A 52345-nucleotide genomic window follows, 5' to 3' on the forward strand; every position below is an offset into this window, starting at 1 on the left:
CAAATTACCTGACTATTTGCGAAATCCACTACTTCATGCTGGGACAGCATGATAATAGAATTGTACCTATCCCTTTCATACCAAGCGTTAAGGCTTATTTAGCATGTCCGAAACTTGAGTTACTAATGCATAAATGGATCCGGTCCTGGAACTGGCGAATATCAATTTGCTTCGTGTTCGTTAGGAAATGATTTGACGGGCTGCCGTACTAGTTAGTCACGACATTAGTTATCGACGGTAAATCGTATCGGCTGAATTTCCTTTTTAAACCCCAGATTCGCAAATGTGAAAGAATCTTCAAAGAATGAACAGCTTAGGAGAAAAAATAAAGTATGTGCTAAAGCGTTAACACGCCGGGGGACTAGCCCTTATCCCCGCTAATCCAAAATATTTAAACGCTCTGTTGTAAGGAGGAAACTAAAAGAATAAAATTTCCAGGCAGAACCCCTAAGCGTCCTGCCTCTTTTCATTTTTCATCTCATAATAGTCCTCCAATAAATAAGCAATCCCTTTGCAATGTGGATGGTTGCGAATATTTTCGATTAATCCTTTCACAATCGCGGGGCTTAAGGAAGGTGTGATAAGCTCTTGCTTGAGCAGGAGTAAGGACTCCTTCTCAAGCGAATCTTCCATTTCGTCCATTTTTTGCTCCATGCTTTCGAGTAACTGGTCCTTGGTCACCTCCTGATTCTTCCCGTACTTAATCAAAGGGATATAATCCTGTGAAATGAAGGGGATCGTCATATACTTTGCCAACAAATTTGTTTTTTCCACAAGTGATCGTGAAAGTAAATCGAAATCTATCTCAACATTTTCGTATAAAAATAGCTCCGCATACATTCCCATAAAGCTTTTAATACAGAAAATGAGGTCGTATTTCGTATCTTTGATCCTATCCCCGTACACTCTCTCAACCAACGACAAGATCGCTTTTTCATGTAATTTGTTGTATTGATGCATTTTCACAATGAGCTCTTCGTTGACTGTTTGCATCTGTTCTTGCATGAAGAGTTTGGCAAAATCCTTGTGTTTATGAAAGAAAGTATAAGTCGTATAGTAAAATTCATATAGAAGTTTATCATCATCTGAGTCCTTGACCAAGTAGTCAATATCTGAAGTGATTTGCATCATAAAATGGTCAATTAATGTTAAAATCAATTCATCTTTGGATTTAAAAGAAAGGTAAAAAGCGCCTTTAGAGATTCCGCAACGATCTGTGATTTGTTGAACGGATGTAGCTCTAAATCCTTGCTCTGCAAAAAGTTCTAATGCTTTTTCCATAATCAATTGTTTTTTGAGCATTCGATTATTTCTCCTCTATCTTTATTGTTGACAAGTGACTAATTAGTCATTATTATAGGTAAATAGGTTAGAAAAGTCAATTGGAGGTAGGTATAGTAGTGAAGGGGTTAGTTAATTTTGTCATAAAGAATAAATTAGCTGTTTGGTTATTAACGATCATCATCGTTGTCTTTGGACTATATTCAGGATCCAGGATGAAGACAGAAACGATTCCGGATATTTCGATTCCTTACTTAATGGTTATGGACGTTTATCCAGGGGCCACTCCTGAAAAAGTAATGGAAGAAGTATCCATGCCGTTAGAGAAGAAGATAGAAAACCTGAAAAATGTAAAAGCAGTTTATTCCAATTCCTATTCTAACATGTCTAGTATTCAGGTGGAATACGATTATGGAATTGATATGGATGAAGCGAATCGGGAATTGAGATCGGCCTTGGACGATGTCACATTGCCAGATGGGGCACAGGCTCCGGAAATAACGGCGATTAACATGAATATGATGCCAGTTGTCGCATTAAGTGTTAGTAGTACAGAGGAAGATATTGTGGAATTAACCTCCACGGTTGAAGAAATCATTCTTCCAAAAATTGAGAAACTGGATGGTGTTGCTTCAGCCTCGATCGCAGGTCAGCATGTCGAAGAAGTCGATTTGACGTATGATGATAAAAAAATGGCTGAACTGGATTTAACAGAAGATAAAGTTAAAGAAATGATTCAGGCAAGTGATATGGCTGTTTCATTAGGATTATATGAGTTTGAAGAAGGGGAGCAAGCTGTTGCGGTAGACGGAAAATTCATGACTGTAGATGAACTAAAAAACATGTTGATTCCCGTCACTCCTTCAGAAAAGAATCCATCACCATTTGTGAAGCTTAGTGATATCGCAAAGGTAGAGTTAGTTGGGAAAGTGGAGTCTGTTTCACGGACAAATGGCGAGGATGCCATTGCCATTCAAGTGATAAAAGGGCAAGATGCTAATACGGTCGATGTTGTGAACAGTGTGAAGAAATTAATTAAAGATGAAGAGAAAAATATCGAGGGACTTACGATTAATGTTTCCCTTGACCAAGGAAAGCCGATAGAAGATTCCGTTGCAACGATGATCGAGAAGGCCTTATTTGGTGGTTTGATTGCGATCCTAATCATTCTTCTCTTTCTACGTGACTTTAAATCTACGATTATTTCAATCGTATCGATTCCAGTCTCTATCTTCATGGCTCTATTACTCTTGCACTGGATGGATATTACGTTAAACCTTATGACATTAGGGGCAATTACAGTTGCAATCGGTCGGGTGATCGATGACTCGATTGTCGTTGTTGAAAATATATACAGGCGGCTCCATTTAAAAGAAGAGAAATTAACAGGGCGAGCCCTTATTAGAGAAGCAACAATTGAGATGTTCAAACCAATTTTGTCGTCCACTCTCGTAACCGTGGCTGTTTTCGCTCCGCTGATTTTTGTGGGTGGAATGGTTGGCGAATTATTCGTGCCATTTGCGTTAACAATGACATTTGCACTCGGGGCTTCATTACTAGTGGCGATCACAATCGTACCGGCTTTATCTCACTTCTTATTTAGAAAAAAATTATATGGTAAGAAGAAGTCAAAGAGTCATCATAAAGAAGTTGGGAAACTAGCAAGTTGGTACAAGGGCATCCTTGATTGGACCCTTAATCATAAAGCCATTACTTCCATCATTTCCATTGCACTATTAATTGGTAGTTTGACATTAACGCCTCTCATTGGATTTAGTTTCTTGGGCAGTGAGGAAGAAAAAGTGATGTATCTAACTTATACACCTGCAACAGGTGAGTTGAAAGAAGATACATTAAAGAATGTGGAAAAAGTGGAACAAGAGTTATTAAAACGGGATGATATTGATACCTTGCAGCTATCTGTCACGGACAGTGACAGTGGTGACTCCATGTCCGCTCTGATGGGCGGTGGGTCTAGTGGTGCGTTAATGTACCTTATCTTTGATCCAGATATGAAGGATTTCCCAGAAGTTCGCAAGGAAATCGAAAACTATGTGTTTGACATTGGCCAGTCAGGTGAATGGAAGAGCCAAGATTTCTCCTCCATGGGAATGTCAACAAATGAGATTAGTTACTCACTTTACAGTGAAAATCTAGATAAACTAAATGATTCTGTAAAAATGCTCGAAGATGTGATGAAAAAAAATGATGGCCTAGAAGATGTTTCTTCCAGTGCAGAAGATGCCTATGTCGAATACACCTTCAAAGTCGAGCAAGACGAATTATTACAATATGGCTTAACAGCTGGCCAACTTGTGATGATGTTAAATCCCACGAAACAAGAAGAGGTTTTAACAACCATTGAAAAAGATGGACATGACATGAAAGTCATTGTTCAGCAAGAACAATCTGAACAGCCAAAATCGATTGATGATATGCTTGATACCCCTGTACAGACAGCTCTTGGGACAACGATGCCGCTTTCTGATCTTGTCAAGGTAGAAGAAGGCACAACCCAAAATACCCTTGCACGGAGTAAGGGAGAATACTATGCAACGGTTTCAGGTACAATCCTTGGTGATGATATTTCCAAGGCTACATCTGAAGTCGATAAAGCGATAGATGACTTAGATCTACCAAAAGGTGTGACAATTGATGTTGGTGGTGTAGCGGCAGATATGACTGAAACCTTTACACAACTAGGTGTAGCGATGCTTGCGGCGATTGCGATTGTCTACTTCATCCTTGTTGTTACCTTCGGTGAAGGGGTCGCACCATTCTCGATTCTATTCTCATTACCATTTGCGGTGATTGGTTCCTTTGTTGGATTATTTATTGCGGGTGAAACGATTTCCGTATCCGTGATGATGGGACTGCTAATGCTCATTGGAATTGTCGTCACTAATGCGATTGTGCTGGTCGATCGGATTGTACGGATGGAACATGGTGGTATGGGCATGCGCGAAGCGATCTTAGAAGCGGGCGCCACACGTCTACGGCCAATCCTGATGACGGCTATCGCGACAATTGGAGCGTTAATTCCATTAGCCATTGGTGCAGAAGGCGGCGGTGGTCTCATTTCAAAAGGCTTAGCCATTTCCGTTATTGGTGGTCTAGCAAGCTCCACCTTATTAACCTTGATCATTGTACCAATCGTGTATGAGATCTTATCGAAGATGTTTAAGAAAAACCGGAAAGAAGTAGTAGAAAACTAATAGAAACAGCCCTGCTGGTCAATCCTGCGGGGCTGTTTCTTTTTGTTTGCGGGTGGCCAATAGAATGATAGGAAAGGCGGATTCCAAAGACTGATAAAGCGATCAAACCAAGGCCCTTAAATGGAAAAAATCCTCCATGTAAAACGTACGTTTCTATTATCAACCTTCTATGCTAAAATGAAATGAAGAAAAACGAATGGGTGATCACATGACACAAATCATTAAAATAGCTGTCAGGACGCTTGTAGAATATGCTTTTCGAAGTGGGAGCATTGAAACGGGATTCCGTACCGCTTCCTCTTTGCATGAAGGCACAAAAATTCACCAAAAGATCCAAAAAACCTATCGGGAAACAGATCAAAAGGAAGTGTATTTAAAAACGGAAGTTCCGCTAAATGATCTCACTTTTCAGATTGATGGGCGTTGTGATGGTTTGTTGATGGATGAGGATGGGGTGATCACCATCGATGAAATTAAATCCACCTCGATGCCATTGGAGCAAATCACAGAGGGAACCTATCCTGTTCACTGGGCACAGGCAATTCTGTACGCCTATATTTACGCAAAAGATCATGATAGATCTGAAATAAATATTCAACTTACCTATGTTCAGGTACGGACAGAAGAAGAAAAGAGATTTCAACGGGTTATGACAAGGGAAGACCTGGAAGCTTTTGTCCTAGATGTCGTATCTCGCTATGCTTCCTTTGCTCGTTTAAGGATGGAGCTTCAGAAAAAAAGGAATGAAAGCACAAAGGCTTTGACCTTTCCCTTTGACCATTATCGTCAAGGTCAGCGCAAGCTTGCAGGTTCTGTTTATAAAACCATTCAAGAAAAAAAGACCCTCTTTGCGAAAGCCTCCACGGGGATTGGCAAGACGATCTCAACAATTTTTCCAGCGGTGAAGGCGATTGGGGAGGGGCATGTGGAGCGAATTTTTTACCTAACAGCCAAGACGATTACCCGTACGGCTGCTGAGGAAGCTTTTCGGCTTTTACAGGAAAAAGGGTTAGAATTAGTGGTTGTAACGATTACGGCGAAGGAAAAGATTTGTTTTCAGGAAAAAGTGAAGTGTGACAAAGCGGAATGTCCATTTGCAGATGGCTTCTATGATCGCATTAATGGGGCCGTATCGGATATATTGGGGCATGAAAAGATGCTCACAAGGCCCGTGATTGAGCAATATGCACGTAAACATAGGATCTGTCCCTTTGAGTTTTCCCTTGATTTGGCGTATGCGGCAGATGCCGTGATCTGTGATTATAATTATATGTTTGATCCAAGGGTTTCTTTGCAGCGGCTTTTTGAGGAAGAGAAGAAAAAGACGGTTTTATTAATTGATGAAGCTCATAATCTAGTAGATCGAGCAAGGGAAATGTATTCAGCTACTGTCGTCAAATCCCATTTTCTTGAGTTGTATCGAATGTATAAAGGGGAAAACAACGGGATTGCGAAGACGGCCAAAAAAGTAAATGATCATTTGCTGGAAAAAAAGAAGCAAAATCAAATGCTAGAGAAGAAATTGGATGAAAAGCTTGTACAGGCAGTGGAAGCTTTTGCTTTTAAGGCTGAGGAAGAATTAGTCCGTGGCGAAGAGGCAGAGGAGCTTTTATTGGAGGCGTATTTTGAGGCCCAGGCCTTTGTCAAGATCGCGCGCCTGTATGATCAACGATTTACAAGTTATTTGATCGTAAATGGAAATGAGGTTGAACTGAAGCTATTTTGCTTAGATCCATCTGCACAGTTGGAACAAATGGGGAAAGGTTTCCGTTCCAAAATTTTCTTTTCCGCCACTTTGACTCCTGCCGGTTACTATATGAATTTGCTTGGTGGGAAAGAAGATGATTATGTGCTTTCTATTCCTTCACCATTTGATCGGGAGCATGTGGAAGTCATGATTCAGCCATTATCCACGAGGTATCGTGATCGGGATCGTACACTGGAACCGATAGTGCAGTTTATTATCGATATTTTACAAAAAAAGGCAGGAAACTTTCTCGTGTTTTTCCCATCGTACCAATATATGCGTACGGTATATGAGCGTTTTATTACGATGGCACCAGATGTTAGGACGATTGTACAAGATGTGGGCATGACAGAGGAACAGCGTGAGGGCTTTTTAGAAGCCTTCGGAGAAAATGGGAACCCAGTAGACCGGCTGGTAGGCTTTGCGGTCCTTGGAGGGATTTTTTCTGAAGGGATTGATTTAAAAGGAGAACGTCTGCAAGGTGTGATCATTGTTGGAGTTGGTTTGCCACAGATTGGCTTGGAACGCAATATTATTAAGGATTATTTCCAATCGATTGGTCATAATGGGTATGATTACTCGTATGTTTATCCTGGAATGAATAAGGTATTACAAGCAGGTGGTCGGTTAATTCGGACGGAATCGGATCAAGGCATCATCGCTCTTATTGATGATCGTTTCTTGCAGCCAAAATACCAAGCGCTGCTCCCCTTTGAATGGCAACATTTTAAGGTAGTGAGGTTGCAACCATATGATGTAAAGTTGTCATAATTCGACAAAATTTGGGGCGTGCCAGGCACCTTGATCTGGTAGGGAGGGGAAAATTTGAATATTGAATTAAACCGGAAAAAGATCATAGAAATGTGCGGGACTGTCTCCTTCAAAAGAGGGAAGGCTTATTATGATACGAATAAAGTAACCATTGAAAGAGACGATTCTATACGCTGTGAAGCGATCGTTACAGGAGCAGAAGACTTTTATGTGACGATAGAGAAGGGTGAGAGTGGTGAGATCCGTACGAAATGTAGCTGCCCACCCCTGCCTTCTTTCAAACATGATTGTCAGCATATTGCGGCAGTGTTAGTGGCGATTTATGAGCAGCAACGTAATGGGACAGCCCCCCTTACCCAAAATCAAGCTCTTACAGAAGGCTTGTTTCACTTATTCCATCATAAGGAAAAACAATCGAGTAGGTCTCAGCTTCATTTTGAGAACAGGCAAATATTGGATGTTGAGTTTCTCTGTAGGCCTATCATCATTGGTGGCAGACAAAGCATGTTTGGCATAGAAGCTAGAGTGGGTACGACGAAAGTGCACAATATCCGGGTTTTTTTGGAGCAAGTAAAGATGGGAAATCCGAGCTCACTTTCTCCTTCTTTCACCTATCATCCAGAGCGACACTGCTTTCGAGAGGAAACAGATGCCGTCATTCAACAGCTTATCCGAGTGACCCAAGACGAAAAGGTGTATGTTGATACACTACCAAACAAAACGGATTGGACATTCAGCAACGATATTTTACTCATCCCGCCATCTTCCTGGGAACGCCTTATACCCTTACTATCCAGTGCCCCATTGGTGAAATTGGAGTATGATGGCAATACATTTGACAGTTTTTCTCTATCGAGCGAGCCACTCCCTTTACAATTCGATCTTTCGGGAACGACGGCCGGGGACTACGAACTCAAGATTAAAGGTTTAGATCAAATGATGTTGTTAAATGCTTATCGAACGGCTTTATCTGAAGGAAGGGTTGTCCTGCTGGAAAGGAGGGAGAGTGAACGTCTTTCAGAGCTAAACCAGATGCTTGGATTTTCTCGTTCCAATCGGATTCTGATTCCACATAGGCAAATCAGTGATTTTTTTGAAAAAATTGTGCCTGGTTTGAAAAGGTTGGGAGAGGTCCATATTTCCGGAGAACGACCGCAGACACCACTAGTCGCCAAGCTATACCTAGATCGTGTCAAAAATCGTCTTTTGGCTGGATTAGAATTTCATTATGAAGGTGTTGTTATTCATCCATTGGAAAAGGAATTAGAGAGAGGTCCAGTGCTAATCAGAGATGTGGAAAAGGAGGAGGCGATCCTTCAACTCATGGAGGAAAGCTCCTTTGCCCAAACTGAGGGCGGCTATTTTTTGCATAATGAAGAATTGGAGTATGAATTTTTATATCATAAGCTTCCAAAATTAGAAAAACTTGTGCAAGTATATGCCACTACGGCTGTAAGGAGTCGGATTATCAAGAAGAATCCCCCTCCGCGGATTAAAGTAGGCTTCAAAAAGAACCGGACGGATTGGTTGGAATTCAAATTTGAAATAGATGGCATTCCCGAAAGGCAGATCCGTGAAGTTTTAGCGGCACTTGAAGAGAAACGCAAGTATTATCGTTTACACAGTGGGGCCCTTCTTTCCCTTGAAACGAGAGAGTTTGAAGAGATCCAACGTTTCCTTCATGCGGCACCGATTCAAGATGAAGATCTGGAGAGTGGCTTGAATGTACCTGTTGTCCGTGGCTTTCAGCTTATGGATTCGACAGATGATCCGGATGTATTCAAGCTAGAGGAATCCTTCCGCCAGTTTCTAAGAAAGATCCAAGACCCGAATCAATTGTACTTCGAAGTACCGAAAACGTTAGAGCTGGTATTGCATGGGTACCAGAAACACGGTTACAGATGGATGAAGGCTCTTGCCCATTTCGGCTTTGGTGGGATTCTTGCCGATGATATGGGGCTCGGGAAAACCTTGCAAAGTATCGCGTTTATTTTATCGGAACTGACTGATATTCGTAAAAGAAAGCTACCTATTCTCATCGTTTGCCCATCCTCTCTCACCTATAACTGGATGAACGAATTCAGTAAATTTGCGTCGGATCTCAAAGTAACGGTCATAGATGGTCATAAAGTGAAACGAATCGCTTTACAGAAGGATGTGGCGCATAACGATGTGGTGATTACGTCCTACCCATTGTTGCGCACAGATATCAAGTGGTACGAAAAACAAGCTTTCCATACGGTGTTTTTCGATGAGGCACAGGCATTTAAAAATCCGTTCACCCAAACCGCAAAGGCGGTGAATAAGGTTCAAGCAGAGCATTATTTCGCCTTGACTGGTACACCGATTGAAAATTCATTAGAGGAATTATGGTCCATTTTCCATGTTGTTTTTCCCGAATTATTTCAAGGATTAAAGGAATACAGTAATCTTTCGAGGAAAAAGATTATCCGTCGGATTCGTCCGTTTTTACTCCGGAGGACGAAAGTGGAGGTGCTCGCGGAATTACCTGTGAAAACAACATCACAGGAATCGGTGGAGCTGCTTCCAGATCAAAAAAAGCTTTATGCTGCCTATTTGGCCAAATTAAGACACGATACATTAAAACACTTGGATAAAGATACGCTCCAAAAAAACCGAATTAGAATTCTTGCTGGTTTGACACGCCTACGGCAAATTTGTTGTCACCCGGTCTTGTTTGTGGACGGCTATAAAGGGAGTTCAGCTAAGTTTGAACAACTGTTTCGACTTTTAGAGGAAGCAAGGCTTTCTGGAAGAAGAGTATTGATTTTCTCACAGTTTACAAAGATGCTTCAATTAATCGGGGGAGAATTAGTGAAGCAAGGACAGTCGTATTTCTATCTTGATGGACAAACTCCGTCAGAAGAACGAGTGGACAGATGCCAACGATTTAATGCGGGGGAACGTCATATTTTCCTTATTTCTTTAAAAGCGGGCGGGACAGGCCTCAACCTAACGGGTGCCGATACAGTCATCCTCTACGACACTTGGTGGAACCCGGCAGTTGAGGAACAAGCAGCAGACCGTGTCCACAGAATTGGTCAGACAAAAGCTGTTCAAGTGATCAAGCTAGTCGCACGTGGCACAATTGAGGAAAAAATGAATGAACTACAAGAGAAAAAGAGACATCTTATAGATGAAGTGATTGATGCAAAAAAGAATTTTACAACTTTGCTTACAGAAGAGGATATTCGGGAAATTTTAGCGATTCAGAAGGGGAATGAAGATGTGGAATCAGAGATGCCAGAGCCCAAAAAAATTCTGGCTTCAATATTAGCTAGTCATGATAATAGTAAGAAACTTCCTCATTTTCAAGACCAGATAAAAAAACTCATCAATGTTGAAAAAGAGGAAATACACTACTACACACCTAATGAAGTTGCCAAGAAGCTAGGGTTAAGTGATCAAACCATTCGACGTATGTGCGAAAGAGGAAGCTTTGAAGGAGCTTATAAAACGGAGGGTGGACATTGGAAAATTCCGGAGGATATCTTCATTACAACCAGAGAGCAAGATGAAATAGCGGAAGAGGTTCTTAAACAGATTGATAGAAAAAATAGTGTAACGGGGGATGTCGATGAGTTTGATCTTTGATACTAATAATCCCCGAAGGTCTTTATCGATACAACCGTATTGGAGCCATCCGTTTTGTGAACCTAAGAATCCCCCACTTTGAGCAAACCACAGGTTGCTATGTGGGGGATTTTTTACAATGCTTCTTTAATGACCTTTTTGTAGTAAAGAACAGAAAGCATTCCGAAAATCGAGTATAAGCCGGTATAGATCACCATGACAATCAACATCGGGGTCCACAACTCTGACCCAAAGAAGAACCATCCGGATTGGACAGCGAAATAGCTATGGGAAAGACCAACGATTAAAGGAATGCCGAAATTAAAGAATTGTTTTGTTTGAATCCCTCTTAATAAATCTCCCCGAGTAAAACCAAGTTTCCGCAATATCGTATAGTTGGGTTTTTCATCTTCACTTTCATCCATTTGCTTAAAATAAAGAATACAACCAGAAGTAATCAAAAAGGTTAATCCCAAGAAACCAACGATAAACATCATTAGTCCCATGTTCTGTTTCTGATTGATGCTTAATTGAAGTTGAGAAAAGTTTGGAGCGTTCTCGCTAAGACTCAAGCTTTGAAATATTTCATTGGCCTCTTCCACTTTGGATTCATCCTCCAGATCAATTCCGATAAACAGGGAGGATTCCTGCTGGATAACTGGGTTCAGATCGTTTTTTAGACGTTGAAAAATTGTATCATCGACAATCGCAGTAGGCAGACCACCATTCGTAAAATTATAGGGAATGATAAATTTCTTTTCTAACCCGATATATTTTTGCGGAATCGTTTCTTTCTGTCCGATCCATTCAATTTTGCCTGAAGCTTTAAGGGACATCATTTTATTCAAGGCATCACTATACCCTGTAAAGAGGGTTTCGTCCTTCTTTAAATTTAACCCCTGGACGGCTTTATCGCTAACAACTGGAAGGGTCATCGTATTCGAATCAAAGTTTAACTCTAACTTTGTATTCAATATTTGCTCTACATTCACATCTACTTGAATAACATCAATCCTTGTTTCACGGTAGTCTATTTTTCTCGCCTTTAAAGCTTCTTTAAATTGCTCTGCATCTGCGGTTGTTGTTAGCGAAAAATGAGCCGGTACATTATCTTTCGCCCCTTTTTCCGCAGAATAGTAGGAGATATAACTTAAAGATAATAGGCCGATGGCAAGCGCTGATACGGTTGTGATAATGGTTAATAAAAAGGCATTTGATTTCATCCGAAACATAATCGAGGAAAGCGATAAAACTTCATTTATATTTAAGTATCCACCTTTCTTTTTTCGGATGATGTTCGTGATAAATGTAACTGATCCTTTATAAAAAAGATAGGTTCCGATGATGACAGATCCCAGAATGAAAATCATCGCTAAAAAAAGTTCCTTCAAGTTTGAAAAGTCTCCATCAAATAACTTTGATGAAATATAATAGCCCGAAAGGATGAAAATGATCCCCATTGCTCCGAAAATGATTTCAAATAGACTTACTTTTTTCACTCTAGCTTCTGCCGAGGATATCACCCTAAATAACGACAAAATCGTTTGCCTTTTGATAAACACATAGTTCATTAACATAATGAAAAGATAAATCACGGCAAATACAATAAGTGTTTGGATAAGTGCCTCTGTAGAAAATTGGAGAGTAGTGCTTGTCTCAATCCCCATTATTTTTAATAAAATCATCATGATTAATTTTGAACTGGAAAATCCAATAAAGATTCCGAAAAGTAAGGAACCAAAATAAAGAATAAAGTTTTCAACACTTAAGAGACGGAATATTTTATTTCTTGTCATTCCAATTAGCTGAAATAAGCCGATTTCTTTGCTACGGCGTTTCACAAAAAGCTTATTCGCATATAAAAGGAAAATGGCGACAATGGAAACAAGAAGGACGGATGCAGCCTTAATCGCAGCTGCCCCTTTTATAGACCCTTTTGTTTCATCCATAGATGGATCATATTGCAGTGTGACAAAGGCGAAATAAAGTGCGACACTAAAAATAAGAGCAAACACATAGAGATAATAGTTTTTTATATTTTTCTTCAGATTGCGGAGGATAAGTTGATTAATGCTCATTTTGCACCCCGCTTAATACAGCCTGCGTCTTCATAATGTCGTTAAAAAAGGCCTGTCTTGATTGGTCGCCTTTATTTAATTGTGAATAGATTTGCCCATCTTTTATAAAAACCACTCTGCTACAGAAACTTGCGGCAGTTGGGTCGTGAGTGACCATAATGATAGTAGCTTTTCTTTTCTGATTCAATTCACTCAGCTTGTTTAACAAATCAGAAGCTGATTTTGAATCAAGTGCACCTGTTGGTTCGTCAGCAAAAATGATACTTGGTTGATGAATAAAAGACCTAGCGGCAGAAGTCCGCTGTTTTTGCCCGCCTGATATTTCATTTGGATACTTGTCTTTTATATCATAAATCCCCAGTTCTGTAGCCACTTCTTTGAACTTTTGATTCGCCTCTTTTTTCGCCACCTTGGTAATCGATAATGGCAACAAAATATTTTCTTTCACTGTTAAAGTATCCAATAAGTTGTATTCCTGAAAAATGAAACCCAAATGATTCTTCCGAAATGCAGCCAATTGCTTTTCTTTCATGCTTGTCATGTCTTTTCCATCAATTTTGATCATCCCGGTGCTCACTTTATCAATAGAGGAAAGGACATTCAACAAGGTTGTTTTCCCGGAACCAGATGCACCCATAATGCCGACAAATTCCCCTTCTTCTGCACTAATATCGATGCCCTTCAAAACTTCTTGTTTATTTAATTTATTGCCATAGTTTTTATATATTTTTGCTGCTTCTAATATCTTCAATTTGATACTCTCCTTTCATCCATACTTCTATTATAAAGACCCTTCCTTCTCTTATCCTTTGATTGAGCGAACAAATGATAAAGGCATGTGACGTTTTTGTCACATGCCTGCAATATAATGAAAATCATTTCTTTTTGGAAAGGTTAAGGTAAAAGTTGTGCCTATTGCCGTTTTCGAATTCACGTGGATATCGATCAATAGCGGTTGAGCTGCTTTTTTGGCCAAGTACAACCCCATGCCTGTTGCCGCATTTTCTTGCTTCTCGGACGTAGTCGTAAAGCCTTTATCAAATATCCTCGGAAGATCTTTTGAGGCAATTCCACGTCCGAAATCCGTAATCTCTAGGTTTGTTTGCTCATTTTGCTGATAGGTTTTGATCATAATATCCGAGGATTGACTGTATTTAATGGCATTTGTTAACAACTGTCTGATAATGAAAGATAACCATTTGCTATCACTAAGCACTTCTGTGACCTCTAAGTCCACATTAAACCCAATTCCTTTCTGCATACACCAAGACTGTAAGGATTTAATCTCTGCAAAAATAATTGATTTTACATCTGCTTTTTCAATATGCAGATCATTTTCAATAAAGGAGATCCTCCTTTGATGAAGTTGCTGGTCCAAAAGTAAATGAATTCGCAGCCACTCATGCGTCAATTGAGCTTTCATTTTATTATCCCCCAAACGGTCAATGATCAAATGCATGGCAGTTAACGGTGTTTTCACTTCATGGATCCAAGATAACAGATCATCTTTTTCCTGCTCTACGATCATCGAGTTTTGGGAAGCTTGCTTTTTGAGTCGTTCGGTTTGGTCAATTATATTTTCTTCCACAATTTTCTCAAAGGGACTTTCGGCAGATGCTATATTCGTTAGGTCGAGGTCTTTTTCCCATTCTTCCAGACTTTTATAAAACTTTGTTTCTTTATAGTAACGGATCATGACAAAAACGATAAAAATCAGGCAAGATAAAAAGACGATATAAAGGATGGGTGTGAATGGAATGGTTGGATCAATATAGGCAATGAAAAGTGCGAGTCCTTGTACAAAAAGGAAGAGCAAAATCCAACTGCATCTTTCGATGAAAAATTTCCTAATCATGATGATAATCCTCTTCTATAGCGATATAGCCTTGTCCAACTTTTGTTTCTATATAGGGGCCCAAACCAAGCTGATCTAGTTTTTTCCTTAACCGATTTACATTTACGGTTAAGGTATTATCACTTACGAAGCGTTCATCATCCCACAGACTCTGAATTAATTTCTCACGACTAACGATCTTATTTTTTTGCGTAATTAATAATTTCAATATAAAAATTTCGTTTTTCGTTAATTCAACTGCTCCTGCCTGATTTTTGACGGTATTTTTTTCAAAATCAATCGTTGCTCCGTTCCATATCTTAAATGCAGTTTCTTCCGAATTATAGTTGTAGATACGACGAAGAACAGCTTGAATTTTAGCTATAAGTACATCAAAATGAAAGGGCTTTTGGATATAGTCATCCGCTCCTAGTTGCATGGACATCACGATATCCGTCGGATGATCACGCGATGATAAAAATATAATAGGCACCTTCGAGTAGGATCGGATCATGCGGCACCAATGGAACCCATCAAATTTCGGTAATTGGATATCAATGATCACTAAATCCGGTTTTAAGGTTGTAAATTCCTGCATGACATGATTAAAATCAGTAACCCCATAGACGTCATAAGACCATTGAGATAATCTGTCTTTGATTTCACGAAAGAGCGTTGCATCATCTTCAATCAGTAGGATTTTAAACAATGAATTCACCACACATTTTTATATTTATTATAAATTGTATAGAAAGTCGTTCCTTTTTGTCTATTAAACAGAGCTTGATTAACAATGAACCCCTCAATTATTAACGTGGTGATCCAAATATATCTTTATTCAAATTTTCTTCCACTAAAATCTTATTAGGTCTATCTATAATGATCTGGGGAAAAACTCCATTTACAAATAAAAATCCATCATACTAAATTTTTACAGCAAACATAAAATTTGTTCACTTGTTCAAAAAAACGATCATAGTAAGATTGTTATAAATATTCATTTTGATAACGCTTCAATAATTAATGTATGGGTAGACCAGCAACGAATCGCTCCAATGGAAGGGGGGAATCAATAGAAACCCCACTCATTCCCTGAAAGGATGCCTGTTTATGAAAAAAGCACAACAAAAAGTTGGAAAGTTAGTCGCCTTTGCCCAACCAAGGTCCAAAGCAAATCGAGCATCTAGTTGCCACTGAAAAACTAGAGGAAATAATGGTAAAATAAGTTCCCACGATATTTTTCCATGCAACATGTTCCTAATTGAATACTATTGCTAAATTTTTAAAAAAGGAAGGAAATTGCCCGTTAATGTCGAATTAGAATGAAGAGAAGGAAATAAAAAAATTCAGAAAGGGTAGATGCTTGTGAAAGAGAATATGGAAAAGGTGGTACAATTTGGTCAGTCTAAATCTAAGGCAACCCGGTTCCGTCATGATCATCCGATTTCTAGGGAGTTACAGAGTGAATTGTTAGAGGTTTATAAGGATTTTGTTCTGTATGTATCAAGGGAAGAATACGCTGAACCCCAATCTTGGTTAAAGGAATTTATTGAAGCCCATTCACTAGAGAAAGAGAAAATAGAAGCATTAGAGATTAATTTAATGTGGTGGAAGGTTTTGTACAAAAGCGATGACTATAACTATGTGGAGAATTATATCTTTAATAATATCCGCCGTTTAAATCAATCCCCAATCATGATCCATTGGTTAAAGGAATGGGAGAAGGCCACCCCCAAGTTCTACTATGTTGGTTACACGTATAGTGATCGAGTTTTCATCTTGATCGATTTGCTGACAGAAGAAACAGTCGAGGTCATTGTCTTAGATGCATGTGCCGTTCCACCTGCAAAAGGGGAAATAATGATGGGAACCCTCATTCCAATTGGTGATGCTTTATACTTTCCGATTCTTGACTTTTACCACTTTGATCTTAGAGCGAGAAATGAAATAGCTTTACATCTCCATGAAAACTATCGGAAATGTGTACAAGAAACTTCTATCTTTGAAGCATTCTTCCGCATCCTCTCTGAAGTACTACAAATCGAGCACTTGGTTACCACAGAAAAACAAGAGAGAATCACTTCTCAATAAATTCTTCTACACTTTTTTCCGCATTTTTATACAGACATCCAGATGAACAGAGCATCAATTCATCCATTTATGAAAACCTGGATAATAAAAGTTATAGCGTTGCAGATCTTTCTTGCAAGGGCTTTTCATATACAATGAAAAGTGCGATTTAAAGGGTATTTTATCGTGGGGGAGCCTATTTCAGTCCGTCATCCAGACAACAAAAGCCAAGGGTCCCCCTTTTTGTTGCCTCCTACGGAAACCCCGTTGATCCTTATTTCTCCATTTGAAATCGGTAAACATCCCTTATTAAAACCATTCCATCTTTATTATAAAATCCCCTTGTTTTAATGATTGAAAGAGATAGAGCTGTTTTTACTATCACCTAGAATGTTTTTCAGGGAATCATTTATAGATTCCAATCTTTTCCCGGGAAATATTGTCGAAAATAGGGGAAATGAATGGATCATTTTTCTAATTTTTAAATGGTAAGCTTTGAAAAAAACGAGACAAGAGGGAAAAACAAAAGTGTTAGGGAAACATTTTGGGATTTTGTGTTAATATAGGTATAAATGTCTGGAGGATAAAAATTGTATAAAGCCGAGATCGATTCGAATACGTATATCGCAATACTAGAGCCAAGGCATGCAGAGGAGTTATTTGCTTTAATCGATGGCAGTCGGGAAAGCATCGGGAAATGGCTTGCCTTTCCAGCCTTTACAAATGAAGTTCAAGACACAAGGAATTTTATTGAGAGATCTCTACAACGATTGGCTTCAAACAATGGCTACTGGGCAGGAATTTGGTATAAAGGGCACATCGCCGGTTCCATTGGTTTTTTGTATCTGGATTGGGGAAATAAAAAGACAGAAATTGGCTATTGGTTGGGGAAAGAATTTAAAGGGCTTGGTTTAGCCACAAAAGCATGTGCCTTGCTGGTTGACCATGCCTTCACTGATTTCCAGCTACATAAAGTGGAAATTAAGATGGCTACTAATAATGAAAAAAGTAAAGCCATTCCGGAACGATTAGGTTTTAAAAGAGAAGGCATGATAAGAGATTATGAGTTTCTCCATGGTGAGTATCATGATCGGGTGATTTACGGTCTGCTAGAGGATGAATGGAAAAATGGATCAATCATTAAAAACAACGAGTGACCATCTTGTTCACTCGTTGTTTACGTGGGATTATTTTTGTCGATGAGCCGCCATATATTCCATCGTCTGTTTGATTCCTTCTTGATAAGAGGTTCGGGGAAGGGGCCCAATTTCTCTATTGTATTTCGTTCCATCGAGAACAACGGGGTCTTCGTTTAAATAGAACATTTCGACGACTTCACGCATGGTAGGATCGAAAAGGCCTAATAGTTTGATCATTCCTTTAGTAACGGTGAAGACAGATTTCTTATATCCATTTATATCTCGAATGATCGCGATAATCTCCTCCCCGGTAATCACATCATACCCAGGGATATTCCAATTTTGTCCAAAGGTTTGTTCCTGAATGGCTAAATGGACGAGGGCCTTTGCACCATCTGGTGTATAAATGAATTCTCGTGGTATTTTTTTAGAACCAACAAACATGGCACCTTTATGTTGAATGGCATCTTTTAACGTGACATGTAAGAGGGTATTCTCCGCATTTGGGCCGTAAAAGTCTGGAAAATGGGCAATCAATGCTTGAACATTCGAGTTCTTTATCAGCTTTTCTGCTTGTAATCGAATTTTCCCCTTTTTCGTATGCGGATTTTTGGGTGTTTCTTCATTCACCTTACCGCCTGAAGACCTTCCATAGGCATAAATATTATCAACTAGTACTAATTTAGCTTCAGTTGTTTTGGAAACATTGATGATGTTTTCAAAAAAGGAAATAAGTTTTTCCTCCCATTGTTCATAAGGGAGATTGGCGGATTGAAAAATCGTATCCGCTTGCTTGGCAGCAGCCATGAGGTCTTCAAGATTAAATATATCTCCTGTGTGAATCCTTACTCCTTTTTGTGTCCCATATAAGGTATTTAGTTTTTGCTTCGAACGAGCAAAGGCGGTGACTTCAATCTCTCTGTGGATTAATTCCTGAACAAGGGCATACCCCATCCCTCCTGATGCCCCTAATACTAGTGCATGTTTCATGATAAAACCTCCTTGTATAAAATTGACCACTGTTCAAATTGCTGGATAAAAGAAAGCCGAGGGAAAAACCGAAAGATCCCAATGCTTTCACTTTTGTGCTAATAAACTTTTCAAGAGAAAATTCACATGTACTTGCGCCATTTCCTTCCCGTCCTCATAATCAACGACATGGCGCAGATAATGGGTGACAAAGCCATGTAAGGAAAGAAAGGTCGACCAAATGTCTTGTATGGTGATGGACCTGTCACATAAGGATTGTACACTTTTGGCAAACATTTCATAGGTGTTGCTTGGTTCCTGATTAATAAAGTTACGAACTTCTTCATCCTTGATTAGAAACATAATTTCGTAATGGCTTTGATGGGTTAAACCGAAACGGATAAAGCCAAGCAGGATATTCCGTAACTTTTCCGCAGGTTCCAAAGGCTTTTCCATAATCATTTTTAGCTCCAGTTCGAGCATTTTAAAATGTTCCTCAACCAAAGCATAGAACAGCTCCGCTTTATTTTTAAAATGATAATAAATAGAGCCATGGCTGTATCCCAGTTTTTTGCCGATTTGCCTCATTGAAACGTGCTGATATCCTTGAGCAATAAATAACTCCCTTGCCGCATCCATAATCATTTCACGAGTTAATTCCTTTTGTACAGATTTCCGTGGTGACATTGTATCCTCCTTGTATTTGACCACTGTTCAATTAAATGATACTCATGAATACATCCAATGTCAATCATTTTTTTAGTGGGGGATCAAAAGGTATAAATTGGTTCGTAGTTCTCGCAATATAGGTCGAGAATATGTGTACTATAAATATTAGAGGCTTATTTTTTTATGAGTTTTTCATAAAGGCCTTTCACCTTATGTTTTTAGTGACGTCCTTCACACGTGAAAAGCGGGAGGCTTTTTTTGTAAGGAAAGCATAAAAATTGGCTAATGCTAGGTCTAGCTCCAGCGCCTAGCCCCTCGAGGTCAAATAACCTGAGACAATAAAAGTCAAAACCGGACTTTTCTTGTCTCAGAACATTTGCTTGTCGCGGGCCAACAGGATGTTGGTCAGAACGGCGTTGCGCCAGGACGGCGCGAACTTAGCCGTTCATCCATTAGGCGGGCGCCTTGCGCTTTTCTTAAAAATGGTAAAAGCTTTTTTAATATGAATGGATTTTTATAACTAGAGGAAGGATAAAGATTGTGAACTACATTAATGGAGTCAAAGGAGGCTACTATGGGAATTTTAGGTGGGAATCCAAAAAATGAACCGATGCATTATGGAGAAGTATTTGGTATATGGTCTTTTTTAGTTGGGGCAAAAGGAATGATTGCTTGTTACCAAACACATTTAAATCATACCGGAGATGCTGATCTTCATGAATTACTCGAAGAAGCTCTCAAGCAGAAAGAACAAGAGGTTAAGCAGATTGAAACATTATTAAAAGAAAATGGTGTTGGTTTACCACCCACTCCACCAGAGCGCCCTAAGGCAAATCTGGAAAGTATTCCAGTGGGAGCACGTTTTATGGATCAAGAGATTGCGGTGTCATTAGCGGCAGATATGGCTGCTGGCTTGGTGGCATGCAGTACGATCATGGGCGAATCGTTCCGAGAAGATATTGCCATGATGTTTGGACAAATGCATACACAAAAAGCAGCACTCGGCACAAAAGTTCTTCGTTTGAACAAAGATAAGGGATGGTTGGTTACTCCACCTCTTCATCAGACTCCTGCTGATTGTTGATCTTGTTTCGATTTGGCCAGACTTAATTTGTCTTGGGGAATGAGGGGCTTCCACTAAAGGTAGCCCCTTTTCACGTGTGCTTCGTAGTCACACAATCGTGGACAATCGCCTTTTTTCCCACTGTTATTCCCAAAAAAAAGGCCTATACATACAATATTGTACAAAGAGTTTACAGTGGGGTTTATAAAAATGGGAAATGTTTACAATGAGATACATGATTACTCATTGGAGGTGTTTGTTCACGATGAATATGGAGATGGCAATTCAAGTCCTTGATAAAATGCGTCTGCCGAACGGCGCTTATACGGCCAGTCTTTCAGATGACTATCGTTATGTTTGGATTCGGGATGTCGTGTATACGGTATTGCCGTTTTTACATGATCGATCAGAACGTTATGAAAAGGCTTATCATGCTTTATTCGATTTATTTAAAGACTATGAATGGAAAATCGATATTCATACGGAGAAGAAACCTGTTTATTTGTTTGAGTATATTCATTCCCGCTATTCTACGGATTTAAAGGAGATTGACGTGGAATGGGGGCACGCTCAAAATGATGCGATTGGAGCATTTTTATGGGGAGTAGGGGAAGGTGTCAAACATGGGCAAAAGGTGATAAGGGATGAATCGGATTTACGAATTGTCCAAAAACTCATTTCTTATCTAGAATGTTTACAGTACTGGCAAGCCAAAGATAATGGCATGTGGGAAGAGAATATGGAGGTACATGCTTCAAGTGTGGGAGCTTGTGTGGCGGGGTTAAAGGCCGTTAGCATGTTGGTCGATGTAAAAGAGGATCTTATTCGAAAAGGGGAAGAAACATTACGTTTTCTGTTACCACGGGAAAGTGAAACAAAAGAGGTGGATTTAGCCCTGCTTTCTTTCATTTTTCCATACAGATTGGTCGATCGGCAAACAGCCCTTATGATCGTTCAGCAAGTCTCGAGCCGATTAGAGCGGGAAAGAGGATGTATCCGTTATGAACATGATCAATATTACAATGAAGGAAAGGAAGCGGAGTGGTGCTTCGGATTTCCGTGGCTGGGACTATGCTATAGTGAGTTAGGGATGAACGATAAAGCAGATGAATATGTGGAAAAAACGCTCCGAAACATACCCGACAATTGGGAAGTACCTGAATTATATATTGGTGGAAAAAATGTAGCCAATGGAAATACACCACTTGCATGGGCTGTAGCCCTATCCTATTTATTTTTAAAGAGGGTGCGCTCTAATCAGATTGCCGTACCTAGTGAGAATTTGTAAACGAAAAGACTTCATCAGATATACCCTGAATGTGGCTTACTGCATTCAGGGTTTTTGTCTGCGGCAAAGAGATGTCCCTTGAAATCATATGAAGCTTATCAGGACGAGTGGAATCGATTTTAAGGAGTCTTACAAAAATCATGTACATTATCATTCAAATGATTTTTTAGACTCTTGCACGGCCGGTTAAGTACCTTAAAATGGATGGAAGAAAGGTCATAAACCTCCATTTTTTAGTGGCAATTTATGGTATGCTAATAGAGGTTAAACACAGTAATTTAGGGATTTTTTTAACAACTTAATATCAATATTTAGGGGGAAATAATGACTTCTACTGTTATCGTACTAATCATTGCAGCCGTTTTTATTGGAGCATTCATACGGGCAACATTTGGGTTCGGAGAAGCCGTTGTAAGTATGCCATTACTTGCCTTATTACCCATTGATTTACATACTTCCATTTCTTTAATTGGTCTAGCTGGACTTACTGTCGCGTTATTTACCGCTATTTCGGGATGGCGTTATGTGGATCGTCCCGCTTTAATACGCTTAGTCATTGGGGCTCTAATTGGCATTCCAATCGGTATCCTATTTATTGTCAAGCTACCTGCAAGTATCATTACGGTTGGACTTAGTATTTTTTTAATGGCGTATGGTTCCTATTCCTTTATTAAAGTTTTGCTTGGAAAAAATGATGCAAAACCCAGACTTGAAGCGCCTTTTTGGTCACTGCCGGTGGGGATAATATCTGGTATTATGGGCAGTGCTTATAATACACATGGTGTCCCGGTTGTTGTTTATGGAACTTTGCGACGTTGGGAGCCTAGGCGTTTCCGAGGGACTTTGCAGGCTCATTTTTTAATCTCTGGAGTATTTGTTGTAATTGGTCAAGCTCTTGGCGGATTATGGACAGAAGATCTCTTTCTTTTATTTGGACTATCCTTTCCTACTATTATGATTGCGACTTTATTGGGAATTTTTTTACATCGCCGTATTCCTAATGAAAAATTTGAACGTTATGTATTTCTCCTTATTGTCGTACTTGGCATTTTATTGGTAATAAATCCAGCATAACACAAATAGAATCTTTATAATTGGATAAGATTTAAGGACCGAGAAGGAAGGAACCCCTCGGTTTTTTACTTACCTTGAATAAACCCTCCCCTTATACCTCCAAAAAAACTCGGTCTGAAAATAGCAACGTGTATTTCTTCGCTTAAAATGACAAAACTAGTGATTTTTCATCGAAGGATTCGCATTTTTCGCAACGAAATAGTTTAGGGAAGTTCTATTTTTAAACTCTTTGGAATATATACCAGGTTCTTATCCCGAATTAACTGGCAGTAAGACCCCCACTTCAAGAATTCGAGGAAAAACAAGAATTGTAAGTGGGGGATCAACTGCCAGTAAATCCCCGATTCGTTCAACTAACATTCAGTGGGGGATGAAAAAAACCCCCACTGAATGAAGTTTCACTTTATCACAGGATGTGGAGAGGCCAATATGCCTACCACGTCTTTTTTAGAGGACGAACTCTATTGGGAAAAATGTGCATGTCAAAAAAATAAAATATGGAATATTTTTAGAAAGAGTCAAATAGGATAGTGGAGGTGCCAGAATGGTAAGGGGTGTAGAGGATGGAGAGAAAATGCGCCTAGGTGATATGGAGAGGTATCTTTTTCATGAAGGAACTCTTTATGAAGCATATAAAATGCTTGGCGCGCATATCTTGACCGTTAAAGGGATTAAAGGTGTGCAATTTGCCGTTTGGGCTCCAAATGCATTGGCGGTATCTGTTGTTGGGGACTTTAACAAATGGGATGGTTCGCAAGCTGTCATGCAGCGAGTTGAGCATTCAGGAATATGGGGATTATTTATACCCGGCTTAAAAGAAGGGCTTCTGTATAAATACGAAATCAAGACATCGACCAATGAAGTTTTGCTAAAAGCGGATCCCTATGCATTCTATTCAGAAAGGAGGCCAAGAACAGCATCTATCATTTATCGTTTGGATACATATAGCTGGAAAGATAAAAAATGGATGGAACAAAGGGGGAGAAAAGATCATTATCATCAACCTATGCTCGTCTACGAAATGCATATGGGAACGTGGAAGCGGAAGGAGGATGGAAGTTTTTATTCCTATCGTGAATTAGCAGATGAAGTCATTGATTATGTAAAATCTTGCGGCTTTACCCATATTGAATGTATGCCACTAATGGAACATCCCTATGATCGCTCATGGGGCTATCAAATTACTGGCTATTATTCGGTCACAAGTCGTTATGGAACCCCAAAGGACTTTATGTACTTCGTTGATCGATGTCATCAAAACGGAATAGGCGTGATTATGGATTGGGTTCCCCTTCATTTTTGCAAGGATGCCCACGGCCTTGGGCGCTTTGATGGAACGTCCCTTTATGAACCGATTGATCCTGATCGAGCGGAGCGTAGGAACTGGGGGACCTATAATTTTGATTTCGGTAAGCCGGAAATTACAAGCTTTCTTATTTCCAATGCCCTTTTTTGGTTGGATGTCTTTCATATTGACGGCTTTCGACTTGATGCTGTATCCTCGATGATTTATTTGAATCATGATAATGCTGGCTCGAGTCCTTTGAAAAACCATTTAGGAGGAGAAGAAAATCTTGAAGCGATTACCTTTATAAAAAAATTAAATGAAGTTGTCTTTGATCGCTATCCTGGGATTCTTATGATGGCGGAAGAAGCGACAGATTATCCTTTGGTGAGTGCTCCAACCTATGCTTGCGGTCTAGGCTTTAATTACAAATGGAATATGGGGTGGACCAATGATGTCCTCCGCTATATGAAAATGGAGATTTCAGAACGATCTGCCCACCATCATCTATTAACTTTTTCCTTCTTTTATGCATTCTCGGAAAATTTTGTTCTAGCATTTTCACATGACGAGGTCGTCCATGGGAAACGTTCCTTACTGAATAAAATGCCTGGTGATTATTGGCAAAAGTTTGCCCAGTTGCGTCTATTACACGGGTACTTCTTTACCCATCCCGGAAAAAAACTTAGTTTTATGGGCAATGAATTTGCGCAATTTGATGAATGGAAGGATTTAGAACAGCTTGATTGGAATTTATTTGAGTTTGATTTTCATCAAAAATTCCATACGTATTTTAAAGCGTTAAGCCAATTTTACAAAAAAACAAGTTGTTTATGGCGATTAGATCATGAGCAGGAAGGGTTTGAATGGATTGACCCAGATAATACAACCCAGAGTGTGATCACGTTTATGAGGAAAGGAAAACAAAAGGGGGATTATTGTATTGTCCTTTGTAATTTCAGTGCAGATGTCTATGAACATTATCGGATTGGAGTTCCATCGTATGGAAGTTATATAGAGGTATTTAACAGTGATTTAAGCATTTTCGGAGGTTCGAATCAGTATCATCCGAAACCGATCAAAGTGGAACAAGAACCTTATCATAATCAACGATATAGTATGAAAGTTACCGTTCCCCCATTAGGAATGATTATCTTCATGAAACAAACAAAAAAAAGACGGAGGAGTGGTCTCTATAGTAGCTAAAAAATGGGTGGCTATGTTGCTTGCAGGTGGAAAAGGGACTCGACTTGGTGGATTAACAAGAGAAATTGCAAAACCCGCTGTTCCATTTGGTGGGAAATATCGAATTATTGACTTTACATTAAGTAATTGTACGCATTCAGGTATCGATACGGTTGGAGTGTTAACCCAGTATCAGCCCCATACTTTGAACCATTATGTTGGGGAGGGGAGGGCATGGGATTTAGATTGCCGCTTTGGTGGTGTGTCTGTTCTTCCTCCCTATAAAGGGCAAGATGGAGGACATTGGTATCAAGGAACAGCAAATGCCGTCTATCATAATATCCACTTTATTGATCAATATGATCCTGAGTATGTCCTTGTCATCTCTGGCGATCATATTTACAAAATGGACTATAATAAACTGCTTCATGCTCATATAGAAAAAGGGGCAGATGCCTCGATCGCGGTTATTCAAGTGCCTTGGAACGAAGCCCATCGTTTCGGAATCATGAACACGGATGAATCAGATAAAATTATTGAATTTGAAGAAAAACCTTCTTTTCCACAGAGTAATCTTGCTTCTATGGGGGTTTATTTATTTAATTGGAAAATGCTCAAACGATATTTAATTGAGGATGAGCAGAATAGGAGGTCATCAAATGATTTCGGCAAAGACATTATCCCTAAAATGTTAGAGGACCAAAGAAAGCTCTATGCCTATGGATTCAATGGTTACTGGAAAGATGTCGGGACGGTGCAAAGCTTATGGGAAGCGAATATGGATTTTCTTAAGGAGGCTACTAGTTTTGAACTAGATGATCCAAATTGGCGAATATATGCGGGGAATGCGAATCATCCACCTCAATATATTGCTCCGGAAGCTCAGGTAACACAATCCCTTATTAATGAGGGTTCCATTATTTACGGAACGGTTGACCATTCGGTTGTGTCGTACAATGCCCATATTGGGGCAGGTTCTGTCATAAAGGATTCGGTCATTATGCCTGATGTAAGAATCGGCAAAAATGTGAAAGTAGAGCGAGCGATCATTGCTAATGGTACAGTGATTGAAGATGGATCGATCATTGGTTCAGCTAATCGATCGAAGGAGATTACCTTATTTGGGAAATGTCAAATGGTTTCCGCAAATATACAAAACGTACTATAGGGAAAGGATATTAGATATGAATGTCTTAGGGGTTATCAATTTAATGAATGAAAAGCCATTTTTAAAAGAGCTGACGGAACATCGTTGTTTAGCCTCCGTTCCATTTGCTGGCCGTTATCGGTTTATCGATTTTACTTTATCCAATTATATGCATGCAGGGATCAAACAGGTGGCTGTTTTTACAAACGGAAAATTCCGTTCCATCATGGACCATGTTGGCTCAGGAAAGGAGTGGGATTTAGACAGGCGCACTGGTGGCTTATTTATTATTCCCCCGGTTTATCCGGATGAAAAGACAAACGGAGATATTCCCACTTTCTATGAATATCTTGAAGTGTTCCGACGTACTCCGGCAGAAACGATTGTGATTTCTCCGGGCTACCACGTCGGAAAAATAGATTATCAGGATGCGATAAGGCAACATGAAAAAGGTCAGGCTGATCTAACAGTCTTCTACAAAGAATATAATGGCACTCCTGTAAAAAAACCGATCTATCATACATGTCTATTTCGTGAGGATGGAAGGATGAAAGATATAGAGCTTTATACGACCCCCTATACAGGAGACCCTATCTGTTTAGAAACGTACATTATGAGTAAGTCATTATTTATCGAATTGATCGAATACTGTTATCGAAATAGTGAGTATGATTTTTTAAAAGACGGAATAAAAGCCAATCTTGACCAACTACACGTAAAGGGCTATTCCTTTCAAGGATACATGCCTTTTATTGATTCGATTGAAAGCTATTATGCTAGTAATATGGACTTCTTGAATCCGGAAATGATTCGTTCTTACTTTTATGATCAATGGGAGATATGTACGAAAGTGAAACACGAAGCACCTGCCAGTTATGCAGCCACATCGAATGTCTCAAATTCCTTTATCGCCAATGGTTGTCATATACAAGGCACAGTGGAAAATAGTGTGCTTTTTCGGGGAGTCACTGTCAAGAAAGGAGCGGTCGTTCGTAATAGTATTATTATGCAGAAAAGCGAGATTGGAGAAGGCGCCTATTTAGACAATATGATCACCGATAAGCAAGTGAAAATTAGTGAGAATAAAGCTCTGATCGGTGATACAGGGCCAAAGGTCGTAAAAAAGTCGGAAATGATTTAATGGAGGACGTTTATGAATGTATTATTTGCTGCTTCAGAATGTGTACCATTTATCAAAACAGGAGGGCTCGGCGATGTCATTGGGGCCCTACCCAAGGCTTTGCAAGAGCAAGATGTTCATGTTAGTGTGATTTTACCGAAATATGAGGATCTTCCCTTTGAATATAAACAGCAGATGGCCTTTATGACAAGTATAGAGGTACCGGTTGGTTGGAGATCGCAATATTGTGGGATTGAAAGGATCACGATCGAGGGGATTGATTACTATTTTTTAGATAATGAATATTATTTTAAAAGGCATGGCAGTTACGGGTTTTTTGATGATGGGGAACGCTTTGCTTTTTATTCGCGAGCTGTATTGGAAGCATTGCCCTATTTATTGGAAAAGCCAGATATCCTTCATTGCCATGATTGGCAAGCAGGTCCAATAAGTGTTTTATTAAAGGCGCATTATCACAATCACCCTTTTTATCGTAAGATCCGAACTATTTTTACCATACATAATTTACGTTATCAAGGGGTTTATCCAAAATCTGTTTTATCTAATTTATTGGATTTAAGTGAGCTGTATTTCCATCTGGATGGCCTAGAATTTCACGGAAATGTTAGTTATTTAAAAGCGGGCCTAGCTTATTCAGATCTGGTAACGACTGTTAGTCCGACTTATGCGAAGGAAATACAAGATCCCTACTACGGAGAGCAGTTGGATGGCTTTTTACGAAAAAGAAAGGATTTGCTAATAGGAATTTTAAATGGCATTGATCCTGTATTATACAATCCAGCGACAGATCCGTTTATTGATCAAACTTATGATCATTGGGAAGGTAAGGGGGAAAATAAAAGAAGGCTGCAAGAGTATTTAGGTTTGCCGATTAATGGGGAGATACCAATCATTTCGATGGTGACGCGCTTAGTCGAGCAAAAAGGATTGGATCTCGTGTTGCATGTTTTTCATGAAATCATGAACATCGGCGTTCAATTTGTGTTACTGGGAACAGGAGAGGAGAAATATGAACAGGCTTTTAAGGAATTAGCTGCACAGTATCCTGAAAATGTTTCCTTTCAAAATGGTTTTGATGAGGGTTTGGCGCGAAAAATCTATGCCAGTTCGGATATATTCTTGATGCCCTCCCAATTTGAACCATGTGGGATCGGCCAGCTTTTAGCTTTACGATATGGCACCTTGCCAATTGTAAGGGAAACAGGGGGATTACATGATTCCGTCATTCCCTATAACGAATTTACGAATGAAGGATATGGTTTTTCCTTTACCCATTATAACGCCCATGACATGCTCCATACCATAGAACGAGCCGTTTGGTTATATCAATTTCAGCCTAAAAAGTGGAGAATGTTAGCAGAAAAGGCGATGAAGCTTGATTTCAGTTGGAAGACTTCGGCTGTGGAGTATCGGGAGATGTATGAGAGATTGCTATCCAACCAAGGGATACAGTTGTTTAGCTAGTGAATCTTTAACAGCAGGATAATTATGAAAATGATTCAATTATACTTTTGTTAATTTCCCCCATTCCGATGCATATAATTTAACAAAGGAATCTTTAGAGATTTCTTAAATTTTAAGGGGGGATAATGATGAAAGTAAGGAGTGCTTTGAATGCTTTGATTGGTATTTGGTTTTTTATTGCACCTTGGGTTATGGGATTTTCAGATGAATCAGGGGCTTTGTGGTTAAGTTTAATTATCGGAGCCATTCAGATTATCGCTGCATTGTGGGGTTACAGTCAAAGCGGTGGTTGGAATTCGTGGCAAAATTGGATCTCATTCATTACGGGTGTCTGGTTTATTATTTTTCCATTTATTTATTCATTGTCGAGCGGGGAGGTATGGACGAGTGTAGTTCTTGGTATAATCACGGCTATATTGAGTTTGTGGAACCTAGGATCCACATCAAATTCTAAAGCTACGAATTAATCGTTAATGATGGACGCTGTTAATTGTTACCGCAACAGGAAATCATTATTCTGTTAACTCAGAGAGGGCTATTTTCATAGGGAATGATTCATCCTTACATCTACTGGAAAAGTAACAAAAATAAGCATGGAAAGAGGAGACGTTATGAACCTCTTTCCATGCTATTTTCGTTTCCTAGGAGCTAATTGAAGACATCAACTTGTATAATTATCAAAATACCCTTGGATAAAGACGATCGGCGTTCCTTTATCCCCGCTTCCTGAAGTTAAGTCAGATAAAGAACCAATCAAATCCGTTAATTTTCTTGGAGTGGTTCCTTGGGCTTCCATAGCGCCAACAAGGTCTTCTCCTTTATTATCAATAAATTCATTGATCGCATGTTGGAGTTCTTCGCCTCTTAAATCGGAGAAATTATTATCCGCTAAGTATTTTAATTTGACTTCATTTGGAGTCCCGTCAAGTCCAGTTGTGTAAGCGGGGGAGACGACAGGATCGGCAAGTTCCCAAATTTTTCCGACAGGGTCTTTAAAAGCTCCATCCCCATAAATCATGACTTCCACCGTTTTGCCTGTCCGTTCCTTCAGTGTTTGTTGGATTTGATCGACAATCGGTTGACAATTGCGCGGGAAAAGTTTGACTTTATCCTCTGTTGATTTATTTGAACCTAAAAGACCATAATCCTCATTAAAACCACTTCCATCAACAGATTCAGAAAGGATAATATCTAAGCTGTAAATTTTTTTCCCGCCATTCGCTTTTAATATCTTTTTCGTTCTTTCTCTTGTATGGATATCACAGGCTAGAACATTTTTTGTATAGTTTAAAATGGTCTTTGGATTGTTGGAGAAGATCACTTCACAGGCAGTGCCACAGTCTTCAATCAGGGATTTATAATACTCAATATAATCGACCCCTGTAAACGTATGCTTAATAAAACCAAAATAATCACGGAATTGTTTTTCCGTTAATACATCTGTCCATGGATTGACACCCTTTTCATCAAGCAGATCAATATCCACTAGATGATTTCCAACCTCATCAGAAGGATAACTAAGCATTAAAATTATCTTTTTTGCGCCTTTCGCTATTCCACGCAGACAATTGGCAAAGCGATTCCGACTTAAAATAGGGAAGATGACACCGATGGGCTCCTCACCGAATTTTGTCTGAACGTCTTTCGCAATTTGATCAACCGTTGCATAATTTCCTTGAGCACGGGCGACGATTGATTCTGTAATGGAGACAATATCTTTATCTTGGATTTGAAAACCTTCAACCTCTGCCGCCTTTAAGACACTATCAACCACAATATCTTCAATTTGATCTCCTTGATTAATAATCGGGCAGCGAAGACCCCTAGCGATTGTTCCAACAACTCTTTCCAATATGACCGCTCCTTAAAAATAAAAGTTCATAATCATACTTTCTACTTGTAATATACAATAAAACAATGATATAAGTAAAATGAATATATAAAATGGCGGGTATAAGGAATGGTTATATGATAAGTAAATTAGATTTATATAAAGTTTTTTGTCAGGTGGGAAAAGATCAAAGTTTTTCCAAAGCTGCAAAGGCTTTATATATGACACAGCCGGCTGTTAGTCAAGCAATGAAGCAGCTTGAAAGTGAATTAGAAATCCGCCTGTTTAACCGTACACCAAAAGGCGTGTCTTTCACAAATGAAGGGAATCTTTTATTTGAGTATGTTCAATCAGCGATTAATTTAATTGAAACAGGCGAGGAAAAGATTTTAGAATTTAAAAATCTTACAGTAGGAGAATTAAAAATCGGTGTAGGCGATACGATTTCTCGGCATTTTTTACTTCCCTATCTAGAGACTTTTCATAATCGCTATCCCAATATTAAGTTTAAAATTGTCAATGGGACGACATTGGAAATTTGCTCCCTTTTAAAATCAGGTGGAGTCGATGTGGCCATCTGTAATTTTCCCATTGATGATGCTAGTTTGGAACAACTTCCATACATGGATATCCACGATATTTTTGTATGTGGTAGGGAGTATAAGAGGCAGTTATCGGAACCCCTTAGCCTAGATGAAATAGCAAAATTCCCCCTAATCTTACTTGAACCCAAATCAAATTCCAGAAAATATATAGAGGATTATTTGCGCTCCAAAGGCATCCAGATTGAACCGGAATTTGAATTAGGCTCCCATGATCTATTGTTGGAATTTGCCAAAATGAACCTAGGAATCGCCTGTGTTACAAAGGAATTTTCTTTGGACTATTTAAAAAACGGGTCATTATCTGAAATTGAATTATCGGAAAAAATCCCAAAAAGAAGTGTAGGAGTCTGCTTTTTAAAAAGTGTACCACTGTCACCAGCTTCGATGAAGTTTGTGGAGGTGATTGAAGGGGAATAAATCATTAGAGAAAAAGCTTGATGGTGTTGATACGGATTTTTCCTTTCATGCGCAGCTTCTCCATCTCTATCGAAATACACTTATCCCACTGTTCCGTTGGATCTAGGTGTCATTTTAGGAGTCAACTTACAATTATTTTAAGCATTATTTTGCATTAGGATGGTTGAATTTTAGAATTAGAAATTTAGAGTCAATGGGTTGGAACAGATATCAGTCCATCTTCCACAATCGTACCGTAAGCATTAATATTGATAGAAGAGTGGGCAGCCGAATAAAAACCAAGCTTAAACAACTGTCATTGATTTTTAATTTTTAGGTAGCTTTCAAAAAAAGTGAATATAATTGTTATTGAAAGTAGGGATAGATGTTGCGGACGTGTGTGAATCCAAAAGATGGTGCAACCCTTATATGGGTTCCTGAAGGAAACTTTTTCATGGGAAGTAGAGAAGAAGAAATTAAAGATCTTTGGAAAGTAAACCAATGGGATGATAGTTGGATTCAAGGGCAAGTCGGAGGTAAGAATTGGATCGGTGAGTTACATCCACATGAAATAAAGCTTGATGGATTTTGGATGTATTACGACCTAATTACAATAGGACAATTCTATTGTTTTATGCAAGAAACAGGGTATTCTCCTCCAATAGATCATATCGTACACGGACCATCTAATAGTGCATGGGTAGATGGAAAACCGAAACCGGGTACGGAAAATTTACCGTTAAGTTCAGCCTCATGGGAGGATGCTGTCGCTTATTGTGAGTGGGCAGGTGTAAGGCTACCAAGTGAAGCTGAATGGGAGTATGCGGCAAGGGGACCGGAAGGCAGGATTTTTCCATGGGGAAACATATGGGATCCAACGAAATGCCGTTGTGCTGATGAAATTGCAAAAGAATCATTTAGGACAAATACTCAATGGAGTATATGGTTAAATGGTGGCGGAAAAGATTCTGGTGGGAATTTCCCACCTTCTTGTTGGCTTGCGAATCATGTTGCTCAAGTAGAAGGTCCAACAAATATAGATCTTTATCCCATGGATATGACATGGTGTGGCATTCATGGTATGGCGGGACAAGTCCGGGAATGGTGCTACGATTGGTATGATCCTGATTACTATGTCAAAAGTCCACAGAAAAATCCTAGAGGGCCTATGGAACCGGGAAGTCGTCCTGGTCATGAACCCTGTAGAGTTATGAGAGGTGGCTCTTGGTTGAGCCCAGCTTATACTAGCCGTGGATCTCAACGTTTATTTTACCCTCCTGACAGTCGTAATACAAACGATCACGGATTTCGGCCAGTTATGGATTAAGGTATATTACTGGATAAGTAAAAACTAAAATACTAAACGGATTAGAATAATTTTATAAATGATTGGATGAAAATAATGAAGAAACCCAGCTAAACTTGACTTTGTCAGGATAGCTGGGTTTTAAAAATTGGATGTACAAATTAATACTTAAATAATCGCAATGATCAATCATCAACTATCCCGATTTGCTGCTAGCTAAATATTATTCTTGAATTAGCTTTCATCTGGCTTTTTTTCAACATATATTTGATCGGGCTCCGAAGTATTTTTATCAAAAGCCTCTTTGATCGCTTTACGAAGTTGTCTTTCTACTCCCCATTGTTCCATGTTTTTTGTTTTTGCAATAATGCGTAGCGTAACATCTGATTCGCCTATCATTTGAACACCAAGGACATCAGGTCCTTCTACAATCTTGTCATTTTCCTGTTTTACTTTTTCACAGACCTTTTGCAGCAATGCTATGGCTTGATCAATATTATCGTTGCACGGTATCCCAATGTCGACTAGAGCTCGCATATTTCCACGTGAGTGATTACTTAGTGCGCTAATCTCTCTATTTGGAATATAATGAAGCGTTCCATCAAAACTGCGGATTTGAGTGGTTCGCAGCCCGACCTCTTCCACTATGCCATCATATCCCGCAGTAGAAACATAATCTCCCACATCTAATTGCTTTTCTAGTAATATGAAAAAACCAGTTACAATATCGCTGACAAGACCTTGCGCACCAAAACCAATGGCTAAGCCGACTATCCCTGCTCCAGCAATGAAACCTGTAACGTTGATGTCAAACAATCCTAGAATGATTACCAAAGTAACAAAAATTAAAACATATGAAAAAGCACTAATGGCCAAAGCTTGTAACGTTTGCGTTCTACCAACAGACATTCTTCTTTTATCTTGAACTTTCAAAAAAGAAGAGCGGATGATCTTTTTCCCAATCGAACGAACGATAAAAAAAACAATTAAAATGGCTATTAGTTTCATTAATGTAATACCTGTATCCAACAGAAACTTTTCCCAATTAATATTTTCGATCCAGTTCATAATATGTACTCCTTTGTATATGTTTACAAACATGGGTAATTATAACAAAGGATAGATATATTGTAAATTAGTAGGGGTTATTGAATTGTTGTCTTGGGAGGATGATCCATATTATCTAGTGAAAATAAATTGGTTTTTGCTGCCGGCCCATCCATTATTCCCTCTTTACGGTCAATCCGTTATAATAGGCATGACCCAATTTTAAAAATCATAACGTTATGTTTGAAAAAAATAAATGTACATTGGAGTTAGCGAGCGCCTCCGGTTACCATTGGCGGACATTGGGCCTTAAACTAATGCGCCATTTTTAAGACGCTTGTGCTTTTCCAAAAGGAGGGACTTCGGTTGATAGATATAAAAGGAGAAACTTTGGTCACAGAGATTCGTCAATTAGATGCAAAGGGTTCGGGACAGGCCGTGGTTTGGCGAGAAAATGAACATGGGAATGCGAAGAAATTAAAGCTCACCATCCCTCGTACTCTTCCGGGGGAAAAGGTGCGTGTCACCGTGGACCAGCCCCATCGTAAGAGAAGGAAGGCAATTCCAGATGAAATCATCCACCCTCATTCGGAAAGGATCGAACCCGCTTGTCCACATTTTAATCGCTGTGGGGGCTGTGTTTGGCAGCATTGGCAATACACTGGACAATTAAAACAAAAAACGAATCATGTGAAACAAGCATTGGAATCGCAAGGCTTCGATCCGAATCTTGTGAAAGACGCGATTGGGATGGAGGAGCCCTGGCATTACCGGAACAAAATGGAATTTACTTTTGCGCCAGATGGGGCATTGGGATTACATGAGCAAGGAAACTTCCGTAAAATCATTTCATTAGAAACTTGTTTAATTGCGGGGAAGGAAATGGTGGAGGCCGCAATGGAAGTGGCAGATTGGGTGAAGGACCACCAATTAAAAGGCTATGATAAAGATGCTCATGAAGGTTTGTTACGTCATTTGATGGTGCGTCAGTCCTATGCGACGGGGGAAATGATGCTTGCACTTTTTGCAACAGAAGCTCCGTTTTTGCACTTAGAGCATGTGGTAAAAGATTTAATCGTCCGTATTGAGAAAAAATTCCCGCAAGTAAAAAGTCTTTTATGGATGGAAAATACGGATTGGGCCGATCGAACACAATCGGAAAAGACACATATTTTGTCAGGACGTGATTTCATTTATGATGAAATGGTCGGGTATCGTTACCGTTTATGGTTTGATACTTTCTTCCAAACCAATCCAACCCAAGCACAAAAATTAGTCGAGCTTGCTTTGGAGATGGGACAACCGAAAAAGTCTGAAAAAATGATTGATCTGTTCTGTGGGGTGGGCACTTTTTCCTTGCCATTTGCAAGCAGAGTCGCGAAGCTTGCGGGGATTGAAATTGTTGAAACTTCAATCCAATCTGCCAAACGAAATGCAAAAGATAATGGTCTTTCCAACACCTATTTTTTAGCGAAGGATGCAAGAAAAGGCATTGATCATGTATTGGAGAGTTTCGGACCACCGGAATTATTGCTACTAGACCCGCCACGGTCAGGGGCTGGAGGAAAAGTGATGCGCAGAATCGGACGTTCCCAGCCGGAAAGAATTGTCTATGTATCTTGTAATCCAGATACATTCGCAACAGACCTTAAAGAGCTTGTCCCATTCGGCTACAAATTAGAGACAGTTCAGCCCGTAGACCTTTTTCCGCAGACTTATCATGTAGAGGCGATAGCGTTGCTGCAAAGACAATAAAGCAGGAAATGCTTAATTTTAGGCACTTTTTCAAACATGTGGTCTTTACTGGAGAGGGTGATAAACTACGAAATAAAGAGATTAGAAACTAAATATTGGAAAAAATAGTATCTGCTTGCTTATTAATAAAGGTGTTTCTGTAAAAGGAAGCGTCTTTTTTTGTACCCAAATTTAAAGAGAAAACAAAAAAAGGAATTGAGTGTGAAAACAAAATCAAAAATATCTCAAAGAGTATTGAGTTTGATTATGAACATGGTGATCTTGTTCGGTGCATTATTTACGAATGTTTTACCTGTCCATGCAAGCTCACTGCACTTAGATGAAGCTACTGAATACTATTATACTTGTGTTAGCCCAAACGTTGGACCTTGTGTGACACATAACATATATCCCTCATTCCCGAAATTTGTAACGAGGATTTGTAGTAAAAGCCTTTATTCACAACGTTTATAGTATTTTTTCTTTAAAATAGCTCATTATATATTCCTGATTATACAACGAGTGAAAGTCCTTTGTTTTCAAGGTTTGAAGATCCTCGTTATACAATTCGGGAATCTAGGATATATGTCTTAAAGATGGACGGCAAAAAAGTATTCTGTGTTCAATTGGGAATTCCAGCCAACAGCTATGAGGATTATGTACCGGAACCCTTTATCCCATGTAAAAAAGGATAAGTTATCACAAATAGCTTATTACTGCTATACAATGGCTGACCAAACTCATTATGATTATGTGGTTACGCAGGTCATTATACAGGAATAACTGGGTGGTCAGTATTAACCTTCAAAGTTCCTGATTATAACTAACGTAAAGCTGAAATTATGACAATTATTAAATAACAAAAGCCTGTAGAAAAAGCACAGGATAGAAATAATTGATCCTGATTTCTTTGATATATATATTTGTGACAAGTATAATTAAATAAAAGGCTGGAGGTGGGAATAAATGCAAGCGAGTGACTATATTAATTGGTGGGAAGCGAATAAAGAAACAGGATTGGAAGATGTAAAGACAACTTTTATAACCCTCTTTTCTAAATCAGAATTTTTACCATCAATCTATAACCCAATTTTATATAAGTATCTTAAAAATCCCCAAATGAAACATTGGGACGAAGAGATATTTTCTTTTTCTAAGGATAAAATTCGAGAAATTGAGGATAAAGTAGGAAAGGAAGTCATGTATTCGACCCTACTATCAAATTTCCACCTCTTAGTTTATGCTTATCAAAGCATATTAGATTTAGAAGATAGAATTATGATGATGAATAGATTTAAAGGTAATGAAGAACTTAAAGCAAAGATTTTCAGCATTAATATCTATAATGATCTACTGAATACAGCGTTCAGTAACACTTTGAAACTATTTATTGAATTTCAAAGTGTAACCGAGGAGAGTAATCTATTTCAAAAAAATTTAACCCCACAAATTGAATGTTTAGCCAGTCCAAAAAGAGGATACCAGAAAATTACGGATTTAGCAGATTCAAATATCCGTAATGCAATATCTCATGGTGGTGTAAAAGCAAGTGGCACAAATATGGTGTTTTCTTATAGAAAGGGAGCACAACACTTACAACAAGAATCAACGGTATATGACTTCAAAGACTCTATGTTGCAACTATACGATGGAGTAACTGCGATTATACTAGCATGGCTTGGCTACTTATGTGAGGAAAATATTTCTTATAATGAAGTATATGGAAATGATTCTGTCCATGAAGATACTTCACTGTTTTTTGAAAGGCTATCTATTTCAACGTTACTAACGACCTGTGATAAAATATTTCAACTAGAAGTTAACAATCAGGAAGAAAAGAGAGAACATGTAAATGTTGAATTCACAGGCATAGATTTAGATATTGATTCAAGAGTTTTTCTTGGTTTGTGTACTGCAGAAAGGATATTTCATTTAAGAAAGTTATCTACAAAAGATACTATAATGGTTTCTTTTCATTCTTCTAAAGTTGCGAACTCCTTTTTCACAATCGATTGTTCTATAGTTAGTGACTTAACAAATGGCATAATCGATATGGGAAAAGCATGGCAATATGTAGTAGACAGCCAAAATTTATTGATGTTTCCAATCAATGATGAAGATAGAAATGAATTTGAGGATTCTTTTCGTTATTACCCAGATATAGAAACCGAAGACTATCGTTTAACAGAAATTGAAGATATTAGTTTAGAAGATAAGAAAAGGTTTAAAGCTGTTGCATATCTTAAAAGAGCAACAAGACCTCGTCATGTACGAGAAGCAGTTGAGGAAATAATAATCCGGATAAAGGCTTTAGAAAATCATGGATTTTCATCTCACAAAGTAAAAAATGGAAAAATGGAAGCAGATATAATTTACTTAGTTCTATACAAGAAAGAAGTTCGTAGAGGAAAAGACAGAGCCTTATTTCCAAACAATGATAATTTTGTCGCTCAAATTCAATATGACATTGATATGAAATTTCCAATTCGCAATGGATTCGTAGACTCTCATCTTAAACGCAGACGTGAACAAACGATAGAATATAATTGGAATCCTAATTTTTAGGAGGTGGTAATATGGCAATGTATGTCTACAAAGATAAAGGAAGAACAAAAGAACTCTACGCTAAAGATGCTTTAAACGAGGATAAGAACAAACGTTATTACTGTCCTAATCCTAATTGTGACGCACATATGTATGTATGTGGTGTAGATGGTGTGTCTTCTGCCTATTTTAGTGCTACACGAAAAGCATATCCTCATCGTAAGGGATGTGATTTTGAAGCTTCAAATAATTTCAACTCGCGTAAGTTTGATGAAAATGCTTTTGATTTTGAGAACGTTCTTGAAGCAATGCGAATACCTAGCAAGTCTGTATTAAAAAAGAAATCTTCGAATCCGCATAAAACTGGAGAATCAGAGTCGAATCCATTAAAAACTACTAGACAAATATATGATATGTGTAAATCATATCCGTGTTCACATAGTTATAATAATCTAGTCATTGGTCAAATGCTATTAGATGACCGAAGCGAGTACATGTATCCAAAAGGAGTTTTTGGTAATAGAGTTATTGAATCCAAAGTAAAGAGCGGTGCTTTTTATGATTCTACGAAAATGGAACTCCGTCTTGTTGCTCCAAGTTCACAAAAATATGAGTTTATATTGCAGTTTGTAGATATGGCACTGTTTGATACTATTAAAAATAGCCTATATAACAATCGAGATAAATTAATCGTTGTATCTGGACTCTGGGGGCCATCTGGAACATTTAATGTGTTCTGTACGGAAATTGTGAGTAAAAAACAAATAGTAGTAATAACTAAATAATGTTTTGACAAGCAGTTAGTCTATAAAGATTGACTGCTTTTTTTTATCCTAGAAAGGAGGAAATGAAATCTTTAAATACAAAGGAGAACGAATCCGAGCCAGTGACAAGTGTCTAGTCTACCATTCTTGTCTTAACAGGCTTTGGTTTCATTTTCCTACTTGTGATGATACAATTTTACATACATTAATCATGCAAGTGGATTGGCAGACTGTCACGGTGGATTCTTATCCAACAACTTCATAGACAGTACTTCTGTGTGATTGTTGGAGGAGTTGAAGAAGATGGTATGATTGATCCATACAAACTAGTTTTTATTTATAAAACAGGTTTAAAGAATGAGTAAGATGGCAATAAGTTTAAACCTAAACGAAAGAATGCGAAGCAGTCTGACAATTCTTTGGTATCGTCTCCAGATTTGTGTTCACAAGCGAGTGACAAGGTAAATCCTTTGGTATCCACATACTTATGACGGCACATGTAGAGTGCTGTTCACTACTCGTTAGGAAATAAGGACGCAACAGTGAGTAAGAGCCTTTCTATATGGAGAGGCTCTAGAGTTTATGAACAATGTAGTAATAAAGATATGCTTTGATCTTTTAAATTTTTACGGCTTGATGCAAGTTTATTAAAGAGTTAGACCACGCTATAATAGGTATAAACGATCTAGAGTTAAGTACACAAGAGAAAAAATATATTCGGTACCGAAGTTCAACAATTAGAGATAAGCATCTAGTTCCTTAAAAGTTTTGCTTTAACCATACTTCCACGTCCCTTTTCAAAACGAAGTGATAAAAAATTCTAAGTATAAATATAACTAAAAAGAAAGGGGAGACACATGTATGATCCCAGCAAAAATAGATCCCATGTCAATCACTGCGATAAAAGAAAAAGGCGTGGAATCTATCGTTGATTGGTTCGAGCAGCATAAACGAACGTTCTATACACTTGGTTGGTGCTATCTTAGGGACCCACGGCAAATGGAAGAGCTTTTTTACCGGTCCATTATAAAAGTGCACAAGGAATTGCCTCGGTTTAATAGGGAAACATCATTCGAAATGTGGATAACATCTATTTTTTTACATACATGCCGGGAACTTTCTGATGATAGTAGTTTGCAAGTTTCTGAGGAGGGAGAATCGAGTCAGGATTTATTTAAAGCACTCGATCAGTTGAAAGCGGATGAGAAAGAAGCGGTGGTCCTTAGATATGTAAAAGGAATCCCGCAGGAGGAAGCGGCACATCTTCTCCAAGATTCTGTGGAAAAGTTTAAAGAGCTTTTGTTTTCCGGAATACAGTCACTTCGAAAAGAAATGGGGTATGGGTCAACCTTTAATGGCTGTGAGGAGTATCATAAGGATTACATTGATTACTTGGGAAGAAACCTGGATCGGCCGAAAAAGATTGATTTCGAGGTGCATCTTTATCATTGCCAAAACTGTCAAGAGGATTTGGGGACCTTTCAAGATGTCATGGTAAGTCTTACTAGAAAAATTGAGGATTTCCATGTGCCAGCTGGTTTTATGGAGAATGTCAAAGACAGGCTGGCAGCAAAGGAGAAGCACAGACAAAAGAAGAACAAGAAGCGTAAAAGAATGGGGTTTGTTTTTGCAAGCGTTTGTGCGTTATTGATAGGCATAGAAGTTTTTACAGGGTCATTTACTAACCTATACTATACATGGACAGAAGAAGACCAGCAATTGCGCACCTTTCTACAACATGGACTGGGTAAAAGGCTGAACCTGGAAGCGGAAAGCAATGGGGTGAAAATTAAGATTAAAAGTGCGATTGCTGATGATGTTCAAACGCTTGTTTTTTATGAAATAGAAGATACAGAAGGAAATAATCAATACATGATGAATTATGATGATGGCGTTTTTGTGGAGAATGAACATGAAATCATGAATTATGAAGCATATCTCAGGTACTACCCCTCTGACCTCAAATCGGACCTAAATAATAAAGAAAAGAACGTGTATCAAGGAAAGATTGGTTTACTGCCACTAACAAAGGATAAAGGGACAATTAAACTTAAAATCACAACGCTTCAGAAATTGATTCGTGATTCCTCTGACCAGAATAATGATACGGCTTACGAGAACGCGGAATCTGAAACAGGAGAGTGGAACTTCGAGATTCCTGTAACAAAACAACCCTCTACTGAATATGCATTGGATCAAGAAACAGAAGTCGAGGGGATCCCGGTTCGATTTGATAAACTAACGATTGCTCCAACAGCGACGATTCTGGATTCTGCTATTCATAACGAACTGCCAGAGAAACGGATAGAATTTCTTAATCTTGATCATTTAAACATAAATAATAAAAGAGTGGAAGCGGATCTATATGGCAGCTATTTTTCAGATCAAAACGATAAATGGTCTACTTTTCAAACATACTTTGACCCATTTTTTGGAGAAAGGCCAAAAAAGGTTAACGTTCAATTCCAATCTGTTGATTTAACCGTTGAAGACCAAAAAACGATCGAGCTGGATGACACTAAAGAATATCCTCAGACCTTTGAATATGCAGGCAGTACAATCTCAATCGACAAGGTTGAAGTTGGAGACCCTACCAAAGTCGTCATAAGCAATCATGAAATTGAGAACCGAGAATACGAGTGGATTTACTTCAATGTTGTGGATGAGGATGCAAAAGAAATTAGTTCAATGGAGGTGAATTCTGAAGGTGTAGTAGTTGATAAAAACGGCATTAAATACGATATGAGTATAAACCCTTTCACATATGAAGAAATCGAGCAGCCTCGTTACTTCTTTACAGTTCAAAACATAACGTTATACAGTGACAATGCTGAAAAGAAGGTAATTCCTAAAAGGCTCGAGATTTATGAATATAGTACAACAAAATACTTGGATGATGTCGTGAAGATTTCATTGGAATAACATTTCCTGTATTTCTTCTAATCTTGGGAAAAAAGTACTTTCAGCTTGAGCCGGGCCAATCAAGATGAACTGTTCAAAAGCACATCTGTCGAGAAACAGTTAAGGAACAATTACAGTCTCTAAAAAAACGGAGGTGCCCATTCTTTTCAATGGTGAGGGAACCTTTCAATAAAAAAAGATTTGCACCACTTTTTAAAGATAGATTTATACTAAACTGCAATGCTATCGAAAATCAGCTGATCAATATAAACAAGGGATCTATCTCACCTCCCCACTGGAAAAGACAATAGATTGAAGGTTCCAATTTTTTATGCTATTTCTTGATCTGATTTATCTATCCATATATTAAAAAACTCATGAACCCCTCCTTATATCCTTTGACATCATTCTTTTCAATTGCTATTCTCATGTAAAGGAGGCTGATTCACATGAGTGTTTATGATTTTTCTGCAAAGACGATGGACGGCGAGGAAAAGTCACTGGCGGATTATAAAGGAAAAGTACTTTTAATTGTGAATACGGCAAGTAAATGTGGATTCACGCCACAGTTCGAAGGATTGCAAAAACTATATGAGACGTATAAAGATCAGGGGTTTGAAATACTTGGATTCCCATGTAATCAATTTAGCAACCAAGACCCAGGTACAAATGCGGAGATTGCCAATTTTTGTCAGAAAAATTATGGGGTTTCCTTTCAAATGTTCAGTAAGATTGATGTGAAGGGAGAACATGCCCATCCGCTCTTTGTTTATTTAACCCAGGAAGCAAAGGGAATGATCACGAAACAAATTAAGTGGAACTTTACGAAGTTTTTAATCGATAAAAATGGCGAAGTATTGGACAGATTCGCTCCGCAAACAAAGCCCGAAAGCCTTGACAAGGAAATTGAAAAAGCTCTTCATACCTAGTGAAAATGCAACAAGCCATCTATTTTTATATGGCTTGTTTTATTTTAGTCACTTTTCATAGGAATTGCTGAACTCTTCATGGGAATTGTTGAACTTTTCATAGAAATTGCTGAACTTCGGGAGTGAATTGCTGAACTTTTCACAGGAATTGCTGAACTTCGGGAGTGAATTGCTGAACTTTCCATGGGAATTGCTGAACTTCGGGAAGGGAATGCTGAACTATTCATAGGAATTGCTGAACTTCAGGATAGAATCGCGTTCCTTTTCCATAGGTATTGTTCACCATCCATAGAAATAGACAACATGGAGTATAAGTGCCTCCCCATTCATTCATTCCCAGGTTAAATGTCCAAAACTATTGACATTCCCCTTCGGCTTATTTTAAAATAAAAATGTCCAATACTTTTGATATGGGTGATGTTGATGAAAAATAAAATGAAGACAATGCGGAAGAAATTGGGGATGACACAAAAGCAACTCGCAATGGAATGCGGGGTAGCGAGGCAAACGATCAATTGTATTGAGAATGATAAATATGACCCTACATTAGAACTGGCATTCAAATTGTCAAAAATATTAAAAGTAAAGGTAGATGATTTATTTATTTATGAGTAAATTTCATTCACAGTATCTGATTACCATGAAAGATATTGTTAGGGAAGGGAATCTTATCCTACATCAAGCTACACAGGAAGTAAGAATCCCGCCTTCGCAGGAAGATAAAGAAACCCTCACCTGTATGTTGAACTTCTTGAAAAATAGTCAAGATCCGGTCATGGCAAAAAAGTACAAATTACGCGCTGGCGTAGGTTTATCAGCCAATCAGATTGGTTTGAACAAGCGAATGTTTGCTGCCTATTTAAAGGATGAGAAAGGGAATGAACATGAGTACACACTCATCAACCCGAAAATCATCAGTCATTCCATATCCACTATTTATTTGCCGCAAGGGGAAGGCTGTCTCTCGGTGGATCGTAAGGTAAGTGGGTTCGTTCCACGGTATGAGCGGATCAAAGTGAAGGCATTTAATTTATCGGGAGAAGAGATCCTACTAAAGCTTAAAGGATACCCATCCATTGTCATTCAACATGAAATAGACCACTTAAACGGGATCATGTTTTATGATCGGATCAATCAGGAAAATCCTTTTCAATTACCAGAAAATAGTAAAAGCCTGCATTTTACTAACTAATCTTTGAAGGGAAAAACGTGAAATTGCAGCTGCTATCGTTGAAGCTGAACATTACGGCATTTAATGAATAAACACCTCTTGAACCTAAGTTCAGAAGGTGTTTGTTCATTGTCTTTAAAAATATGCAGAAGTTTAGGTTTTACAAAACCATCCTCTCCCGTTCGTAGCTTTATCTCTCGTACTTTTCTTTTGTTCAATTAACTTGCGTACTAAAACAGGTCGTTGCCTATTTAGAACGCCTCGACGAAATTACTTTACTGCCTTAGAATGTGCTATTTTTCGAAAGTCTATCGGTGTATAATTTGTTTTTTTCTTAAATAGCTTTGTAAAATAGGAATAATTTCCATAGCCTACTTGATCAGAAATCATATGGACAGGAAGGTCTGTATGAATCAATAAATCTTTCGCTATTTCGATTCTTTTCTCGATAATATAATTGACAAGGGATATCCCCGTTTCCTTTTTGAAAAGCCTGGCAATATAATCTGGACTGAGAAAGACAATCTTAGCTAACGAAGACCTTGTGATATTTTCCTGATAATGTCGATCAATATAGTCACAAATTGTTTGGATGACAGATGCTTGTGAGTTCATGAAGGCAATATAATCAAGAGAAACATCGATTAAATAGGAAATATAAATCATTAGATCATCAATCGATCGGGAAGATTGCTCCAGTAAAAAATCAGCAATCTCTCCCTGGAACAGTCTATTGGCTAGAATTTCCTTCCTTTTTAATTGAGTATAGATTAATTGTGTGATATCCAGGCGAAAACTATACAAGACATGTTGGTCCAAAGCTTTTTTATCTAATAGATTCGTAAGATATTGGTGGCATTTATTGATGAAACTTAATCGGTTTTCCGTATCGAGGTAATGCTCCAACAGACGTAAATTCGGTTCAACATAGTTATGGGCACGATGTGTGTCGTTTTTAACAATGGTTTTGTTTCTAAAATGGATCGTTTCTTTACTCATCCTCACGAGATCATGAATACTAGATGGAATTTTATCAATAGAAGCGTTCACACCAATCCGACACTGAACATCACAATTTAATTGGGTGTTGATGTCAGCAATAAATTGATCACAGAAGGAAATGAACATCTCGGAAGATGCTTCACACGTTTGGTTCTCCCATTTAAAAATGGCCAAACACTGATCTTTGTTCAATGTCAGAAAAACATCTAAACGTAAAGAAGAATTTTTGAATGCTTCCACCATTATACATTTTATTTTATCTTGTAAATCAATTTCTTCATGAAAGACGGAGATGATTTCCTTATGATCGACTAATGTATACGGAAAAAAATCAAGTAATACGGGAAGAAAGCAATCATTCATAGAATAATCGATTTGTCTCATTTTTAATTGTTCATGTAGTTCTTCCCTAGATAATGAAACCGTACTGTTTAGATAGGTGTGCCAAAAATGTTCCACCAGTTCATCCTTGTTTTGCTGCCAGTAATATCCCACGTTTAAAGCATCTGCATCTATTTGACTTATTTGTACTTTTTCTACTGCTTTTTTTATAATGATTTCAAATTTATCCACTTCAATAGGCTTTAAATAGTATTCAAAACTTTGAAGTTCGATCGCCTTTTGTGCATAATTAAAATCCGCAAAATTAGTTAGAAAAATAGCTTGCCCATTGAATCCCTCTGATCTTGCCCATGCCAATAATTCGAGGCCGCTGCCTTGTGGCATTTCTATATCGGAAATGAGGATATCGACATTCCTTTCGATTAAAAGTTTTCTTGCTTGGCGGGTATTGTAAGCGGTGTAAATTTTTTGGATGCCTAAGGAAGTCCAATCTATTTTTTGTTCTAAAACTGAAACAACAAATCGATCATCGTCAACAATTAAGACATTCAAATGATTCACTCCTCATAAATAAGATAGGGGATCACTAAGACAATGGTGGCCCCACCATTAGCACCATTTGAAAACTCGATCAGGAAGTTTTCACCATACGAAAGTTTCAACCTCTGAATCACATTATTGATTCCAATATGTCTTCCCTTTCGATCTATTAATGGAATATTCCCCTTAAGCTTTTCCAGTATATCAGCGGGAAACCCTGGACCGTTGTCTTTTAAAGTTATTTTAATCTCCTTTTTATCCTCTATATCCTCTATTCTCAATGAAATTTTAGTCTGCTCATCTAAAGATACGGAGTATTTCATTGCATTTTCAATAAACGTTTGTAACACTAAAGGGGGAATTTTGCTGTTTCTTATACTAGGTTCAATCAAAAAGTCAAAAAGAAAAGCCTCTCCATGTACTAATTTTTTTTGGATGGATAGGTAATCCTCAATATGGTCTAATTCCTCTTCTAGTTTTACAAAGTTTTGATTTGTTTGAAATAAGTACCTGAAATATCTCGCTGTTACCACTGCCATTTCTTTTATTTCTTTATACATCTCTAATTGAGCCATGCTATGGATGGTTGTTAAACAATTTAAATAAAAATGTGGTTTAATCTGCAGTTGCATAAAATCCAATTGAATTTGTTTCTTTTCAATTTCTCGTTCGTAAATATTTACTTTTAGTTTTTTTATCTCATTTATCAAATCCTTGAATTGGGTATTCGCTTGTTCAAGTTCTATTATACCACTCGTTTCAAAATCAACGATTTCCTTATTTTGATTGATCTGAGATAGGTTTTTAGAAAACCTTTGAATCGGTGATATCACTTTGTTTTTCATATAAAGCAGAATAAGGAGTGAAATGAGACTGATTAAAATGGTAGCAAAAACTAGACCAAATTGAACAAAAACAACTTTTTCGAAAGCGCTAAAATGATCGATGGATACATGTAAAGAAAACGGTAGAGAAGTGTTATCTCCTTTAAATACAAGTTGACTAGTAAAAAACTTGTTTTCCTTTCCTTTATGAAACAACTCTATCTCGTCTGGGCTAGAAAGGAAACCGTGTTGAACGTCTTCCATAAGAATCTTTCCATTATGGCCTAAATGAATATCTTGGAGGGGTAAAAGAATATCTTCTACTGCAATGAAAGCAATAAACATTCTATTTTTGTATTTTAATAGGTGATACAAATAGAATTTATCATTGAGTTTAAAGGATTGCCATGTATTCAAATTCTCGTAATTATAGGAGTGGTTTTCTTCTGACAAAAAGAAATCCTTTATTTCCTTATACTCTGGATACCCAATTTGGATAGGAGAACTATTAAAAAAGTAGTCCTCCTTTTGTAAAGCCAAAAAAAATTGATATTCCTTCCCGGTCGAGTATTGAAAATCATTCACTCTCGTTCTAAAATCGCTAATACTTTTAGGCAATTCTGACATATCTCGGGCGTCTTCAATCTTATCAATTAAAGGTTCATGCTTCACCGTCCAAATCATAAAATGATCGACCGCATTAAGCTTTTGTTGCGCATCATTTAAATGAAGGTTAATCGTATCCGTAATATAATCAATACTTTGTTGCCGTGTAATAGAAATAGTGAAAAAGCTAACCAAAATATTGATGAGTAATATCGTGAATAAAATCATAAACAGAACTTTTGAATAATGATTAACAGAACGTGAGAGATTTTTTCCAATCGGCATATTCATTTCTTAGTCAACTCCCGTGTTAATCTTTATCTTTATTATATAGAGAGTTCGTGTACATTTTCTAGTACAAAAGCGTTAGAAATCGTTTAAAAAAGATCGTTTAGGACTGAATAGTGCTATTTGTACAGGCTGAATTCGGACGTATGATCGAATCTTTACCGAATAGTACAAATGACGTAACGGATTATCACTATTTATCAGGGAATGACTGCCATATAATATGGTATAGCGAGTAAAAAGACCTATAGAGAAAAAGGAGGGAGAGACTTGGAAAATAAAATGGTTTCTCAAACCATTACGAATCAGGCAGTCATCGCGGATAGAAAAAGACTGAAAATGATGAAACAATTAAAGAAAAGTGCACCATTATATATCTTGTTGCTTCCTTCCACCATCTTACTCGTTTGTTTTGCGTACCTGCCTATGTATGGGGTCATCATTGCTTTTAAAGATTATTCACCTGCTTTCGGTATATGGGGGAGTCCTTGGGTAGGGTTCAAGCATTTTATTCAATTTTTTCATTCATACCAATTTGTGTTAACGATAAAAAACACATTAAACATCAGTCTATACAGTATTTTGATAGGGTTTCCATTACCGATTGCGTTAGCGATACTTTGTAACCAAATTCGCATGGGGATGTTTAAGAAGGTATTTCAGGTCACCACTTATTTACCGCATTTTATTTCTACAATGGTTATGTGTGGGATGATCTTGATTTTCCTGTCGCCTAGTAATGGACTGATTGCGAACTTGTTAGGTTTAATCGGAATTGAAATGCCAAACGTTTTATCGAAGCCTGCCTTTTTCAGTAGTGTTTATGTATGGAGTGATGTTTGGCAGCATGTAGGCTGGAACAGTATTATTTATCTAGCAGCTCTTTCAGCGATTGATCCGACCTATTATGAAGCGGCTACCATGGATGGTGCTAGTAAAATGCAAAAGATTCTTCATATTGATCTTCCATTATTATTACCTACCACGATGATCTTGTTGATATTGGAAGCAGGCAATCTTTTGAGTATTGGGTTTGAAAAAGTCCTTTTATTACAAAATCCCTTAAATTTACCTGGTAGTGAAGTGATTTCAACCTATGTTTATAAAATGGGACTACAAAATTTTCAGTACAGCTTGTCCACTGCGATTGGGCTATTTAATACAGTCGTCAATGTGGCTGTCTTGCTCTTCGTAAATGGAATGTCTAGACGATTAACAAAAACGAGCCTGTTATAGAGGGAGGAAGGGGTGGAAATGACGACGAACAATAAGCTGGCCAAGCGGTCAAGAACCGGGAAAAATTGGAAAGATCGAATATTTGATCTTTCCGTTTACGGAATCGCGATCATAATGATCGGGATGATTATTTATCCGCTTTGGTTTATTATCATCGCTTCCTTTAGTAATCCAGCAGAAGTTGCAAATGGCAATGTCTGGTTTTGGCCGAAAGAATGGAAATTAGATGGATATCTCGAATTACTGAAACAAGACATGATTTGGAGAGGCTATCTAAACACAATTATCTACACCTTTGTTGGAACCTTTATTGCCTTATTTGTTAATATTCCAGCGGGTTATGCCTTATCAAGGCAAGACTTATTTGGAAGGAAATGGATCTCAATTTTTTATATGATTCCCATGTTTTTTGGAGGTGGTTTAGTCCCGACTTATTTGGTCGTTAAAAATTTTGGGTTATTAGATACGTTTTGGGTGTTAGTGTTACCGTTTTCTGTTTCCGTTTTTAATGTCATTGTGGCTAGAACCTTTTTTAAAAATAGTATACCTGAAGGTCTTTGGGAAGCAGCTCAGATTGATGGTTGTGGCACAATTAGATACTTTTTAACGATCGTGATCCCATTGTCAAAAGCAATTCTTGCCGTTATCGGTCTTTGGACAGCAGTAGGGATATGGAACTCCTGGTTTGATGCCATGATTTATATTTCAAACGAAAATTTGCAACCCCTTCAATTAATTTTACGAAGGATTTTGATCACGAATGAGTCTCTTCTTGGAACGGCATCAGGAGAACTAGCATCAGAGCTGAGGAGATTATCAGAGATGATGAAATATTCAGCAATCGTGGTGTCTACGCTCCCAATTATGTGTTTATATCCATTTTTACAAAAGTACTTTAATCAAGGTGTGATGATTGGTTCTATTAAAGAATAGGGAAAAGAGGGGGAGAAGGATGTTAAAGAAAAAATTAAGCGTTTTAATCAGTTTAATGTTAATAACTAGTTTCATTGTTGGCTGTAGCAATGATAAATCAAGTTCCAAACCGAAGGAAGAGGAAACATATAGAATTGCAACGGTTCGTTGGTCTGATTGGGGAGAAGACTTTTTAAAAGGATTTGTTGAGCAAACGGAAAAAGATGCAGGGATTTCTATTAAGTGGGATGTTTACGTGAATTCTGAGTGGGGAGACAAAAAATCGATATTATTGGCTGGAGGGGAGTTACCAGATGCCTTTTGGGGTTCAATCGCTCTAGGTGATGGAGATATAGTTCAAAACCAAAATTTATTTATACCCCTCGAAGACATGATCGACAAACATATGCCCAATCTAAAAGCAGCCTTTGATGCAGAGCCCGCATTGCGAGCTTTAGTCACTTCTCCTGATGGTCATATTTATAGCTTGCCGAAGAAATTGCCATTAAGACCGATTGCAGGAAATCAGCTATTTATCAATCAAACTTGGTTGGATAATTTAGGTCTTTCCATGCCTGATACTTATGAAGACTTCTATAACGTCTTAAAAGCATTTAAAGAAAAAGATGCAAATGGAAATGGAGACCCTAACGATGAAATTCCATATGGGGCAGGTAACGCCGATAGTGTATTTAGTTATATCTTGCCTTTTGGTATGACCAAAGGTAACGATAAGCAAGGTTATATGGCAGTCAAAAATGGAAAGCCTGTTTATTTGCCTACGGAAGAAGCCTATAAAGAAGGAATTGAATGGATGCATAAAAGTTATGCGGATGGACTCATTGATCCAGAATTATTTACCCAAGATGATTCGATGAGTGATGCAAAAAGAAAAAATGAAGGTGTATCCTTAGTAGGAGTAGCTGTCGGCTGGACACCGGATGCTGTATTTGGACCCAATCAAGATGAATATGTTCCACTTGCTCCGCTAAAAGGCCCGGATGGTGAGAGATATGTCATTAATGATGCAGAAACGTATGCTAGAAATGAATTCATGATTACAACAAAAGCAAAGAACCCCGAAAAATTATTGAAATGGGCGGATAAATTTTATACGGAAGATGCCAGTATCCAAACTTTCTACGGTTCTTTTGGGATTGGGGTAGAAAAAAATGATGACGGGACATACAAGGTACTCGATGCCCCAGAAGGGGAATCAGCAGATACATTTGCATGGGTAAACTCATTCCGTGATTTTGGGCCTAAATACATCGGGGAAGGATTCAATGAAAAAGTAACGATGCCAACCGATAGTGGAGATGGACTGAAGCTTCTATTAGATAAGGAAATTAACGAGTATGCTAGAGAACAATATCCAAGTGTAAGCTTTACAGCCGATGAGATCCAACGTCTAAATGCATTAAGTGTGGATATTTACGCTTATGTCGAATCAATGCAATCTAAGTGGGTTGTTGAAGGTGGAGCGACAAAGGAATGGGATTCATATATTTCTCAATTAAAACAAATGGGGTATGACGAATATATGGAAATTCAGAAAAAAGCATTTGACAGATATCAAGAATCTCTCAAAGAAACGAATTAAATTTTAGACTTATGATAAGAAAAGGACAGTCGGTTCACGTTAAATATCGTGAAACCGGCTGTTGTGCGTAAAAGCAGATTTTTAAGCGACTTTTAAAATGATTCTGCTAAAGATTATGAAAAGACGATAATATTTACCTGATCAATACTCCAGCTTATAACTCCTTTAATCTCTAAAGCTTCCTATTAGATTGATAACGATAAAACATTTGTGCATTGTCTAGGTCCGAGTCTCTATATGCCCAAAAAGGAAGGAAATCTTGAAAAAGGTAACGGCGATCGGCTTGGCTGTGCCCAAAAAGGGAGAACATCCTGAAAAGGGTAACGGCGATCGGCCTGGCTGTGCCCGGAAAGGAATGAAATCTTAAAAAGGGTAACGGCGGGCTGCTTGGCTGTGCCCGAAAAGGAAGAAAATCTTGAAAAAGGTAACGGCGATTGGCCTGGTTGTGGCCGAAAAGGGAGAAAATCTTGAAAAAGTAACGGCGGGCTGCTTGGCTGTGCCCGGAAAGGGAGAAAATCTTGAAAAAGGTAACGGCGATCGGCCTGGCTGTGCCCGAAAAGGAAGGAAATCTTGAAAAAGGTAACGGCGATCGGCCTGGTTGTGCCCGAAAAGGGAGAAAATCTTGAAAAAGGTAACGGCGATTGGCCTGGCTGTGCCCGGAAAGGAAGGAAATCTTAAAAAGGGTAACGGCGGGCTGCTTGGCTGTGCCCGGAAAGGGAGAAAATCTTGAAAAAGGTAACGGCGATCGGC

The 52345-nt window shown here is 38.3% G+C and carries 37 protein-coding genes; 26 read left to right on the plus strand and 11 right to left on the minus strand.

The window, feature by feature from the left end; translation table 11 throughout:
- Positions 1–447: 447 nt before the first annotated feature.
- Positions 448–1302 carry a TetR/AcrR family transcriptional regulator gene (locus tag MUB24_RS16780; protein WP_244706099.1) on the minus strand — a complete coding sequence of 285 codons (855 nt, stop codon included), beginning with the start codon at positions 1300–1302 and terminating at the stop codon, positions 448–450.
- A 98-nt stretch (positions 1303–1400) separates the two neighbouring features.
- Between MUB24_RS16780 and MUB24_RS16785 the strand changes: the two genes are divergently transcribed.
- The 3 genes from MUB24_RS16785 (at position 1401) to MUB24_RS16795 (ending at position 10629) form a co-directional block, all read left to right on the plus strand.
- Positions 1401–4496, plus strand: a complete 3096-nt coding sequence (locus MUB24_RS16785; RefSeq protein ID WP_244706101.1) for an efflux RND transporter permease subunit — start codon at positions 1401–1403, stop codon at positions 4494–4496.
- Between the two features lie 208 nt (positions 4497–4704).
- The gene (locus MUB24_RS16790) at positions 4705–7014 is read left to right on the plus strand and encodes an ATP-dependent DNA helicase (RefSeq protein WP_244706168.1); all 2310 of its coding nucleotides are present in this window, start codon (positions 4705–4707) and stop codon (positions 7012–7014) included.
- 54 nt (positions 7015–7068) lie between these two features.
- Positions 7069–10629 (plus strand): SNF2 helicase associated domain-containing protein, encoded by a 3561-nt coding sequence (locus MUB24_RS16795; protein ID WP_244706103.1) that lies wholly within the window; start codon positions 7069–7071, stop codon positions 10627–10629.
- A gap of 113 nt (positions 10630–10742) precedes the next feature.
- Here the strand turns inward: MUB24_RS16795 and MUB24_RS16800 are convergent, their stop codons facing one another.
- From MUB24_RS16800 to MUB24_RS16815, 4 genes are all read right to left on the minus strand, one after another.
- Positions 10743–12686 (minus strand): ABC transporter permease, encoded by a 1944-nt coding sequence (locus MUB24_RS16800; RefSeq protein WP_244706105.1) that lies wholly within the window; start codon positions 12684–12686, stop codon positions 10743–10745.
- Positions 12676–13437, minus strand: a complete 762-nt coding sequence (locus tag MUB24_RS16805) for an ABC transporter ATP-binding protein (protein ID WP_244706107.1) — start codon at positions 13435–13437, stop codon at positions 12676–12678. Before MUB24_RS16805 ends, MUB24_RS16800 begins: the two co-directional genes overlap by 11 nt.
- A gap of 99 nt (positions 13438–13536) precedes the next feature.
- Entirely contained in the window at positions 13537–14541 is a 1005-nt protein-coding gene (locus MUB24_RS16810; RefSeq protein ID WP_244706109.1) for a sensor histidine kinase, read from the minus strand.
- Positions 14534–15229 carry a response regulator transcription factor gene (locus tag MUB24_RS16815; protein ID WP_244706111.1) on the minus strand — a complete coding sequence of 232 codons (696 nt, stop codon included), beginning with the start codon at positions 15227–15229 and terminating at the stop codon, positions 14534–14536. The genes MUB24_RS16810 and MUB24_RS16815 overlap by 8 nt, the downstream gene beginning before the upstream one ends.
- Positions 15230–15885: 656 nt before the next feature.
- Between MUB24_RS16815 and MUB24_RS16820 the strand changes: the two genes are divergently transcribed.
- Both MUB24_RS16820 and MUB24_RS16825 read left to right on the plus strand, forming a co-directional pair.
- Positions 15886–16611, plus strand: coding sequence for a hypothetical protein (locus MUB24_RS16820; RefSeq protein WP_244706113.1), 726 nt, complete (start codon positions 15886–15888; stop codon positions 16609–16611).
- Between the two features lie 569 nt (positions 16612–17180).
- A complete protein-coding gene (locus tag MUB24_RS16825) occupies positions 17181–17747 on the plus strand; it encodes a GNAT family N-acetyltransferase (protein ID WP_244706115.1) in 567 nt (188 codons plus the stop codon).
- Positions 17748–17777: 30 nt separating this feature from the next.
- Here the strand turns inward: MUB24_RS16825 and MUB24_RS16830 are convergent, their stop codons facing one another.
- On the minus strand, positions 17778–18719 hold the full coding sequence (locus MUB24_RS16830) for an SDR family NAD(P)-dependent oxidoreductase (protein ID WP_244706116.1): 942 nt from the start codon (positions 18717–18719) through the stop codon (positions 17778–17780).
- An 87-nt stretch (positions 18720–18806) separates the two neighbouring features.
- Complete coding sequence (locus MUB24_RS16835; RefSeq protein ID WP_244706119.1) at positions 18807–19385, minus strand: TetR/AcrR family transcriptional regulator; 579 nt, start codon at positions 19383–19385, stop codon at positions 18807–18809.
- Between the two features lie 556 nt (positions 19386–19941).
- Between MUB24_RS16835 and MUB24_RS16840 the strand changes: the two genes are divergently transcribed.
- From MUB24_RS16840 to MUB24_RS16875, 8 genes are all read left to right on the plus strand, one after another.
- Positions 19942–20451: a DUF3231 family protein gene (locus MUB24_RS16840; RefSeq protein WP_244706121.1), complete on the plus strand. Its 510-nt coding sequence runs from the start codon at positions 19942–19944 to the stop codon at positions 20449–20451.
- A 244-nt stretch (positions 20452–20695) separates the two neighbouring features.
- Positions 20696–21718, plus strand: a complete 1023-nt coding sequence (locus MUB24_RS16845) for a glycoside hydrolase family 15 protein (protein ID WP_244706123.1) — start codon at positions 20696–20698, stop codon at positions 21716–21718.
- 324 nt (positions 21719–22042) lie between these two features.
- Positions 22043–22792, plus strand: coding sequence for a sulfite exporter TauE/SafE family protein (locus tag MUB24_RS16850; RefSeq protein ID WP_244706125.1), 750 nt, complete (start codon positions 22043–22045; stop codon positions 22790–22792).
- A 544-nt stretch (positions 22793–23336) separates the two neighbouring features.
- A complete protein-coding gene (gene glgB / locus MUB24_RS16855; RefSeq protein ID WP_244706127.1) occupies positions 23337–25283 on the plus strand; it encodes a 1,4-alpha-glucan branching protein GlgB in 1947 nt (648 codons plus the stop codon).
- Complete coding sequence (locus MUB24_RS16860) at positions 25273–26430, plus strand: glucose-1-phosphate adenylyltransferase (protein WP_313898470.1); 1158 nt, start codon at positions 25273–25275, stop codon at positions 26428–26430. Before glgB ends, MUB24_RS16860 begins: the two co-directional genes overlap by 11 nt.
- 16 nt (positions 26431–26446) lie before the next feature.
- On the plus strand, positions 26447–27550 hold the full coding sequence (glgD, locus tag MUB24_RS16865; protein WP_280517044.1) for a glucose-1-phosphate adenylyltransferase subunit GlgD: 1104 nt from the start codon (positions 26447–26449) through the stop codon (positions 27548–27550).
- A gap of 12 nt (positions 27551–27562) precedes the next feature.
- Positions 27563–29014, plus strand: coding sequence for a glycogen synthase GlgA (gene glgA, locus MUB24_RS16870; protein ID WP_244706131.1), 1452 nt, complete (start codon positions 27563–27565; stop codon positions 29012–29014).
- 128 nt (positions 29015–29142) lie between these two features.
- Positions 29143–29481 carry an SPW repeat domain-containing protein gene (locus MUB24_RS16875; RefSeq protein ID WP_244706133.1) on the plus strand — a complete coding sequence of 113 codons (339 nt, stop codon included), beginning with the start codon at positions 29143–29145 and terminating at the stop codon, positions 29479–29481.
- A 194-nt stretch (positions 29482–29675) separates the two neighbouring features.
- Here MUB24_RS16875 and MUB24_RS16880 read toward each other — a convergent pair whose 3' ends face one another.
- A complete protein-coding gene (locus MUB24_RS16880; protein ID WP_244706135.1) occupies positions 29676–30866 on the minus strand; it encodes a coenzyme F420-0:L-glutamate ligase in 1191 nt (396 codons plus the stop codon).
- Between the two features lie 116 nt (positions 30867–30982).
- Here MUB24_RS16880 and MUB24_RS16885 point away from each other — a divergent pair, with 116 nt between their 5' ends.
- Entirely contained in the window at positions 30983–31867 is an 885-nt protein-coding gene (locus MUB24_RS16885) for a LysR family transcriptional regulator (RefSeq protein WP_244706137.1), read from the plus strand.
- Between the two features lie 364 nt (positions 31868–32231).
- Positions 32232–33173, plus strand: coding sequence for a formylglycine-generating enzyme family protein (locus MUB24_RS16890; RefSeq protein ID WP_244706140.1), 942 nt, complete (start codon positions 32232–32234; stop codon positions 33171–33173).
- Between the two features lie 213 nt (positions 33174–33386).
- On the opposite strand, the gene MUB24_RS16895 is transcribed toward MUB24_RS16890, so the two are convergent.
- Complete coding sequence (locus MUB24_RS16895) at positions 33387–34220, minus strand: mechanosensitive ion channel family protein (protein WP_244706142.1); 834 nt, start codon at positions 34218–34220, stop codon at positions 33387–33389.
- A gap of 345 nt (positions 34221–34565) precedes the next feature.
- Between MUB24_RS16895 and rlmD the strand changes: the two genes are divergently transcribed.
- The 7 genes from rlmD (at position 34566) to def (ending at position 44263) form a co-directional block, all read left to right on the plus strand.
- The gene (gene rlmD, locus MUB24_RS16900; protein ID WP_244706144.1) at positions 34566–35954 is read left to right on the plus strand and encodes a 23S rRNA (uracil(1939)-C(5))-methyltransferase RlmD; all 1389 of its coding nucleotides are present in this window, start codon (positions 34566–34568) and stop codon (positions 35952–35954) included.
- A gap of 945 nt (positions 35955–36899) precedes the next feature.
- Positions 36900–38498: a hypothetical protein gene (locus tag MUB24_RS16905; protein WP_244706146.1), complete on the plus strand. Its 1599-nt coding sequence runs from the start codon at positions 36900–36902 to the stop codon at positions 38496–38498.
- An 11-nt stretch (positions 38499–38509) separates the two neighbouring features.
- The gene (locus MUB24_RS16910; RefSeq protein WP_244706148.1) at positions 38510–39262 is read left to right on the plus strand and encodes a hypothetical protein; all 753 of its coding nucleotides are present in this window, start codon (positions 38510–38512) and stop codon (positions 39260–39262) included.
- Positions 39263–40102: 840 nt separating this feature from the next.
- Entirely contained in the window at positions 40103–42163 is a 2061-nt protein-coding gene (locus tag MUB24_RS16915) for a sigma-70 family RNA polymerase sigma factor (RefSeq protein ID WP_244706150.1), read from the plus strand.
- 428 nt (positions 42164–42591) lie between these two features.
- A complete protein-coding gene (locus MUB24_RS16920; protein WP_244706152.1) occupies positions 42592–43071 on the plus strand; it encodes a glutathione peroxidase in 480 nt (159 codons plus the stop codon).
- Between the two features lie 423 nt (positions 43072–43494).
- The gene (locus MUB24_RS16925; protein ID WP_244706154.1) at positions 43495–43686 is read left to right on the plus strand and encodes a helix-turn-helix transcriptional regulator; all 192 of its coding nucleotides are present in this window, start codon (positions 43495–43497) and stop codon (positions 43684–43686) included.
- Positions 43679–44263, plus strand: a complete 585-nt coding sequence (gene def / locus MUB24_RS16930; protein WP_244706156.1) for a peptide deformylase — start codon at positions 43679–43681, stop codon at positions 44261–44263. The genes MUB24_RS16925 and def overlap by 8 nt, the downstream gene beginning before the upstream one ends.
- Positions 44264–44512: 249 nt before the next feature.
- Here def and MUB24_RS16935 read toward each other — a convergent pair whose 3' ends face one another.
- Together MUB24_RS16935 and MUB24_RS16940 are read right to left on the minus strand one after the other, a co-directional pair.
- Positions 44513–46138, minus strand: a complete 1626-nt coding sequence (locus tag MUB24_RS16935; RefSeq protein WP_244706158.1) for a helix-turn-helix domain-containing protein — start codon at positions 46136–46138, stop codon at positions 44513–44515.
- Between the two features lie 5 nt (positions 46139–46143).
- Positions 46144–47847: a sensor histidine kinase gene (locus tag MUB24_RS16940; protein ID WP_244706160.1), complete on the minus strand. Its 1704-nt coding sequence runs from the start codon at positions 47845–47847 to the stop codon at positions 46144–46146.
- Between the two features lie 336 nt (positions 47848–48183).
- Between MUB24_RS16940 and MUB24_RS16945 the strand changes: the two genes are divergently transcribed.
- The 4 genes from MUB24_RS16945 to MUB24_RS16960 all read left to right on the plus strand — a co-directional run bounded on the left by MUB24_RS16945 (position 48184) and on the right by MUB24_RS16960 (position 52169).
- On the plus strand, positions 48184–49080 hold the full coding sequence (locus tag MUB24_RS16945; RefSeq protein WP_396426776.1) for an ABC transporter permease: 897 nt from the start codon (positions 48184–48186) through the stop codon (positions 49078–49080).
- Positions 49081–49098: 18 nt separating this feature from the next.
- On the plus strand, positions 49099–50013 hold the full coding sequence (locus MUB24_RS16950) for a carbohydrate ABC transporter permease (RefSeq protein ID WP_244706161.1): 915 nt from the start codon (positions 49099–49101) through the stop codon (positions 50011–50013).
- Positions 50014–50032: 19 nt separating this feature from the next.
- Positions 50033–51595, plus strand: a complete 1563-nt coding sequence (locus MUB24_RS16955; RefSeq protein ID WP_244706164.1) for a type 2 periplasmic-binding domain-containing protein — start codon at positions 50033–50035, stop codon at positions 51593–51595.
- A gap of 415 nt (positions 51596–52010) precedes the next feature.
- Positions 52011–52169 carry a hypothetical protein gene (locus tag MUB24_RS16960; protein ID WP_244706166.1) on the plus strand — a complete coding sequence of 53 codons (159 nt, stop codon included), beginning with the start codon at positions 52011–52013 and terminating at the stop codon, positions 52167–52169.
- Positions 52170–52345: the final 176 nt, after the last annotated feature.

The organism is Lederbergia sp. NSJ-179, from assembly GCF_022867885.1.
Classification (GTDB): domain Bacteria; phylum Bacillota; class Bacilli; order Bacillales; family Bacillaceae_C; genus Lederbergia.

What these genes read in the sequence shown, in the direction of transcription:
- MUB24_RS16840 (WP_244706121.1), top strand. Translation starts at nt 19,942, where the DNA reads ATGGGAATTTTAGGTGGGAATCCAAAAAATGAACCGATGCATTATGGA.
- MUB24_RS16790 (WP_244706168.1), top strand. Translation starts at nt 4,705, where the DNA reads ATGACACAAATCATTAAAATAGCTGTCAGGACGCTTGTAGAATATGCT.
- def (WP_244706156.1), top strand. Translation starts at nt 43,679, where the DNA reads ATGAGTAAATTTCATTCACAGTATCTGATTACCATGAAAGATATTGTT.
- MUB24_RS16885 (WP_244706137.1), top strand. Translation starts at nt 30,983, where the DNA reads ATGATAAGTAAATTAGATTTATATAAAGTTTTTTGTCAGGTGGGAAAA.
- MUB24_RS16920 (WP_244706152.1), top strand. Translation starts at nt 42,592, where the DNA reads ATGAGTGTTTATGATTTTTCTGCAAAGACGATGGACGGCGAGGAAAAG.
- MUB24_RS16940 (WP_244706160.1), bottom strand. Translation starts at nt 47,847, where the DNA reads ATGAATATGCCGATTGGAAAAAATCTCTCACGTTCTGTTAATCATTAT.
- MUB24_RS16925 (WP_244706154.1), top strand. Translation starts at nt 43,495, where the DNA reads ATGAAAAATAAAATGAAGACAATGCGGAAGAAATTGGGGATGACACAA.
- glgB (WP_244706127.1), top strand. Translation starts at nt 23,337, where the DNA reads ATGGTAAGGGGTGTAGAGGATGGAGAGAAAATGCGCCTAGGTGATATG.
- MUB24_RS16950 (WP_244706161.1), top strand. Translation starts at nt 49,099, where the DNA reads ATGACGACGAACAATAAGCTGGCCAAGCGGTCAAGAACCGGGAAAAAT.
- MUB24_RS16905 (WP_244706146.1), top strand. Translation starts at nt 36,900, where the DNA reads ATGCAAGCGAGTGACTATATTAATTGGTGGGAAGCGAATAAAGAAACA.
- MUB24_RS16845 (WP_244706123.1), top strand. Translation starts at nt 20,696, where the DNA reads ATGAATATGGAGATGGCAATTCAAGTCCTTGATAAAATGCGTCTGCCG.
- MUB24_RS16875 (WP_244706133.1), top strand. Translation starts at nt 29,143, where the DNA reads ATGAAAGTAAGGAGTGCTTTGAATGCTTTGATTGGTATTTGGTTTTTT.
- MUB24_RS16835 (WP_244706119.1), bottom strand. Translation starts at nt 19,385, where the DNA reads ATGTCACCACGGAAATCTGTACAAAAGGAATTAACTCGTGAAATGATT.
- MUB24_RS16830 (WP_244706116.1), bottom strand. Translation starts at nt 18,719, where the DNA reads ATGAAACATGCACTAGTATTAGGGGCATCAGGAGGGATGGGGTATGCC.
- MUB24_RS16910 (WP_244706148.1), top strand. Translation starts at nt 38,510, where the DNA reads ATGGCAATGTATGTCTACAAAGATAAAGGAAGAACAAAAGAACTCTAC.
- glgA (WP_244706131.1), top strand. Translation starts at nt 27,563, where the DNA reads ATGAATGTATTATTTGCTGCTTCAGAATGTGTACCATTTATCAAAACA.
- MUB24_RS16800 (WP_244706105.1), bottom strand. Translation starts at nt 12,686, where the DNA reads ATGAGCATTAATCAACTTATCCTCCGCAATCTGAAGAAAAATATAAAA.
- glgD (WP_280517044.1), top strand. Translation starts at nt 26,447, where the DNA reads ATGAATGTCTTAGGGGTTATCAATTTAATGAATGAAAAGCCATTTTTA.
- MUB24_RS16945 (WP_396426776.1), top strand. Translation starts at nt 48,184, where the DNA reads ATGATGAAACAATTAAAGAAAAGTGCACCATTATATATCTTGTTGCTT.
- MUB24_RS16780 (WP_244706099.1), bottom strand. Translation starts at nt 1,302, where the DNA reads ATGCTCAAAAAACAATTGATTATGGAAAAAGCATTAGAACTTTTTGCA.
- MUB24_RS16810 (WP_244706109.1), bottom strand. Translation starts at nt 14,541, where the DNA reads ATGATTAGGAAATTTTTCATCGAAAGATGCAGTTGGATTTTGCTCTTC.
- MUB24_RS16895 (WP_244706142.1), bottom strand. Translation starts at nt 34,220, where the DNA reads ATGAACTGGATCGAAAATATTAATTGGGAAAAGTTTCTGTTGGATACA.
- MUB24_RS16915 (WP_244706150.1), top strand. Translation starts at nt 40,103, where the DNA reads ATGATCCCAGCAAAAATAGATCCCATGTCAATCACTGCGATAAAAGAA.
- MUB24_RS16955 (WP_244706164.1), top strand. Translation starts at nt 50,033, where the DNA reads ATGTTAAAGAAAAAATTAAGCGTTTTAATCAGTTTAATGTTAATAACT.
- MUB24_RS16890 (WP_244706140.1), top strand. Translation starts at nt 32,232, where the DNA reads ATGTTGCGGACGTGTGTGAATCCAAAAGATGGTGCAACCCTTATATGG.
- MUB24_RS16850 (WP_244706125.1), top strand. Translation starts at nt 22,043, where the DNA reads ATGACTTCTACTGTTATCGTACTAATCATTGCAGCCGTTTTTATTGGA.